The 57,223-nt window shown below is 62.6% G+C and carries 52 protein-coding genes and 1 other RNA gene (2 of these 53 cut by a window edge); 14 read left to right on the top strand and 39 right to left on the bottom strand.

Annotated elements, in window-relative coordinates:
* The 3 genes from ligD to PQQ86_RS08480 form a co-directional block, all read right to left on the bottom strand.
* Positions 1–297, bottom strand: partial view of a DNA ligase D gene (ligD, locus tag PQQ86_RS08490; protein ID WP_408265749.1) — the 5' portion only. It extends 2,691 nt beyond the left edge of the window; 297 of the gene's 2,988 nt are visible here — the first part of the coding sequence; the start codon lies at positions 295–297; the stop codon falls past the left edge of the window.
* A gap of 55 nt (positions 298–352) precedes the next feature.
* Complete coding sequence (gene ku, locus PQQ86_RS08485) at positions 353–1,345, bottom strand: non-homologous end joining protein Ku (protein ID WP_408265748.1); 993 nt, start codon at positions 1,343–1,345, stop codon at positions 353–355.
* A gap of 224 nt (positions 1,346–1,569) precedes the next feature.
* Complete coding sequence (locus PQQ86_RS08480) at positions 1,570–2,826, bottom strand: cytochrome P450 (RefSeq protein WP_408265747.1); 1,257 nt, start codon at positions 2,824–2,826, stop codon at positions 1,570–1,572.
* Between the two features lie 390 nt (positions 2,827–3,216).
* On the opposite strand from PQQ86_RS08480, the gene serB reads away from it, so the two are divergent.
* On the top strand, positions 3,217–4,056 hold the full coding sequence (gene serB, locus PQQ86_RS08475) for a phosphoserine phosphatase SerB (RefSeq protein ID WP_408265746.1): 840 nt from the start codon (positions 3,217–3,219) through the stop codon (positions 4,054–4,056).
* A 50-nt stretch (positions 4,057–4,106) separates the two neighbouring features.
* Here the strand turns inward: serB and PQQ86_RS08470 are convergent, their stop codons facing one another.
* From PQQ86_RS08470 to PQQ86_RS08405, 14 genes are all read right to left on the bottom strand, one after another.
* Positions 4,107–4,238 (bottom strand): hypothetical protein, encoded by a 132-nt coding sequence (locus PQQ86_RS08470; RefSeq protein ID WP_408265745.1) that lies wholly within the window; start codon positions 4,236–4,238, stop codon positions 4,107–4,109.
* Between the two features lie 49 nt (positions 4,239–4,287).
* Positions 4,288–4,737, bottom strand: a complete 450-nt coding sequence (locus tag PQQ86_RS08465; protein ID WP_408265744.1) for a hypothetical protein — start codon at positions 4,735–4,737, stop codon at positions 4,288–4,290.
* Between the two features lie 192 nt (positions 4,738–4,929).
* On the bottom strand, positions 4,930–6,114 hold the full coding sequence (locus PQQ86_RS08460) for a cystathionine beta-lyase (protein ID WP_408265743.1): 1,185 nt from the start codon (positions 6,112–6,114) through the stop codon (positions 4,930–4,932).
* A 14-nt stretch (positions 6,115–6,128) separates the two neighbouring features.
* Complete coding sequence (locus PQQ86_RS08455) at positions 6,129–6,803, bottom strand: hypothetical protein (protein ID WP_408265742.1); 675 nt, start codon at positions 6,801–6,803, stop codon at positions 6,129–6,131.
* Positions 6,804–6,922: 119 nt separating this feature from the next.
* The gene (bktB, locus tag PQQ86_RS08450) at positions 6,923–8,107 is read right to left on the bottom strand and encodes a beta-ketothiolase BktB (RefSeq protein WP_408265741.1); all 1,185 of its coding nucleotides are present in this window, start codon (positions 8,105–8,107) and stop codon (positions 6,923–6,925) included.
* Positions 8,108–8,182: 75 nt separating this feature from the next.
* Complete coding sequence (locus PQQ86_RS08445) at positions 8,183–9,148, bottom strand: sugar kinase (protein ID WP_408265740.1); 966 nt, start codon at positions 9,146–9,148, stop codon at positions 8,183–8,185.
* 3 nt (positions 9,149–9,151) lie between these two features.
* Positions 9,152–10,543 (bottom strand): 30S ribosomal protein S12 methylthiotransferase RimO, encoded by a 1,392-nt coding sequence (gene rimO, locus PQQ86_RS08440; protein WP_408265739.1) that lies wholly within the window; start codon positions 10,541–10,543, stop codon positions 9,152–9,154.
* 117 nt (positions 10,544–10,660) lie between these two features.
* Positions 10,661–11,719: a tRNA dihydrouridine synthase gene (locus PQQ86_RS08435; protein ID WP_408265738.1), complete on the bottom strand. Its 1,059-nt coding sequence runs from the start codon at positions 11,717–11,719 to the stop codon at positions 10,661–10,663.
* Positions 11,720–12,106: 387 nt separating this feature from the next.
* Positions 12,107–12,724, bottom strand: coding sequence for a polyhydroxyalkanoate synthesis repressor PhaR (gene phaR / locus PQQ86_RS08430; RefSeq protein WP_054039487.1), 618 nt, complete (start codon positions 12,722–12,724; stop codon positions 12,107–12,109).
* Positions 12,725–12,857: 133 nt separating this feature from the next.
* Positions 12,858–13,598: a 3-ketoacyl-ACP reductase gene (locus PQQ86_RS08425; RefSeq protein ID WP_097392365.1), complete on the bottom strand. Its 741-nt coding sequence runs from the start codon at positions 13,596–13,598 to the stop codon at positions 12,858–12,860.
* A 215-nt stretch (positions 13,599–13,813) separates the two neighbouring features.
* Positions 13,814–14,995, bottom strand: a complete 1,182-nt coding sequence (locus PQQ86_RS08420; protein WP_408265737.1) for an acetyl-CoA C-acetyltransferase — start codon at positions 14,993–14,995, stop codon at positions 13,814–13,816.
* A 135-nt stretch (positions 14,996–15,130) separates the two neighbouring features.
* Positions 15,131–16,945, bottom strand: coding sequence for a class I poly(R)-hydroxyalkanoic acid synthase (gene phaC / locus PQQ86_RS08415; RefSeq protein WP_408265736.1), 1,815 nt, complete (start codon positions 16,943–16,945; stop codon positions 15,131–15,133).
* Between the two features lie 627 nt (positions 16,946–17,572).
* Positions 17,573–18,421 (bottom strand): peptidoglycan editing factor PgeF, encoded by an 849-nt coding sequence (gene pgeF, locus PQQ86_RS08410; protein ID WP_408265735.1) that lies wholly within the window; start codon positions 18,419–18,421, stop codon positions 17,573–17,575.
* Positions 18,418–19,704 carry an RluA family pseudouridine synthase gene (locus PQQ86_RS08405; protein ID WP_408265734.1) on the bottom strand — a complete coding sequence of 429 codons (1,287 nt, stop codon included), beginning with the start codon at positions 19,702–19,704 and terminating at the stop codon, positions 18,418–18,420. Before PQQ86_RS08405 ends, pgeF begins: the two co-directional genes overlap by 4 nt.
* Before the next feature lie 95 nt (positions 19,705–19,799).
* Here PQQ86_RS08405 and PQQ86_RS08400 point away from each other — a divergent pair, with 95 nt between their 5' ends.
* On the top strand, positions 19,800–20,603 hold the full coding sequence (locus PQQ86_RS08400) for an outer membrane protein assembly factor BamD (RefSeq protein ID WP_408270172.1): 804 nt from the start codon (positions 19,800–19,802) through the stop codon (positions 20,601–20,603).
* A 107-nt stretch (positions 20,604–20,710) separates the two neighbouring features.
* On the opposite strand, the gene rlmD is transcribed toward PQQ86_RS08400, so the two are convergent.
* The 6 genes from rlmD to surE form a co-directional block, all read right to left on the bottom strand.
* Positions 20,711–22,129 (bottom strand): 23S rRNA (uracil(1939)-C(5))-methyltransferase RlmD, encoded by a 1,419-nt coding sequence (gene rlmD, locus PQQ86_RS08395; protein WP_408265733.1) that lies wholly within the window; start codon positions 22,127–22,129, stop codon positions 20,711–20,713.
* Between the two features lie 199 nt (positions 22,130–22,328).
* Entirely contained in the window at positions 22,329–23,105 is a 777-nt protein-coding gene (locus PQQ86_RS08390; RefSeq protein WP_408265732.1) for a 3'-5' exonuclease, read from the bottom strand.
* Between the two features lie 4 nt (positions 23,106–23,109).
* On the bottom strand, positions 23,110–24,180 hold the full coding sequence (gene rpoS / locus PQQ86_RS08385) for an RNA polymerase sigma factor RpoS (protein WP_408265731.1): 1,071 nt from the start codon (positions 24,178–24,180) through the stop codon (positions 23,110–23,112).
* 11 nt (positions 24,181–24,191) lie between these two features.
* Entirely contained in the window at positions 24,192–25,118 is a 927-nt protein-coding gene (locus PQQ86_RS08380; protein ID WP_408265730.1) for a peptidoglycan DD-metalloendopeptidase family protein, read from the bottom strand.
* A 5-nt stretch (positions 25,119–25,123) separates the two neighbouring features.
* A complete protein-coding gene (locus tag PQQ86_RS08375) occupies positions 25,124–26,227 on the bottom strand; it encodes a protein-L-isoaspartate(D-aspartate) O-methyltransferase (protein ID WP_408265729.1) in 1,104 nt (367 codons plus the stop codon).
* Positions 26,224–26,982, bottom strand: a complete 759-nt coding sequence (surE, locus tag PQQ86_RS08370; RefSeq protein ID WP_408265728.1) for a 5'/3'-nucleotidase SurE — start codon at positions 26,980–26,982, stop codon at positions 26,224–26,226. Before surE ends, PQQ86_RS08375 begins: the two co-directional genes overlap by 4 nt.
* 201 nt (positions 26,983–27,183) lie before the next feature.
* On the opposite strand from surE, the gene PQQ86_RS08365 reads away from it, so the two are divergent.
* Complete coding sequence (locus tag PQQ86_RS08365; protein ID WP_408265727.1) at positions 27,184–28,158, top strand: NADPH:quinone oxidoreductase family protein; 975 nt, start codon at positions 27,184–27,186, stop codon at positions 28,156–28,158.
* A gap of 105 nt (positions 28,159–28,263) precedes the next feature.
* Here the strand turns inward: PQQ86_RS08365 and PQQ86_RS08360 are convergent, their stop codons facing one another.
* The 8 genes from PQQ86_RS08360 to ffs form a co-directional block, all read right to left on the bottom strand.
* Positions 28,264–29,088, bottom strand: a complete 825-nt coding sequence (locus PQQ86_RS08360) for an ABC transporter permease (RefSeq protein WP_093632649.1) — start codon at positions 29,086–29,088, stop codon at positions 28,264–28,266.
* A 147-nt stretch (positions 29,089–29,235) separates the two neighbouring features.
* Complete coding sequence (locus tag PQQ86_RS08355; protein WP_408265726.1) at positions 29,236–30,048, bottom strand: ABC transporter ATP-binding protein; 813 nt, start codon at positions 30,046–30,048, stop codon at positions 29,236–29,238.
* Positions 30,049–30,153: 105 nt separating this feature from the next.
* Positions 30,154–31,191, bottom strand: coding sequence for an ABC transporter substrate-binding protein (locus PQQ86_RS08350; protein WP_408265725.1), 1,038 nt, complete (start codon positions 31,189–31,191; stop codon positions 30,154–30,156).
* Positions 31,192–31,237: 46 nt separating this feature from the next.
* Positions 31,238–32,470, bottom strand: a complete 1,233-nt coding sequence (locus PQQ86_RS08345; protein WP_074284278.1) for a CaiB/BaiF CoA transferase family protein — start codon at positions 32,468–32,470, stop codon at positions 31,238–31,240.
* Positions 32,471–32,592: 122 nt separating this feature from the next.
* A complete protein-coding gene (gene recR, locus PQQ86_RS08340; RefSeq protein WP_408265724.1) occupies positions 32,593–33,189 on the bottom strand; it encodes a recombination mediator RecR in 597 nt (198 codons plus the stop codon).
* Between the two features lie 238 nt (positions 33,190–33,427).
* Complete coding sequence (locus PQQ86_RS08335; RefSeq protein ID WP_007182071.1) at positions 33,428–33,754, bottom strand: YbaB/EbfC family nucleoid-associated protein; 327 nt, start codon at positions 33,752–33,754, stop codon at positions 33,428–33,430.
* Positions 33,755–33,817: 63 nt separating this feature from the next.
* Positions 33,818–36,613: a DNA polymerase III subunit gamma/tau gene (dnaX, locus tag PQQ86_RS08330; RefSeq protein WP_408265723.1), complete on the bottom strand. Its 2,796-nt coding sequence runs from the start codon at positions 36,611–36,613 to the stop codon at positions 33,818–33,820.
* Between the two features lie 205 nt (positions 36,614–36,818).
* An RNA gene (gene ffs / locus PQQ86_RS08325) (signal recognition particle sRNA small type) lies at positions 36,819–36,917 on the bottom strand.
* 444 nt (positions 36,918–37,361) lie between these two features.
* Here ffs and trxA point away from each other — a divergent pair.
* From trxA to PQQ86_RS08285, 8 genes are all read left to right on the top strand, one after another.
* Positions 37,362–37,688: a thioredoxin TrxA gene (trxA, locus tag PQQ86_RS08320; RefSeq protein WP_054039468.1), complete on the top strand. Its 327-nt coding sequence runs from the start codon at positions 37,362–37,364 to the stop codon at positions 37,686–37,688.
* Positions 37,689–37,924: 236 nt separating this feature from the next.
* Complete coding sequence (gene rho / locus PQQ86_RS08315; RefSeq protein WP_074284282.1) at positions 37,925–39,193, top strand: transcription termination factor Rho; 1,269 nt, start codon at positions 37,925–37,927, stop codon at positions 39,191–39,193.
* Positions 39,194–39,407: 214 nt separating this feature from the next.
* A complete protein-coding gene (locus tag PQQ86_RS08310) occupies positions 39,408–39,956 on the top strand; it encodes a MerR family transcriptional regulator (RefSeq protein ID WP_408265722.1) in 549 nt (182 codons plus the stop codon).
* Positions 39,953–41,509 carry an MFS transporter gene (locus PQQ86_RS08305; RefSeq protein ID WP_408265721.1) on the top strand — a complete coding sequence of 519 codons (1,557 nt, stop codon included), beginning with the start codon at positions 39,953–39,955 and terminating at the stop codon, positions 41,507–41,509. Before PQQ86_RS08310 ends, PQQ86_RS08305 begins: the two co-directional genes overlap by 4 nt.
* Positions 41,510–41,524: 15 nt before the next feature.
* A complete protein-coding gene (locus PQQ86_RS08300; protein ID WP_408265720.1) occupies positions 41,525–42,358 on the top strand; it encodes a M90 family metallopeptidase in 834 nt (277 codons plus the stop codon).
* A 261-nt stretch (positions 42,359–42,619) separates the two neighbouring features.
* Entirely contained in the window at positions 42,620–42,886 is a 267-nt protein-coding gene (locus tag PQQ86_RS08295) for a type B 50S ribosomal protein L31 (RefSeq protein ID WP_408193613.1), read from the top strand.
* Between the two features lie 304 nt (positions 42,887–43,190).
* Complete coding sequence (locus PQQ86_RS08290) at positions 43,191–44,948, top strand: ArnT family glycosyltransferase (protein WP_408265719.1); 1,758 nt, start codon at positions 43,191–43,193, stop codon at positions 44,946–44,948.
* 2 nt (positions 44,949–44,950) lie between these two features.
* On the top strand, positions 44,951–46,330 hold the full coding sequence (locus PQQ86_RS08285) for an MATE family efflux transporter (protein WP_408265718.1): 1,380 nt from the start codon (positions 44,951–44,953) through the stop codon (positions 46,328–46,330).
* Between the two features lie 236 nt (positions 46,331–46,566).
* On the opposite strand, the gene PQQ86_RS08280 is transcribed toward PQQ86_RS08285, so the two are convergent.
* Positions 46,567–46,995, bottom strand: coding sequence for a carboxymuconolactone decarboxylase family protein (locus PQQ86_RS08280; RefSeq protein ID WP_408265717.1), 429 nt, complete (start codon positions 46,993–46,995; stop codon positions 46,567–46,569).
* Positions 46,947–47,441 (bottom strand): MerR family transcriptional regulator, encoded by a 495-nt coding sequence (locus PQQ86_RS08275; protein ID WP_408265716.1) that lies wholly within the window; start codon positions 47,439–47,441, stop codon positions 46,947–46,949. Before PQQ86_RS08275 ends, PQQ86_RS08280 begins: the two co-directional genes overlap by 49 nt.
* A gap of 303 nt (positions 47,442–47,744) precedes the next feature.
* On the opposite strand from PQQ86_RS08275, the gene PQQ86_RS08270 reads away from it, so the two are divergent.
* Both PQQ86_RS08270 and PQQ86_RS08265 read left to right on the top strand, forming a co-directional pair.
* Positions 47,745–48,332 carry a ComEA family DNA-binding protein gene (locus PQQ86_RS08270; RefSeq protein WP_408265715.1) on the top strand — a complete coding sequence of 196 codons (588 nt, stop codon included), beginning with the start codon at positions 47,745–47,747 and terminating at the stop codon, positions 48,330–48,332.
* 176 nt (positions 48,333–48,508) lie between these two features.
* Positions 48,509–48,937, top strand: coding sequence for a YidB family protein (locus tag PQQ86_RS08265; RefSeq protein ID WP_494478227.1), 429 nt, complete (start codon positions 48,509–48,511; stop codon positions 48,935–48,937).
* A 141-nt stretch (positions 48,938–49,078) separates the two neighbouring features.
* On the opposite strand, the gene clpB is transcribed toward PQQ86_RS08265, so the two are convergent.
* A complete protein-coding gene (clpB, locus tag PQQ86_RS08260; RefSeq protein ID WP_097392339.1) occupies positions 49,079–51,676 on the bottom strand; it encodes an ATP-dependent chaperone ClpB in 2,598 nt (865 codons plus the stop codon).
* Positions 51,677–51,795: 119 nt separating this feature from the next.
* The gene (locus PQQ86_RS08255) at positions 51,796–52,293 is read right to left on the bottom strand and encodes an Rrf2 family transcriptional regulator (RefSeq protein WP_408265713.1); all 498 of its coding nucleotides are present in this window, start codon (positions 52,291–52,293) and stop codon (positions 51,796–51,798) included.
* Positions 52,294–52,597: 304 nt separating this feature from the next.
* Here PQQ86_RS08255 and PQQ86_RS08250 point away from each other — a divergent pair, with 304 nt between their 5' ends.
* Complete coding sequence (locus PQQ86_RS08250; RefSeq protein ID WP_408265712.1) at positions 52,598–53,155, top strand: group III truncated hemoglobin; 558 nt, start codon at positions 52,598–52,600, stop codon at positions 53,153–53,155.
* 153 nt (positions 53,156–53,308) lie between these two features.
* Here the strand turns inward: PQQ86_RS08250 and moaE are convergent, their stop codons facing one another.
* The 4 genes from moaE to thrC form a co-directional block, all read right to left on the bottom strand.
* On the bottom strand, positions 53,309–53,785 hold the full coding sequence (gene moaE, locus PQQ86_RS08245) for a molybdopterin synthase catalytic subunit MoaE (RefSeq protein WP_408265711.1): 477 nt from the start codon (positions 53,783–53,785) through the stop codon (positions 53,309–53,311).
* A 71-nt stretch (positions 53,786–53,856) separates the two neighbouring features.
* Positions 53,857–54,114 carry a molybdopterin converting factor subunit 1 gene (moaD, locus tag PQQ86_RS08240; RefSeq protein ID WP_408265710.1) on the bottom strand — a complete coding sequence of 86 codons (258 nt, stop codon included), beginning with the start codon at positions 54,112–54,114 and terminating at the stop codon, positions 53,857–53,859.
* 26 nt (positions 54,115–54,140) lie between these two features.
* Positions 54,141–55,373 carry a molybdopterin molybdotransferase MoeA gene (locus tag PQQ86_RS08235; protein ID WP_408270169.1) on the bottom strand — a complete coding sequence of 411 codons (1,233 nt, stop codon included), beginning with the start codon at positions 55,371–55,373 and terminating at the stop codon, positions 54,141–54,143.
* A gap of 476 nt (positions 55,374–55,849) precedes the next feature.
* Positions 55,850–57,223, bottom strand: the 3' portion of a protein-coding gene (thrC, locus tag PQQ86_RS08230; protein ID WP_408265709.1) for a threonine synthase. 78 nt of this gene lie beyond the right edge of the window; 1,374 of the gene's 1,452 nt are visible here — the last part of the coding sequence; its start codon lies beyond the right edge, outside the window; it ends in the stop codon at positions 55,850–55,852.

The raw sequence follows: 57,223 nt of genomic DNA, 5'->3' as shown, positions 1-57,223 counted from the left end.
TTCGAAAGAACCATATTCGACAGGGTGATCTTCGACATGCACTGCGAGCCGTTTCACCGACGGGTCGAGGCTCGGCCCCTTGGGCACCGCCCACGACAATAACGTGCCGTTCAGTTCGAGGCGGAAGTCGTAATGCAAGCGCCGCGCGTCGTGCTCCTGAATCACGTACGACAGCGCCTCATTCGATACGCGCGCCGCGCTCTTGCGGCCGGGTTTCTTCCGCGCAGCTGTGCCCGACGGCTCCGGCGTTTCGTCGAAGCGGCGCTTGCGGCTGTAGAGATCGAGCCTGTCGTTCATGGAGATGAACTCGTCGTGGACCGAGCTGGCGCGGTGTTATCGATCAAGCGGGCGCTCAGGCGGCAGCACGCCGCTTGCGTGCTGCCGGGGCTGACTTGGCGCTGACGCCTTCGCTCTTGCCACCGCTGCGGCTCGTGCCCGCCGAGCGCCCCGCACGCGGCTTCTTGCGGGCTGGCGTGGCTGCTTCGGCATCTTCGCCCTCCTCATCATCGTCCGTGGCATGCTTGCGCGCACCCGTCGCCGGCTTGCCTTTGCCACGACCGAGGCTGCGCTTGAGCAGGTCGGACAAATCGAGTATGTCGGCGGATTGACGCGATTCACGCGGTGCTTCGATCTCGGTGATTTCCTCGGTCTTGCCCGCGCGAATCTTTCGATCGACCAGTGCCATGATGTCGTCGTGGAACGTGTCGTGATACTGCGATGCATCCCACTTGTCGCTCATGTCGTTGATCAGCTTTTTCGCCATGTCGAGTTCGCGCGCGGTCACGCCGGCGGCCTTCATCCCTTCCGGCGGCAGTTTGAATTCGTCGAAATCGCGCACCTCGGCGGCCCAGCGCAGGGTATTCAACGCCAGCATCGGCCCGACTGGAATCAATGCCGCGAGATGCTGCTTGTTGTGCAATACGACACTCGCCACGCCGATCTTGCCCGACGCCTTCATCGCTTCGCGCAGCAGCGCGTACACCTTTTCGCCTTTGCGGTCAGGCGTCAGAAAGTACGGCGTGTCGAGATAGAGAAACGAGATGTCAGGTGCGTCGATGAAGGCAAGGATATCGACCGTCTGCGTCGACTCGGGATTGGCCGCGCGAATCTCATCGTCGGAGAGGACGACGTACTTGTCCTTCTCGTACTCGAAGCCGCGCACGATGTTCTCGCGCGCGACCTCCTTGCCGGTACGCTTATTGATCTGCTTGTAGCCGATCGGATCAATCGTGCGCTTGTCCAGCAGATTGAAGCCGACTTTCTCTGACTGCGTCGCCGGATACAACTGCACCGGAACGTGGACGAGGCCGAAGCTGATTGCGCCCTTCCAGATCATGTGTGCCATCGTGCGCTCCCCAAGGCCTGAGACTTTCGGTGAAGCAGCAAGCGTGCCACGGTTTCGCCCGCTATCCCTCGCTCGGCACGGCGGTGGCTGCCACGGTTCTGAATGCTATTGCCGCCGCGGCGCCGTGCCGCCTGCCACGGGCATCGGCTGTAAGTCTTGCGCCACGTCGGCAAAAGATACGGCGCTTGTGCGCTCGTCCAAGGGTGCTCGGCGAGCGCCGATCTTCAACCGCCGCTCGCCGGTTCGAGTTCGATCGGCACCGCGGCGAAGCCGCGAAACCGCACGCGTCCGCCGCGCGTTGGCTCGCCGTTGAGCCGATACGCCGGAAAACGCTGTACGAAACGTCCGATGGCGATACGCGCCTCGAGTCGCGCGAGCGACAACCCCGCGCACTGGTGAATGCCGAAGCCGAACGCCAGATGCCGGTTCGGATCGCGGCGGATGTCGAAGCGGTCCGGTTCCGCGAACTGCTCTGGGTCGCGATTGGCCGCGCCGATGCACAGCGTGACGGGCGTACCGCGTGCCACCGCGACGCCGCCGATCTCCGTGTCGACAGTGGCCATCCGGTTGCCCAGCTGATTCGAACTCTCGAACCGCAAACACTCTTCAACCGCCGACTCGACCAGCGACGGTTCGCGCAGCAACGCCGCGCGCTGTTCCGGCCAGTTGGTGAGCGTAACGAGACCGTTGCCAATCAGATTCGTGGTGGTCTCATGACCGGCGTTCAGGATGAAGATGCAGTTTTGCAGCAGCTCCGCTTCCGACAACTGCTCACCGCCCGGTGCTCCTTGTTCGCCCTGGATCAAACGCGTCAGCACGTCATGCTGCGGATCGCCGGGTTCGCGCCGGCGCCGTGCCACCAGATCGCGCAAATAGTCGACAAACTCGCTGACCGCCCGGTTGCCCCGTTCGAGCTGCACCTCGTTCAGCGACGGCTCCAGCGCGCCAAGTATCGCCAGCGACCAGTCGCGCAACGGCTCGCGCTCAGCGTGCGGCACATCCAGCAGATTGCCGATGATCTCAACCGGAATCGCCGACGCGAACTCGCCAATCAGATCCATCCGGCCACGCGCAGCGGCAGCGTCGAGCAAACCATCGACGAGGCGGATCAGCCCCGGCTCCATGGCCGCGATCGCGCGCGCCGTCAGCGCGCCGGCGATCAGTTTGCGCACCCGCGTGTGACGCGGCGGATCGTTGAAGACGAGACTGGTGGTGTGGTGCCTGTAGAGCGGCGAGTCGCCGTACTTCGGTTTGAATTCGACGGTTTTGTCGGAACTGAAAGTTTTCGGGTCGCGGTAAACCGCCTGCACGTCGCGAAAACGCGTCAGAAACAGCGAGCCGTCGGGCATGCGCTTGACCGGTTCATGGGCGCGCAGCGCGTGGTAGACCGGATACGGGTCGGCGTAGAACGCTGGGCTCAGTTGGCGCAGATCGAAATCGCGTGCAAGGGTGGACGCGTCGCTGGCTGTCGCGGGGGTCATTGTTTGTCTCCGTAGTGGTGCGCCTCGTCATGGGTGCCGATACCTTGCCGATGCGTGTCACGTGCGATGTGCTGCCCGCCTTCCAGGCGCGACGGGCTTGGCGGGTTCGATAGGCTGCGGGGCGTCGTTCGAAGCGCCAGTATGATGCGGGCGCCTGATGATTGCACGATGTCCCGCCCAGACGATTCGCGATCGGCTACGTAACGGATTTCCTGGCGGATCGTTTATTTGCCTACTGTCCGACTGCCGCCCACCCGCTTGACTGCCATCCGGTTACCTGTTGCCCGTTGTCCACTGCCCCTGCGGGGCCGCATGCCGCCGAACCGTTACAATGACCGAATTTTCCACGCGCCTCGCGCGCCCGCCCTTTTCCGCGTCAAAACGTCGTCCATGAACCTCGTCATCCAAAGCACCGCGCCTCTTTCCGTCGACCACCACAAAACGCTCGTCGCGCTCGCGCGCGGCTCACGCGCCGATGTTATCGACGCGAACGCGATTCGTATCGCCGACGCGAACGTTGCGCAGCGCGCCGACCTCGAGGTCTATTGCAGCACGCATCAACTGGACTACGCGTTTGTCGAACCCGGCCGCCAGTTGCGTGACTTCGGCCTCGTCGCGATGGACATGGATTCGACGCTGATCACGATCGAATGCATCGACGAAATCGCCGACTTCTGCGGATTGAAAGCAGAAGTCGCCGCGATTACCGAAGCGTCGATGCGCGGCGAAATCAAGGACTTCAACGAGAGCCTGACGCGCCGCGTGGCACTGCTCAAAGGGCTCGACGCCGGCGCGCTCGAACGCGTTTATGAAGAGCGGCTGCAACTCTCGCCGGGCGCCGAACGAATGCTGGCCGGCGCGAAAGCGGCGGGATTGAAAACGCTGCTGGTATCCGGCGGATTCACGTTCTTCACCGAAAAACTGAAAGCCCGGCTCGGCCTCGATTTCACGCTCGCGAACACGCTCGAAATCGTGGATGGAAAGTTGACCGGCAACGTAATCGGCGAGATCGTCAACGCCGACGTGAAGGCACGCACATTGCGCGAGACATGCGCCCAACTGGGCATCGAGCCGACGCGCGCGATTGCGATGGGCGATGGTTCGAACGATCTGAAAATGATGGCGGCTGCGGGACTTTCTGTAGCGTTCCGTGCGAAGCCGGTGGTGCGCGAAGCAGCCAGTGTGGCGTTCAACCACGTTGGGCTGGATGGCTTATTGCGCTTGCTCTGAAGCCTGGTTTGCGCTGGCCGGTGCAATGGTGGCCAGCGCTAATACGAGCATTATCTGTTGAGATAGCTGATCAGAAACACGCCCAACACGCTGACCGCAACGGTGCCGTTCACAAAGTTAGCCCACCTCACAACACGGGCGAAATTTTCGTCGGATTCCAGAAACGTGAATAGTTTGTGCATGAGTGCCTCCTTAAGCTGATTAGTATAATTGCTGCGTTATCTAAAAAAACTAAATCAGGCGAACGTGTAGGATTACAAACAGAACTGCGGCGACGGTCGTTGCAAAATTGGAGGCGCCAATTGCTACGGGCGATAACAAACCGGCAACGTCCGGTGCTCGCCGATTGTGAGCGTGTGTGCCTGCCCGGTCATGATGTGCGTTGACCAGCGCCGACATGACGATAGTGGAACAGGAAAACGCCACGATGCAGAGCCCGGCAATAGCGAACGCCAGGATCGGCACCACGCCACTTCCCCGCTCCAGCGCGGTCACCGCCTCATAAACCGCGGCCGCGCACAGCCCAATCGCACACCAGAACAGTTGGCCGTCTTTCACTGATGCGGCGATCAACGCCTTCGCGACGCGCCAACCGTGCGTGGGTGCGACGAGCGCTAGCGTAAAGATCGGGCCGACAATCGGCACGCCAAGATTCAGCAACATCCAGAAAAATAGATTCATCGGAACTCACCATGGTGCGGCAACCGTTAGTAAAGTGCGCACCATCGTAGCGTCGAGATCCGGCGTCGACCATTCGGCCGAATGGTTAGGCTTACTGGCCATCTTGACAAAACAAAAAGCCCATCGTGAACGCGTCACAATGGGCTTTCTCAACCTTCAGCAATCGGCAATCAGCAATCAGCGCTCAGGCGCTTAACCCAGCGCCACCAGACACTGTTCGATATCAGCGCGCAAATCGGCCTCTTCCTCCAGCCCGATATAGAACCGTACCAGCGTACCGCGATACGGCCATTGACCTTCCGTGCGCATCGAGGCGACGTCGTACGGCATTGCGAGACTGTGCGCGCCACCCCAGCTCCAGCCAAGCGAAAACAGCTCGAGCGACTCGCAGAAAGTGTCGATTTGCGCCGCACTGTAGCGTGCGTCGAACACCACCGAGAACAATCCACCCGCCCCCGTAAAGTCGCGCTTGAAAAACTCATGCCCCGGACAATCGGACAACGCCGGGTGCAGGACCGCGGCAATTTCCGGACGCGTCTTCAGCCAGTTGGCGAGGCCGAGCGCTGCACGGTCATGCTGTTCGAAACGCAAGCGCATGCTCGGCAGACTGCGCAGAATCAGCGAGCAATCATCCACCGACACACCGATACCCGTGCGCATGCGCGCGGCCTTCAGCTTCAGATGCAACTCGCGATCAACAGTAATCGTCGCGCCCATCAGCACGTCGCCGCCGCCCGACTGGTACTTGGTCAACGCCTGCACTGAGATATCGACGCCGTGGTCGAACGGCCGGAAACCAAGCCCCGCGGACCAGGTATTGTCGATCGCCGTGACGACGTTGCGCGCACGCGCCACCGCGGTGATGGCGGGCACGTCGGGCACTTCCATCGTGACCGAACCGGGGGCCTCCAACCAGATCAAACGCGTATTCGGCTGGATCAAATCCGCAATGCCCGCGCCGATCATCGGATCGTAGTAGCGCGCGGTGATGCCGAAATCGCGCGCCAGCCAGTCGCCGTGATCGCGGTTCGGCGAGTAGACGTTATCGGGAATCAGCACGTCGTCGCCGGTCTTCATGAGGCCGAAGTACACGTTCGAAATCGACGACAAGCCCGACGGCTGCAGCAACGCGTGATTACCGCCTTCAATGGTGGCAAGCCGCTGCGCCAGCGCGAGCGAAGTTGGCGTGGCGTGCAGGCCATAGCGCCATTGCGCGTCGTTTTTCCAGTCGAGCGCGCGCATCGTCGCGAGATCGGGGAACACGACAGTCGAGGCGCGCGTCACCGGCATCGAAAAGGATTCAAAGCCCGGCGTGAGCTGGTCCTCGGCACGCACGACACGGGTTTGCAGGCCGCGTTTGAGTTTGGATTGGGTCATGGTGTAGGTAGACTTTATTCGCCGGTTTGCAGGTTGCTCACCCCGCCAACGGCGCGACCACCGCCTGTCGCTGAGGCGGGCGCTGCTGCGCTGCCGGCGGACGACTGCGGCGCGACAGCAGCCTTGTTAGCGGCCGCACCGGCACTAGCCGATGCAGCCGGCACAGCCTGCCCCGCTGCCAGCGGTTTCAGATCGAAGGGCTGCGGGTCGGAATCGTCGACGTTCATCCGGTCGCCCGCCACCGAACCGTCGGCGGCAAACTTGCCCACCCAGTTGCCCGTGATATGCGTGCCGTCGTTCGATTCTTCGACTTCGAGCGTATCGCCGTCGCGATCACCCGCGATCAGGATCACCTCGCCGGTGTCGGTGTACTGATACTCGCCGTGCACGCCGGCCGAATCATCGGTTTTCGCGCCGAGACGCAGCACGATCTGACGCGAGCCAAGCATGCCGGCGTAGCGCGGAAACTTTGCGAATTCGGGACTCGGCTTGAGCGGCAACTGAATCGGCGGGGGCGCCGCCAGTTCCTTCACCGCGTCGCTTTCCGCCCATGCCTGCGCGGGCAGCACAGCCCCGGCGCCGACACACAGCAATGCGGCCGTGCTCACTACGCCCCGAAGGAGGTTCCCCTGGAGGACTGCCCAACCGCGCCGGCGCATCGCACCCTTCATCGCTTTCGATTCCTGCATCCTTTCTTTCCTTGTTGCCTGATACCGCTCGGTGCTGATTTGCTACGCGCTTGCTACCGGGCTTCGTTCGGCGGAGACAATCGACGCCTCGCGTGGCGTCACATTGTCCCGCCTCAGCTTCAGATCCGTTCGAAGATCGCCGCGATGCCCTGCCCGCCGCCGATACACATCGTCACCAGCGCGTAGCGGCCTCCAATCCGCTGCAACTCATACAACGCCTTGACCGTGATCAGAGCGCCGGTTGCGCCGATCGGGTGGCCGAGCGAAATGCCCGAGCCGTTCGGATTGACCTTGGCCGGGTCAAGACCGAGTTCCTTGCTGACCGCGCAGGCCTGAGCGGCAAACGCTTCGTTCGCTTCGATCACGTCGAGATCGGCGACCGTCAGACCGGCGCGTTCGAGCGCCTTGCGGGTTGCCGGCACCGGGCCGATACCCATGTAGGCCGGATCGACGCCCGCATGCGCGTACGAAACCAGCCGTGCCAGCGGCTTGATCCCGCGCTTTTCGGCGACGCTGCGCTCCATCAGCACGACCGCCGCGGCGGCGTCGTTGATACCCGAAGCGTTGCCAGCCGTTACGGTGCCGTTTTCCTTCGCGAACACCGGCTTCAACTTGGAGAAGTCTTCGGCCGTCGCGTTCATACGCGTGTGTTCATCCGTATCGAACACGACGTCGCCCTTCTTCGACGGGATCGTGATCGGCAGGATCTGGTCCTTGAAGTAGCCGCTCGTAATCGCGTTAGCCGCGCGGCGATGCGATTCGAGCGCGAGCGCATCCTGCGTTTCGCGCGAGATGTCGTACTTGCGGGCGACGTTCTCAGCGGTCACGCCCATATGGATGGACTGGAACGGGTCGTTCAGCGCGCCGACCATCATGTCGACGAGGTGCGCATCGCCCATGCGCTGACCGAAGCGTGCAGCCGGCATGGAATATGGCGCGCGGCTCATGTTTTCCGCGCCGCCGCCGATCGCGATGTCGGCGTCGCCGAGCAGCACGCTTTGCGCGGCCGAGACGATGGCCTGCAAGCCCGAGCCGCACAGGCGATTGACGGTCAACGCGGGCGCATGTTGCGCGACGCCGCCGTTGATCGCGGCCACGCGGGCCAGATACATGTCTTTCGGTTCGGTATGCACGACGTTGCCGAACACCACGTGGCCGACTTCGTCGCCCGACACGTTCGCGCGCGCCAGCGCTTCACGCACGACGCGTGCGCCCAGATCGGTCGGCGGAAAATCCTTCAGACTGCCGCCAAAACCGCCGATCGCCGTACGCACACCGCTTACCACCACTACGTCCCGTTGCATCGCTCGCTCCTGTTTAGTGTCTCAAGATGATCATGTCCCGGCAGGCTGTGGGGCGCGCCTCGCAGCGCGTTACTGTCAGCCAGCCAGGATGTGTTTGACCGTCGCCCGCGAAGGGATCGGCGCGACCGCGCCGTAACCTTGCGTGGACAGTGCCGCGGCGACGTTCGCATAACGCGCCGCTTGAAAAGGATCGTCACCCGCGACGATACGCGCAATGAACGCACCGCCGAAGCAGTCCCCGGCGCCGGTTGCATCGACCGCGTTGACGACGTGGCCCGGCACGACGCGCCGCTCGTCGGGCGTGGCGATATACGAACCTTCCTTACCGAGCTTGAGCGCCACAACACGCGGACCGCGCGACAGCAGAAAGTCGACGATCTCGTCCCGGCCGGTCAAGCCGGTCAGTTCGGTGACGTCGTCCCAGCTCGGCAGGCAAATGTCGGTGTGACGAATGGCTTCGAGCATCACCGCGCGCGCTCTTGCGAGCGGCCACAGCTTCAGACGCAGATTGGTGTCGAAGCTCACGCGCACACCGTTCGCGCGCGCATGCTCGATCGCCGCCAACGCGGCGTCGCAGGCGTTCAGGCTGATCGCGAGACTGATGCCGGACAGGTGGATGACTTTGGCCGCGGCGATCGCATCGAGCGGCAAATCGTGCGGCGCATAGCGGCTCGCGGCCGACCCCGCACGCAGATAGTCGAACGCGTGGCCTGCGGGACCGTGCGAGACGAAATAGACGCCGGTGGGCGCGTGCGGATCGACGCGCACGAGCGACGTTTCAACCTGTTCGCGTTCCCACAGATCGATCAGCAGACGCCCGAAATGGTCGCTGCCCACAGCCGACACGAAACCCGTCTTCGCGCCCTGCCGTGCTGCCGCGATGCAGAAGTTCGACGTATCGCCGCCAAAACCCTGCAGATAGTTCGGCTGATCTTTAGCCGACTGGTTGAACTCGATCATCGCCTCGCCGAGCGCGAGGATCTCCGGAGGCCGGGTCTCCGGGCGCCGAATTGCCGGCGTGCCGGCCGTGCTCACTGTCATCGCTTAGACCTCGCCCCACAGATCGTGACCGTCGGCGCCGGTGATCTTCACCGAGACAAAATCGCCGACCTTATAACGCCTGGACGCCTTGGTGGCCGGTGCGATATACACGACGCCGTCAATCTCGGGCGCATCCGCCGCTGTGCGACCGATGCCGCCGTCCGCATTGATCTCGTCGACCAGGACCTTCAGCGTTTTGCCGACCTTCTTCGCAATCCGTTTGGCCGACACTTCTTCGGCCACTTCCATGAAACGCGCGCGGCGTTCTTCACGCACTTCGTCGGGTAACGCACCGTCGAGTTCGTTGGCGCTTGCGCCTTCAACCGGCGAATAAGCGAAGCAGCCGACCCGATCCAGTTCCGCTTCACGAATGAAATCGAGCAGCGTCTGGAATTGCTCTTCAGTCTCGCCCGGGAAACCGGCGATGAACGTGCTGCGGATCGTCAGATCGGGGCACATTTCACGCCATGCCTTCACGCGCTCCATCACTTTCTCGGCGTTGGCCGGACGCTTCATGCGCTTCAACACTTCCGGATGCGCGTGCTGGAACGGCACATCCAGATACGGCAGCACGTGGCCCTTGAACGGACCTTCCGCCATCATCGGAATGACTTCGTCGACGCTCGGATACGGATACACGTAATGCAAACGTACCCAGGCGCCGTATTGCGCCGCGAGTTCGCCGAGCGCGCCAACCAGATCGGTCATGCGCGTCTTGATCGGCTTGCCGTTCCAGAAACCGGTGCGGTATTTGACGTCAACGCCGTATGCGCTCGTGTCCTGCGAAATCACGAGCAGTTCCTTCACGCCGGACTTGAAGAGGTTCTCCGCCTCGAGCATCACGTCGGCGACGGGGCGCGACACGAGGTCGCCGCGCATCGACGGGATGATGCAGAACGTGCAACGGTGGTTGCAGCCTTCGGAAATCTTGAGGTAAGCGTAGTGACGCGGCGTGAGCTTCACGCCGGCGGCCGGCACCAGATCGATGAACGGATCGTGCGGCTTCGGCAGATGATTGTGCACCGCCTGCATCACTTCGCCCAACGCGTGCGGACCGGTCACGGCCAGCACCTTCGGATGCACTTCTTCGATCAGATTTGAACCGCTCGCACTCTGCTTGGCACCGAGGCAGCCCGTGACGATCACCTTGCCGTTTTCGCTGAGCGCTTCGCCGATCGCGTCGAGGCTTTCCTGCACCGCTTCGTCGATGAAGCCGCACGTGTTGACGACAACGAGGTCCGCGCCGTCGTACGTGCCGGAGATCTCGTAGCCCTCCGCGCGCAGTTGCGTGATGATCTGCTCGGAATCGACAAGCGCTTTGGGGCAGCCGAGGCTGACGAAACCGACCTTCGGAGTAGAAGGGGTCGGCACGGCGGGGGAAATGGTCTGCGACATAGGATGGGTCCGGCGTATAGCGGTGACGATGGCGACAAATGGGGACGGTGCGGCAAGGCCGAGGGTTCGATGGTCAGACAGACCACAGCCCGGACAACGTTCCGCGCACGCAACCCTTTATTGTACCGCGCCGGCGACTGCGCAGTCGGCCAGGTAGCGGGGCGTTGCCGGATCGGCCAGGCCGAGCGGCGCGTATTGATGCGCCGGCATCGGTATCACGCCATCGAGTGCCTGAGCGCGCTCAATCACGTCAAGAATGTCGCGCGAATCATGCAGGCGCCGGATGGTTACATGCAGCTCGGCCGCCTGCGGCCACGTCCGCTTCAGATAGCTGAGCCACATTTTGACGCGCCCGTGCTCATGGCGAGCCGCGACGCGGGCTTGCAATTTTCTCAGGTAGTCGGCAAGCAAACCCAGTACGGCCGGCCATTCCTCGCCGGAAGGCGTCCGTTCCATCAGGCCGCGTATGCGCAAGGCCAGGAAAGGATCCGATACGGCGCCCCGCCCGATCATCACGTCCGCGCAACCGCTGACCGCCCGGCAACGTTCCCAGTCGGCCACCGTCCAGACTTCTCCGTTGGCTGTGACCGGCACGTCTACGGCGTTGTCGATACGCGCGATCCACTCCCAGTGGGCCGGCGGCCGGTAGCCATGGTCGCGCGTTCTGGCATGCACGACGAGCGAGGCCGCACCGCCCGCCGCCAGTGCCGCGGCGCAGTCGATCGCAAGCGACGTATCGGACACGCCGAGCCGCATTTTTGCCGTCACGGCGATGCCGGCGGGCACCGCGGCCCGGACGGAAGAAACAATCCGGTTCAGCTGTTCAGGGTGCGCGAGCAGCATCGCGCCGCCACCGTGCCGGTTGACGACTTTGGCGGGACAGCCGAAGTTCAGATCGAGTCCATGCGGCGACAAACTGGCCGCCTGGGCCGCATTCAGCGCCATCCATTCAGGATCGCTGCCAAGAAGTTGGATCACCATCGGCGTGCCGCCGGGTGTACGGCCTCCGTGAAGGACTTCGGGTGTGTCCCTCTCGTAGACACGTTCGGGAAGCAGCGAGCCCGTCACCCGGACGAATTCGGACACGCACCCGTCGAATCCGCCCGTGCTGGTCAGCACGTCGCGCAACACATAGTCCGCAAGCCCTTCCATGGGCGCAAGAAACAACTGGCTCATGTCGGAATGGCGCCCAAGCTGCTTCTGCAAATCTTACGGTCAGCCAAAGCTGACAAATCCGGCCTTCGGAATCGAAAGCGTGGGGGCGGTAGGGAGACGGGTCTGCAACATAGGTGGGGCTGGGATACAGCGGTGGCGACGGCGACAAATGGAACGCTGCGACGCGGCCTGAGGGGTAACGGGACCAAAAATCAAAGGATCACGAGGACCACGCCCCGCAGCAGCGCCAGCAACCCGTGATTGTACCCCGCCCGCCCGCTTGCGCCCGGCGCGCAGGCGGCCGTGGTCCACCCGCCGCCTCATCGCGCGACGCGCACACCACTTCTGCGCCGTTTAGCCACGGGGCCCGACGCGTAAAAACGCGCTCGCCCCGTCAGCGCCGCACGGTTACTTCTTCTCCGGCTCCGGATTGGTTTGCGGAGTAGCCGGCGTGGCCGGTCCTCCTGCTGCATTCACCGGACCACCTGGCGTGAACGGGAAGGTGGCGAACATCGATTTCGCCTGGTTCTGCATCTGCTCCTGCATCTGCACGAACATGTTCTTCGACTGTTCGATGTAGCTGGTCATCATGCCTTGCATCATGGGCGCCTGCATGTTCATGAATTGCGACCAGACTTCGGGGTTCATCGCCTTGCCTTCGTACAGGTTCTTCGACTGGTCGGCGAGCTTCGCCTGAATGTCGATGAAGGCCTGGATGTTCTTCTCCAGATACGTGCCCATCATGCCTTGCATCGCATGGCCGTAGAAACGGATGATCTGCGACAGCATCGAGGACGAGAACATCGGCAGGCCGCCGCTCTCTTCTTCGAGAATGATCTGCAACAGGATGGCGCGCGTCAGATCCTCGTTGCTCTTCGCATCGATGACCTTGAAATCCTCCTGATCCAGCACGAGCTGCTTAACGTCCGTCAGCGTGATGTACGTGCTTGTCTCGGTATCGTAGAGCCGGCGATTCGGATACTTCTTGATCAATCGTTCGGCTGTTTTCTTTGTAGTAGTGGTCATGTAACGCCTTTGAGCGCGAGTTGAGCGCGGAAACGGCGTCATGCCAGCGCACAATCGGGAAATTGTGCAGCCGGGACGCCGCCGGAACCATCTGAGCCGAAGCGCGCTGCCTTGTGAGCGGCGCACCGGTGACTCAGCCCATATGCAAACCACCGTTCAGCGAAAAATCCGCGCCCGTGGAGAAACCCGATTCGTCCGAGGCGAGCCATGCCACGATCGAGCCGATTTCCTGCGGCTGACCGAGACGGCGCACCGGGATCGTTGCAACGATCTTTTCCAGCACGTCCGGGCGGATCGATTTGACCATATCGGTGCCGATGTAGCCAGGCGACACGGTGTTGACCGTCACGCCCTTGGTGGCCACTTCCTGCGCCAGCGACATCGTGAAGCCGTGAATACCGGCCTTCGCGGTCGAGTAGTTGGTCTGGCCGAACTGCCCCTTCTGGCCGTTCACCGACGAAATGTTGATGACCCGCCCGAAGCCGCGCTCGACCATCCCGTCGATCACCTGCTTGGTGACGTTGAAGAGGCTGGTCAGGTTGGTGTCGATCACCGCCGTCCAGTCTTCGTGCGTCATCTTGCGGAACACGACGTCGCGCGTGATACCGGCGTTGTTCACCAGCACATCGATCTCACCGACTTCGGCCTTGACCTTGTCGAACGCCACCTTGGTCGATTCCCAATCGCCGACATTGCCTTCGGACGCAATGAAATCGTAGCCGAGTGCCTTCTGCTCTTCGAGCCACTTCACGCGGCGCGGCGAGTTCGGGCCACAGCCGGCGACTACCTTGAAGCCCTCTTTGTGCAGACGCTGGCAAATGCTTGTGCCGATGCCACCCATCCCGCCCGTTACGTACGCAATTCGCTGTGTCATAAACTACACTCCGTTTTTCGTTTTCGAGGCGCCGACCGGCTGCCTCTTCCCTCGCCTGTGCTTCATCTCCACTGCCGCCGGGCGACCGGCCGACGAGGCCATTGCTCACCGCGCGCTACCTGCAGCAATGTGGCGCGCGGCAATCCTGCTTACCGCCTGCTAAAACCTATCTGAGCCTGCCTGAGCCAACCTGAGGCTCCAGGACTTGAGGGCCATCAAGCGCGCTCGAGCGCCAGCGCCACGCCCATGCCGCCGCCGATACACAGCGACGCCAGACCCTTCTTCGCATCACGCTTCTGCATTTCATGCAGCAGCGTGACGAGAATCCGGGCGCCCGACGCACCGATCGGATGGCCGATCGCGATCGCGCCACCGTTCACGTTGATCTTCGACGTGTCCCAGCCCATTTGCTGATTCACGGCGCACGCCTGTGCGGCAAACGCTTCGTTGATTTCCATCAGGTCCAGATCGGCCGGCGTCCAGCCCGCGCGTTCGAGACAACGGCGCGAGGCCGGCACCGGGCCCATGCCCATCACCTTCGGATCCAGACCCGAGGTGGCGTATGCCTTGATGCGCGCGAGCGGCGTGAGGCCGAGCGCTTCGGCCTTCTTCGCCGACATCACCAGCACCGCCGCCGCGCCGTCGTTCAGACCCGACGCATTGGCTGCTGTCACCGAGCCTTCCTTCGAAAATGCCGGCTTCAGACCCGCCAGCGATTCAGCCGTCACACTGTGACGCACGAACTCGTCCGTTGCGAAACGCAGCGGCTCACCCTTGCGTTGCGGAATTTCGACCGGCACGATTTCGTCATTGAAACGGCCCGACTTCTGTGCGGCTTCCGCCTTGTTCTGCGACAGTGCCGCGAACGCATCCTGCTGCTCGCGCGTGATGCCGTATTCCCTGGCGACGTTTTCCGCCGTCACGCCCATGTGGTACTGGTTGTAGACGTCCCACAGGCCGTCGACGATCATCGAGTCGATCAGCTTTGCGTCGCCCATGCGGAAACCGTCGCGCGAGCCCGGCAGCACGTGCGGCGCGGCGCTCATGTTTTCCTGACCACCGGCGATCACGATGTCCGCATCACCCGCGATGATCGCGTTGGCCGCCAGCATCACGGACTTCAGGCCCGAGCCGCACACCACGTTGATCGTCATGCCGGGCACCGCCGTGGGCAGCCCAGCCTTGATCAACGACTGACGCGCCGGGTTCTGCCCCGAGCCTGCCGCCAGCACCTGCCCCAGAATGACTTCGCTGACCTGCTCAGGCTTCAGACCAGACCGTTCGAGCACGGCGCGAATCACTGTAGCGCCGAGTTCGGGCGCAGCGATCTTCGCCAGCGACCCACCGAATTTGCCTACTGCCGTACGGGCGGCCGATACGATCACAACATCAGTCATTTCCATATCCTCCGGGACATCGGCTAGACACGCCGCAGCCCGTCAAGTTAAAAATCTTGTTGCCAATGCGCCCTTGCATCTTTCAGGACGCGCACTCATACCGCCACACCACCGCGCCCTCAGGCGCGCTGAAGCCTACTCCCGTTGCCGCACATAACGCCCCGGCGCCGGTTCGATCGCCGGGAATTCGGCGGAGCCGGCCGTGGCGCGCGGCTTCACTTTCTTGCCGCCATACTGATCGAGCCACGTGGTCCATTCGGGCCACCAGCTGCCGGGCACTTCGGTCGCCTGGTCGAGCCATTCGTCCGGGCCTTCCGGCAACGTCTTGACGTCACCTTCCAGCGTCCAGTAGTTGCGCTTTTTCTTCGCCGGCGGATTGATCACGCCAGCGATATGACCCGACGCGCCGAGCACGAACTTCAGCGGTCCGGCGAGCAGCGGCACCGACGCATAGGCGGTTTGCCACGGCACGATATGGTCTTCGCGTGAACCGTAGATGAAGGTGGGCACGTCGATCTTCGAGAGGTCGACCGGCTCGCCGCAGGTAGTCACCGCGCCCGGCTCGCGCAGACGATTCTCGAGATACGTGTTACGCAGATACCAGACATACATCGGGCCCGGCAGACTCGTCGAATCGCTGTTCCAGTACAGCAGATCGAACGGCACCGGCGTGCGCCCCTTGAGGTAATTGTCGACGACGTAGTTCCACACCAGATCGTTCGGCCGCAGGAACGAGAAGGTGTTGGCGAATTCGATGCCGCGCATCAGTCCGGGCTTGCCGCCGTTCTTGCCGCCAATGGTCTGCTCGCGCATCTGCACATGCGCCTCGTCGACGAATACGTCGAGCACGCCCGTGTCCGAGAAATCGAGCATTGCGGTGAGCAAGGTCATCGACGCGGCCGGATGCTCGCCGCGCGCGGCCGCCACTGCCAGCGCCGTGGCGAGCATGGTGCCGCCCACGCAGAAACCCAGCGTGTTGATCTGCTCGCGGCCGCTGATCTTGCTGACCGTTTCGATCGCCTTGAGGACGCCTTCGCTGACGTAGTCATCCCACGTCTTGCCTGCGATCGATGCGTCCGCGTTGCGCCACGAAATCAGAAATACTTGATGACCCGAATCGAGTCCGTGCGCGACCAGCGAATTCTCCGGCTGCAGATCGAGAATGTAGAACTTGTTGATGCAAGGCGGCACGATCAGCAGAGGCCGCTCACGCACGGTGGCCGTGCGCGGCTTGTACTGGATCAACTGAATGAGGTCGTTCTCGAACACCACCGAGCCTTCGGTGTTCGCGAGATTTTCGCCGACCACGAAACGCGATTCGTCCGTCTGCGAAATCTTGCCGCGCTGCATGTCGCCCAGCAGATTCATCACACCCTGACGCAAGCTCTCACCCTTGCTATCGAGCAAGGTCTTTTGCGCTTCCGGATTCAACGCGAAGAAGTTGCTCGGCGATGCGGCTGCGGTCCATTGCTGAACCGCGAACCGAACGCGCTCGCGCATCTTCGGTTCCGTTTCGAGTGCGTCGACCATTTCCTGCAGATAGCGTGCGTTCAACAGATACCACGCAGCAGTAAATGCATAGGCCGGCGTCGCGCTCCACGCGTCGGAACTGAAGCGGCGGTCCTTGAGTTCGGGGGCTTTCGCCGTGGAGGTGGCCGCCTGCTGGATCAGGTCCATCGCCTCGCGCGAATAATCGGCTTGCAGTTTTTGCAGACGCTCCGATGGAATCGCGGCGCTCGGCACATTGAGTCCGGCGAAGGAAGGCATTGACGGCAGGGCTCCCGCAGCCAGTTTGCTGAAGTCAGGCATGCCGGGGAACGACGGCATCTCCGACAAGCCCATTTGCGGCATCTGGGGCACTTGCGGCATCTGGAAAGGTATGCCACTGCCGCCTGGCGGCGTGCCAAGCGAACGCCACGCGTTCATCCAGGCGTCCAATAACTGCTGCATGCCTGCGGCTGGTGATGCGCCGCTCGTACCGGCCTGCTGCGTGTGCTCCGTCGAGGAGTCCGTGCTGGGAGAAGCTGAGGAATGTGATGCTGCCATACCTGCTTTTGACCGGTAAGTCCTTGCGGACGGGTTGAGAGGCAGGTTCATGCGCACGTGGGCGATCGCTCGCGACCTCGTCACGCCCTGTCCCATGTACGAGGAGCTGTGAGGAACATTCTTGCTCCCCATCGCAAGGCATGTCAATGCTTGTTCCCGATTTTGCCGCAGTGCGATAGTTTTTTAATTATCGTTTTCCCTGTATAGCAGATCGCGCTTTTGGAAGATGGGTTGATAAGTGCCGGCATAAGCAAAAAAAGCTCCGGTATTGCATGGCCTTGTGCGTATTTATGCGCATTTATTCGTTCACCTGCCCGCACTTTTAGCGGGAGATTAACGCACCCATGACAAATTCCGGCAGCGCAGCAAAAGCACGCAACGCGTCTCCGAATAAACCCTCATACGGATGCTCGCAGGAAAACGGCGCGCCGGTCGAGGCAACGGCGAGAAGCGCCACGGCCGCATGATGGCGCTGATAAAGCGAAGCGCCATTCGATGCGGCCGAGCATGATGGATGATTGAGCGCCGGACTTAACGCGTAGCCTGATCGTCCAGCCAGATCAGCGCGGCCATGCGCCCTGTCTCGCGATCACGTCGATAGGAATAGAAACGTTCAGGTTGCGTGACCGTACACAGATCGCCGCCAGCAATGCGCGTCACGCCGATCCATTGCAAGCGCAAACGCGCCAGCGCCGCGAGATCGGCGAGATATTTGCCGGCGTTTTGCGGATGCGTAATGAATGCATTCGCGGTGGCTTCGCGTTGTGCGTCGTCCACGCCGTTCATGAAGGCGTCACGCACGTCTGCACCCACCTCGAATGCGTCCGGTCCGATAGCCGGACCCAGGTAGGCATGCAACGATGCGGCCTCCACCCCGGCGAGACCGGCGACGCGCTGCGCAGTCTGCTCGACGATACCCGCTGCCAGACCACGCCAGCCGGCATGGGCCGCGCCGACCGCGCGTCCCGCTTCGTCGCACAACAGCACCGGCATGCAATCGGCGACCATCACGACACACACCGTGCCGGGCCGATCGGTGACGCTGGCGTCCGCTCGCGTCGGCATACCGCTTGCCTGAGTCTGCGCGAGCACATCTTCCGCGCGCACGATGCCTGCGCCGTGAATCTGTTCTAGCCACGCGGCCTCGCCTACGCCCGCCAGACCCAGCAACCGTGCGCGATTGGTTGCAACCGCGGCAGGATCGTCACCGCTTTTCATCCCCAGATTCAGGCCGCCGGGCTGGCCAGCGCCATTCTGCCAACGGCCGAACGGCGGCTCGCTCACGCCGCCATTGCGCGTGGTGACGAGCGCACGCACACGCGGCGACACATTCCATGCAGGTTGCACAACATCGGCAAAGCTCAGCTCGGGCAAGCTCATGCGTGACCGTCCTCGTCGTGTTCATCGTCGTGATCCTGGCCTTCGTCGTGATCGCCGTCGCCGTGTGCATCGCCTTCATCGATATCGTCGTCCAGCGAAGCGTCGTAGTCGTCTTCCTCGTAGTACGTCTCGTCGAACTCGCCCGCATCGTCACGCCCCAAGCCAAGCGCCGCCGACAGCACCTGCATGTCTTCCGGTGCATCGGCGCGCCATTGCATGGTCCGGCCGGTTTTCGGGTGAATCAGGCCGAGGCGCCATGCATGCAGCGCCTGACGCGCGAATCCGTCCGGCAACGGCGTCACCGAGCGCTTGCCGCGTGCTCGCCCATAAATCGGATCGCCGAGCAGCGGATGGCCGATATGCGCGCAATGCACGCGAATCTGATGGGTGCGGCCGGTTTCCAGATCGCAATGAATCGCGGTGACCGGCTGACGCTGCCAGATCGCCGTGTCCACGCGCCGGAAATGCGTGCGCGCCGCTTTGCCCGACGCGCTCGTCACCACCGCCATGCGCGTGCGTTCGCGCGGATCGCGGCCGATCGGCGCGTCGATCGTGCCCTCTTCGGGCATGTTGCCCCACACCAGCGCGAGATAACGGCGCTTCACCGTGCGTGCCTGGAGTTGGCGCACCAGATCCGTCTGTGCCTCGAGCGTACGCGCCACCACCATCAGGCCGGACGTTTCCTTGTCGAGCCGATGCACGATACCGGCGCGCGGCAAGCCGGCCGCGGCGTCGCCATAGCGGTACAGCAGGCCGTTGAGAAGGGTGCCGCTCCAGTTGCCGGCCGCCGGATGCACGACCATGCCGGCCGGCTTGTTGATGACCACCAGCGTGTCGTCCTCGTAGACGATCTCGAGCGGCACCGGTTCGGGCGTGAACGCGAGTTGCTCCGGCAGCAGATCGGGCACGAGCTCGATGGTCGCGCCAAGCGGCACCGGCTGACGGATTTTGGCCGGCTTGCCGTCGATGCGCACCCGCTCCGACTCGATCCAGCTTTGCAGCCGGTTACGTGAAAACTCCGGAAAGATCCGGGCGAGCACCTTGTCGAGGCGTTCGCCGGCCAGTTCGTCGGGCACGACGACGCTGCGCGGCGACTCGTCCGCCACGGGGCTCGCCACCGTCGGCACCCTGCTTTGCGGGCCGGCGGAGGCGAGCGCGTCGCTGCCGAGATCGTCGTCGAGCGAGTCGACGCCCAATGCGTCGGAGGGGTCAGCGCTTACGCTATAATCTTTGTTGCTATTCCCGGCACCGGTTGCGGCGCCTGGAGTATTTGAGCGGGTCATTGAGTCTGGGTCACCTGGACGTAAAGCTAGACTGGAAAATGCGAGCCTTGAACACCATCACTAAAGCGGCGATCAATTTGGCGGTCATCAAGAAGATGGCCCGGAAAGTGGCCGGATACATTGCGTGCGCCGCAGCCGTCGCCGTTGTTGCGGCTTGCCACGGCCTGCCGGAAAAGACCGACGAGACGGCTACTTGGAACAACAACAAATTATATACGGAGGCGAACGACGCTCTGAGCGGTGGTGATTTCGGCAAGTGCGCCAAGTATTTCGAGATGCTCGAAGGCCGCGATCCGTTCGGCCACTTTGCCCAGCAAGCGCAGATCAACGTCGCGTATTGCAACTGGAAAGATAACGAAAACGCCGCCGCCGACCAGGCGATCGACCGCTTCATCCAGCTGCACCCGGATCACCCGGACATCGCCTACGCGTACTACCTGAAGGGCATGATCCACTTCAACGACGACCTCGGTCTGTTCGGCCGCTTCTCCGGCCAGGACATGAGCGAGCGCGATCCGAAGTCGCTGCGCGAGTCGTATGACGCGTTCAAGGTCGTGGTCGACAAGTACCCGAACAGCAAGTATGCGCCGGACGCCGCGCAACGCATGCGCTATATCGTGAACGCGCTGGCGTCGCACGAAGTCCACGCGGCGGACTATTACTACCGCCGTGGCGCGTATGTCGCCGCGATCAACCGCGCGCAGCTGGCGTTGAAGGAATACAAGAACGCACCGGCTATTGAAGACGCACTGCACATCATGATGCTGTCGTACGAGAAGCTGAACCAGCCGCAACTGGCGGATGACACGAAGCGCATTCTGGCTGGCACCTTCCCTGACAGCCCGTATATCACGGGCCATGCAAGGCCCGGTAAGGAAAAGTCGTGGTGGCAGTTCTAAGCCTCGACTAGCTGCCTTAAACAGAAACGCCACGACTTCGGTCGTGGCGTTTCTGTTTGTGCCGCGTGGCCGCCAGCCTATTCAGCACCAGCCGGCAACCGGCGCGCTCAGTCCCGCTCGAACAAAGCAATCGACTCCACGTGCGAGGTGTGCGGGAACATGTTCACGACACCCGCCCCCGCCAGCCGATAACCGGCATCGTGAACGAGCATGCTCGCATCGCGTGCGAGCGTTGCCGGGTTGCACGACACGTAGACGATACGCTTGGGCAGCGGCCCATTGCCGCTCTGCGCGATCTCCGCGAGTGCCTTGGCGACAGCCAGCGCGCCTTCGCGCGGCGGGTCGACCAGGAATTTGTCGAAATGTCCGAGCGCGCGCATGTCGTCGGCGGTGACTTCGAACAGGTTGCGGCAGGCGAACGAGGTATGCCGCGCCACACCGTTCAGCTCGGCATTGGCAAGTGCGCGCGAAGTCAGCACGTCACTGCCTTCGATACCCATCACTTCCTTCGAAATCCGCGCGAGCGGCAGCGTGAAATTGCCGATTCCGCAGAACAGATCGAGCACGCGGTCCGTGCTGGCCGGGGCCAGCAAACGCAGTGCGCGGCTCACCAGCACGCGATTGATGGCGTGATTCACCTGGGTGAAATCGGTCGGCTTGAACGGCATCCGGATGTTGAATTCCGGCAGCGTGTAGTCGAGCTGCACGTCGAGCGGATAAAACGGCGTAACCGTGTCAGAACCGCCCGGCTGCAACCACCACTGGACCTTGTGTTCGTCGGCAAAATCGCGCAGCACCTGCTCGTCGGCAGCGGTAATCGGCGCGAGATTGCGCAGCACCAGCGCGGTGACCGACGAGCCGACCGCGAGCTCGATCTGCGGCATCCGATCGTAAATCGACAGCTTGCGGACCATGAAACGCAGCGGCATCAGCATCGCCGACACATGCGGCGGCAACACCTCGCAGGTCTTCATGTCGGCGATATTGCCGCTCTTCTTCTCGTAGAAGCCGATGCGCATCCCGCCCTTTTCCGGCAGATAGCGCACAGCCAGACGCGCGCGGTAGCGGTATCCCCACGCCGGCCCGTGAATCGGGCGGAACACCGTCTCCGGGCGCAGCTTCGCCAGATGCTGGAGATCGTCTTCGAGCACGCGCTGCTTGACGGCAATCTGGGCGCGGATGTCGAGATGCTGCATCGAACAACCGCCGCAGGTATCGAAGTAGATACATTTCGGCTTGGTGCGAAGCACGCTTTCGCGGAACACCTGGACGACCTCAGCCTGCTCGAATTTCGGCTTGCTGCGATGCGTCGAGTAGCTGACACGCTCGCCGGGCAACGCGCCTTCGACAAAAATCACCTTGCCGGGCGTGCCGTCTTCGCTCTCGATGCGGCCCACGCCGCGCGCTTCCATGTCGAGCGAAACGATTTCGATGATCGGCTCAGTGCCGGTAATGACGTGCGCTTTCGCCGGAGCGGGCGCCTTCTGGCGCTTGGGAGAGCGACGTTGTGGGGCAGTTCGGGACACCTGCGACTTCCTGACAAACTTGGGGGAAAGGCGAGATTGTAGACGAAGCGCCGCGCGCGCCGATCGCTTCGATCACGATTAGCATACGGCGAACCTTGGCGCTCGCGCCCGACTTCGCACCACGGCGGCTGCCGTCAGACGCTCAACCGCGTGAGTGTGCGGCGAACCGTCGTTACAACAAGACTGATAAGCAAGCCGCTTACTGATCGAATGCGGCCAGATACTCGGCCCATTGCGGCGCCGCCTCGAGCGCCAGCGCATTCTTGACCAGGTTGATCTCGTCAGCATACTCTTCGGCCGAAAACGCGCCGCGGATCAGCTGGAAGCGGCAATACAGCAGGTACGTATTGACGACGTCGGTCTCGCAATAGTTGCGGATTTCCTCGATGCGGCCGTCCTGATAGGCGTTCCACACCTGGCTGCCGTCCATTCCCATCTTGCCGGGAAAGCCGCACATCTTCGCGAGCGCGTCGAGCGGCGCATTGGCGCGCGCCTGATACATCGCCAGCACGTCCATCAGATCGGTGTGACGCGCGTGATAGCGGCTGATGTAGTTGTTCCACTTGAACTCGCGGTCGTCCTCGCCGAGGTCCCAGAAACGGGAGGCGGGAATGCCGTTGACCAGCGCGCGGTAGTTCAGCACCGGCAGGTCGAACCCACCACCGTTCCACGACACGAGCTGCGGCGTGTATTTTTCGATCACGCGATAAAACGACTGCACGAGCGCGGCCTCGCCGTCTTCCAGCGTGCCGAGCGAGCGCACACGGAAACCGTTGTTGTCGCGGAACACGCAGGAAATCGCGGCGATCCGTTGCAGGTGGTGCGGCAGGAAATCGCTGCCGGTCTTTTCGCGGCGCGCCGCAAAAGCGTGCTCTGCGACTTCGGCGTCGCTCAGCGTGGCGGGCAGATCTTCGAGGCGGCGAATGCCGGCAACATCGGGAATCGTCTCGATGTCGAAAACAAGAATCGGTGTCATCAGGTTATAGAACGGCGTCCTTCCGAACACCGTTGGAGGCAAAGAAGCGCTTCAGCCGCACCAGCGCTTCCTGTTGGATCTGGCGCACACGCTCGCGCGTGAGGCCCATTTCGTCGGCCAGCTCTTCGAGCGTGGCGGGCTCGATATGGTTGAGCCCGAAGCGACGCTCGATCACATGACGATGCTTGTCCGACAGCCGCGCGAGCCACGCACGCGTGAGCGTTTCCAGCTCGCGGTGCTGCACTTCGGCATCCGGCGACTGGCTTTGGTCGTCGGACAGCAGGTCGAGGAGGCTGCTCGCCGGGTCGAGATCGAGCGGCGCGTCAAGCGATGCGGTGTGCTCGTTCAGCGCGAGAATGTCGGTGACTTCGTCGGTGGTCTTGCCGGTCAGATAGGCAATGTCGTCGATGCTGGCGTCGCGGCGCTCGGCGGCTTCGCCCGAATTCATCGAATTCTTTTCCAGATGGCGCTTCGCGCGCAGCACCTGATTGAGCTCACGGATCACGTGCACCGGCAAACGCACCGTGCGCGCCTGGTTCATGATCGCACGCTCGATGCTTTGGCGAATCCACCACGTGGCGTACGTCGAGAAACGAAAGCCGCGCGTGGGATCGAATTTCTCGATGGCGTGCATCAAGCCGAGATTGCCCTCCTCGATCAGATCGAGCAGCGGCACGCCGCGGTTCAGATAACCCTTCGCGATGCTGACGACGAGCCGCAAGTTGCGCTCGATCATCACTTGCCGTGCTTCAAACTCGCCCGCCTTGGCCAGACGCGAATACTTCTGCTCTTCCTCGACGGTCAGGAGCGGCTTGACGCTGATGCGGTTCAGGTAGTGCTGAATCGTGTCGGCCGTCAGCTCGGCTTGCAGAAGCGCGCGGAAGTCATCAGCGTCGGCAGGAACTTCGCGGGCCTCGCTGGGTTCTTCCGCGCCGCCCTGACGTTCGTCGAGATCGCGCTCCTCTGCGATCTCTTCTTCGACTTCCGAAGCGCCGCTTTCCTCCACCGAAGCGGGCGTGACGCCGCTAATCGTCTCAGACTCGGCTTGCGGCAGGCGGCGCTTCGATTTCGGCATGGTCGTATCGCTTATTGCGGCGGCAAATACTTCAGTGGGTCGACAGGTTTACCCTGGCGGCGAACTTCGAAATGCAACATCACGCGGTCGGAATCGCTATTGCCCATCTCGGCGATCTTCTGCCCTTTGGTCACCGCATCTCCCTCTTTTACCATCAAAGCGCGGTTGTGTGCATACGCCGTGAGATAAGTTGCGTCATGCTTGATGATAATGAGATTGCCGTAACCACGCAGCCCATTTCCGGCATAAACCACGCGCCCATCCGCCGAAGCCTTAACCGGATCGCCAGCCGCGCCGCCGATATTAATACCCTTGTTGGTCGAATCGTTGAACGTGCCGAGCATCGGTCCACGCACCGGCCATGCGAACGCCACGTTGCCGGACGCGCCGGCGCTCGAGTCGCTCGCTGCACCCGGGTTGGCCGGCGGTGTTAGCGAGGCGTTGTTCGCACCCGAACCATAGATCGGCGGCGCGGCGACGCCCGCTGCCGGCGGCGTACTGCCAAGCGGCGCGCTCTGCACAGCGCCACCACCGCCAATCGGCGCCGTCGACACGCCCGGCGTCAGTGCGGCGGTGTTCGCACCTGGCGGCACGACGCGCAGTAACTGATCGACCTCGATCTGATTCGGGTTAGTGAGATTGTTCCACGTCGAAATGTCGCGGTAGTTCTGGCCGTTCTCCAACGCGATCCGGTACAGCGTATCGCCCGGCTTCACGCGGTAGTAGCCCGGCGGCGGCGGTCCGAGCGGCACAGCCGGCTGTTGCGTGGCTTGCGTGCCGAGCGCACTGCTGCCGGAACGGTCGACGACCGGCGCCTGATCGAGGCGGGTCGCACAGGCCGACATCAACAGGGACAAGGCGAGCACGCACACGCTACGCTGGGTTACGGTCATGGGGATAGTCAGTCTGGTTCTTTGCATCGCGCGCAACATACTCATCGGTGTCAAATCACTCCGGATTTTAAGGGTACAAAGAAAACGCGATCAAGCCGCGACTCGCGCCACTGCGCGGGTCCGAGGCGTTCGACCAGAGTCAGCACCTGGTTCTGGCCTTCCTGCGAGCCGACCGGCGCGACCAGGCGGCCGCCGACCGCGAGTTGTTCAAGTAATGCTTGCGGTACGTCGAGCCCAGCTGCGGCGATCACGATCGCGTCGAACGGCGCCGCCGACGGCAGCCCCAGGCGGCCATCGCCGTAGTGCAGCCGGATGTTCGGAATGCGCAGCGGGCGCAAGTTCGTCTTCGCGCGTTCGGACAGCGGCTTGATGCGTTCGATCGAGTAAACATCACGCGCGACCTGGCTCAGCACTGCTGCCTGATAGCCGCAACCGGTGCCGATTTCGAGCACATTGTTCAACGCGCGGCCGGCGGCCGCCAGTTCGATCATCCGCGCGACCACGGAGGGCTTGGAGATCGTCTGGTGATGGCCGATCGGTAACGCGGCATCTTCGTAGGCCTGGGCCGCGAGGCCGGGGTCGACGAACATATGGCGCGGCACCACCGACATCGCGTTCAACACGCGCTGATCGGTTACGCCGTTCGCACGCAGGCGTTCGACCATCCGTTCGCGAACCCGTTCCGAAGTCAGTGCCAAAGCGCCGTTCAACGCGACATTCGGCACAGCGGCGCGCTCGTTGAGTTTGGCGGCGGGCCTATTCACCGGCGCCGGTTTTGGCGCGGCGCGCGCAGCCGAACCTTGCCCGACGGCTGTTCCGTGTGGTTTGGCCTGCAGTTTGGCTTGCGGCTTGGCCTGGGTGCTGACAGCCGGTTTCAGCGTCGAGTTCACCGGCGCCTTGATTGGCGCCTTCGCCTGTGGCTTTGCTTGCGACGTCGTTTGCGGTTGGGTCGGCGCTCTCACCGGCGACTTCGCCTGGGTCTTTCCCGCTGAGCCGAGCGGCGAGTTCTTCGCCGGTTGCGGGCGTGCGTTCAGCGCCGCGCTCGCGGCAAGTGCCGCCGCGCGCACTTCACCCGGACGCCCTTCGGGCCGGCGCGGCTCGCGCACCAGGTCCTCGAGGCCGAGCGGAAAGCGCTTTGCGCGCTCGCTCGTCATGAAGCGCCGCTGCCGGCGCGCGCCCAGTCGCGCGCTGCGGGCAGCATTTGCGTGTGGGTCAGGTCGAGCTGCAACGGTGTGATCGACACCTGGCCGTTGGCGACAGCGTGGAAATCGGTGCCTTCGCTCGCGTCACGAGCGCTGCCCGACGGGCCGATCCAGTAGATCGGCTCGCCGCGCGGATTGGTCTGGCGGATCACCGGCTGCGACGGATGTCGCTTGCCCAGACGCGTGATATGCCAGCCGTCGAGTTGCTCGTACGGCAGGTTCGGAATATTGACGTTCAGGAGCGGATGCCCCGGCAACGGCTGCTCGAGGTAGTGCGCGACGATCTCGGCGGCCACGCGCGCAGCGTCTTCGAGATGCCCCCAGTCTTTGTCGACCAGCGAAAAAGCGATGGCCGGCACGCCGAACATGATGCCTTCGGTGGCGGCGGCGACGGTGCCCGAATAGAGCGTGTCCTCGCCCATGTTCTGGCCGTTGTTGATGCCCGAGACAACCAGGTCCGGCGTGTGGTCCAGCATACCCGTCAGCGCGATATGCACCGAGTCGGTTGGCGTGCCGTTGACGTAGTAGAAACCGTTCGCCGAGCGCAGCACCGAAAGCGGACGCGACAGCGTCAAGGAATTGGACGCGCCGCTGCAGTTCTGCTCGGGGGCCATCACGGTGACGTCCGCGATCGGCTTGAGCGCTTCGTAAAGCGCGGCAAGGCCGGGCGCCAGATAACCGTCGTCATTGCTGAGTAGGATTCGCATGCGGCGATTGTAACCGAGGAAAGAAGGCACGCGAACGACACGGCAGGCCGTGCGCGCATCCCATGCAAAGCGCACGCGCCGGGCCCCGCGCCGATGGGTATCGATTGCGCACGAACCGGCTTCGAACAATAAAAACGCACGGTCGTGCGGATTGTTTTACACTCAGAATGGTTGCGAACCCCTGATCGATATGGAGACACGATGCGCGCGATTCGCTGTAATCAATATGGACCGCCGGAGAGCCTGGTCGTCGAAAATCTGCCGGACCTCGAGCCGCCGCCAGGCCACGTCGTGATCGACGTCAAAGCCGCGGCCGTCAACTTTCCCGATGTGCTGATCATCGAGAACAAATACCAGTTCAAACCACCCCTGCCCTTTACGCCCGGCTCGGAAGTCGCGGGCGTCGTGCGCGCGGTCGGCGCCGGTGTGACGCAGTTCAAACCAGGCTCGCGGGTAGTCGCGTTCACCGGCTCGGGTGGCTTTGCCGAGCAGGCGCCGGCGCCGGTCACGGCGTGCGTGCCGCTAGCGGACGGCGTCGACTTCGAACTGGCCGCCGCGTTCACGCTCGCCTATGGCACTTCGCATCATGCGGTGGTCGATCGCGGGCAATTGAAGGCCGGCGAGACGATGCTGGTGTTGGGCGCGGCGGGCGGCGTCGGACTCGCTGCGGTCGAAATCGGCAAGGCGCTCGGCGCGCGCGTGATCGCAGCGGCGTCGAGCGACGAGAAGCTCGCCACTTGCGTCAAGCATGGCGCAGACGCCACCATCAACTACAGCACCGAAGACCTGCGCGAACGCATCAAGGCGCTGACCGACGGCAAGGGCCCGGACGTGATCTACGATCCGGTCGGCGGTATCTATGCGGAACCGGCGTTTCGCAGCATCGGCTGGCGTGGGCGTTATCTGGTGGTCGGCTTTGCAAACGGCGAGATCCCGAAGTTGCCGCTCAACCTGACGCTGCTCAAAGGCGCGAGTCTGGTCGGCGTGTTCTGGGGCGACTTTGCGAAACGCGAGCCGCAGCACAATCACGCCGCGTTCGAGCAGATGACCGGCTGGATCGGCGCGGGCAAGCTCAAGCCCTACGTGTCGGAACGTTATTCGCTCGAAGACACCGGCCGCGCGTTGCGCGATATGGCGGAGCGTCGGGTGATCGGGAAGATAGTGATTACGCCTTAGGCGTAATGCGCTGACGCAGCCGCTCCTTTGAGCGGCAAGAAAACAGAAAACGGCGTGCGGTTTAAAACCACACGCCGTTTTTGTTGAGCCTTTGGGAATGTGGGACTACAGCTTTTCCGTATCACCCGACTTCGGCTGCCACTTCATCAGCCGCCGTTCGCCAATCCCGACGATGGCGTCCAGAATCAGCGCGAACGCAGTCAACACCAGAATCCCGGCGAACACAGTATTGATATCGAAGGTGCCTTCGGCTTGCAGAATCAGATAGCCGACGCCGCGCGCCGAGCCGAGATATTCCCCCACCACCGAGCCGACGAACGCCAGGCCCACCGAGGTGTGCAGGCTCGAAAACACCCAGCTCATCGCGCTTGGCAGATAGACAAAACGCAGCAATTGCTTGCGATTCGCGCCGAGCATGCGCGCGTTGGCAAGCACAACCGGGCTCACTTCCTTCACGCCCTGGTAGACGTTGAAGAACACGATAAAGAACACCAGCGTGACGCCTAGCGCCACCTTCGACCAGATGCCGAGGCCAAACCACACGCCGAAGATCGGCGCGAGAATCACGCGCGGCATCGAGTTGGCAGCCTTGATGTACGGATCGAACAGCGCGCTCGCGAGCGGCGACAGTGCAAGCCACAGACCGACGCCGAGCCCAAGCGCGGTGCCGAGCACAAACGCGAGCACCGTTTCGACCAGCGTGATCCACAGGTGCAGATAGATTTCGCCGCCCGTGAACCACTCCCAGATGCGTTGCAGCACCTTCTGCGGCTCGCCGAAGAAGAATGCGGCCTTGTTCGGGTCGTCGAAATAAAACGCCGGCAGCAGTGTCGGACTGGTCAGCACATACCAGAGTACGAAGCACAGCACGAGCAGCAGCCACTGCCAGATCACCAGGTTCGCCCGGTTCGGGCGCAACGTCTTCCACATGACTCGGTTTGCCTTAGACGATTGATCGACGCCAATACAGGATGCAGCAAACAGGACTTAACTTCGAGACGCATCACAGGATTCAACTACGGATATTCGTACGTGCTGTCACGCCACTCCGCAATGCGACGCAACTACGCGCGCCGCTTAAACAGCCGTGAGTTGCTGCTGATAACCCTTCAGCACCTCATCGCGCAGCACGCTCCAGATCTGTGCATGCAACTCGACGAAACGCGGATGCGCACGAATTTCGGCGACGTCGCGCGGACGCGGCAGATCGATCGTGAATTCGCCGATCGGATGCGTGCCAGGCCCCGCCGACAGCACCACCACGCGGTCGGACATCGAGATCGCTTCGTCGAGATCGTGCGTGATGAACAGCACCGCTTTGCGTTTGGCGGCCCACAGGTCGAGCAGCTCGTTTTCCATCAGCTGACGCGTCTGGATATCGAGCGCGGAAAACGGTTCGTCCATCAGGATGATGTCCGGATCGAGGATCAGCGTCTGCGCCATCGCGACGCGCTTGCGCATGCCGCCCGACAGTTGATGCGGATAGCGATCGCCGAAACCGCCGAGACCCACGCGCTTCAACCACTCGTCGGCTTTGCTGCGTGCTTCAGCCGGCGGCACGCCGTGAAATGAGAGCCCGGCCATCACGTTGTCGATAGCCGAGCGCCACGGCATCAGCGCGTCGGCCTGGAACATATAGCCGGCGCGCCGGTTGATGCCCTTGAGCGGTTCGCCGAAGACACTGACCGTTCCCGTCGACGGCTCCAGCAATCCCGCACCGACGTTCAGCAAAGTGGATTTGCCGCAACCGGTCGGGCCGACCACCGAGACGAATTCGCCCGGCGCGATGCGCAAGGTCGTGTCCTTGACCGCTGTATAGCGCTGCGCGCGATTGTCCCGCGCAGCAAAGGTGCAGGTGATGTTGTCGAGCGCCAGGGCGGCAACGGTCATCGTTCGACTCGCTTCGAAGATCGATTTCGGTTTGTCATGTCGTCATGACGACGGTGGTCGAGGCGAATGCGGCACGTGCCGTCCTTCGCCCCATACCGACGGCACTCAGGCCTTGACCGTCGTCAGCGCTTTCTTGACGAAGTCGTTGGTCCACGTCTTCGACAAATCGATCGGCTTGCCCTGCACGTTCGGGTCGAACGCCTGCAGGGTTTTCAGCGACGTGGCCGGGCCGTCGGCGGGCATCAGGCCATCCGGCGACATGGCCTCCTTCACGTGCTGCCACGCGTCCAGATACACCGCGCGGTCGCCGAGCAGATAGCCTTCCGGCACGGTATTGATCAGCTCGCTGCCGGTCGCCGTTTGCAGCCACTTGAGTGCGCGCACCATCGCATTGGTCAGCGCCTGAGTGGTGTTCGGATTCTTCGTGATGAAGCTCTGCGACGCGTACAGACACCCCGCCGGCATGTCGCCGCCGAACACGCTGCGCGTATCAGCCAACGTACGCGTGTCCGACACGACGCGGATCTCACCGGTGCGTTCGAGCTTGGTCATCACCGGGTCGAGATTGGCGATCGCATCGATCTGGCCCGACTGCAGCGCGGCAATCGCGCCAGCCCCTGCACCCACACCGATGAACGCGACGTCTTTCGCGGTCAACCCGGCTTTCGCCAGCACGAAACTCGCCATGATCGAGGTCGACGAACCCGGCGCGGTCACGCCGATTTTCTTGCCCTTCAGATCGGCGATCGACTTGTAATTCGGCATCGCCTTCTTCGACACCGCGAGCACGATCTGCGGGGCGCGTCCCTGCAGCACGAATTCGCGGAACGACTGCTTTTGCGCCTGCAACAGCAAGGTGTGCTCGAACGCGCCGGAGACCACATCCGCGCTGCCGCCGACTGCCGCCTTCAGCGCTTGCGAGCCGCCGGCGAAATCCGAGATTTCGACGTCGAGTCCTTCGTCCTTGAAGTAATTGCGGCGCTCGGCAATCGTGAGCGGCAGGTAATAGAACAGATTCTTGCCGCCGACAGCGATCGCCACCTTGGTGGTTTCAGGTTTGCCCTGTGCGAAAGCGAACGGCGTGGCGGCGAACGTGGCGCCCGCGAGCGCCGCGCTACCGGCGAGGAAGGTTCTGCGTTGCATGGTCTCTAGTCTCCGAACTTTTGTTGTCTTTTTGCCGCGCGCTCACTCACACAATCTGTTGCGCGTGCAACCTTGCAATGTGGTCAGAATCATAACCTAGCGATTGCAGGACTTCATCGGTATGTTCACCCAGTTCCGGGCCTAACCAACGCGTTTCGCCGGGCGTTTCCGAGAGTTTCGGCGTCACCGACGGGAGCGTGATTTCCTGACCGTCCTGCCATTTGAAGCGCTGGATCATCTGGCGCGCCATGAATTGCGGATCGGTGAACATGTCCGCGACGCTGTAAATCCGGCCGACCGGCACGTCGGCGGCGTTCAGCACGGCGAGCGCTTCGTCGATGGTGCGCGTGGCGAGCCACGCGGCGATCGCGCCGTCGATTTCCTGGGTACGCGGCACGCGGCCGTCGTTGTGCGCGAGAGCTGGATCGTTCGCCAGATCTTCGCGTTCGATAGCGATCATCAGGCGCTTGAAGATCGGATCGCTATTGCCGCCGATGACAATGCTGCCGTCGCGGCACGGATAGGTGTTCGACGGCACGATGCCCGGCAGCGACGCGCCGGTGCGCTCACGCACCATCCCGTACACGCCGTACTCCGGCACCACGCTCTCCATCATGTTGAAGACCGCTTCGTACAGCGCGACGTCGACGACCTGCCCTTTGCCGCCATTCACCTGCTTGTGATGCAGCGCCATCAACGCGCCGATCACACCGTGCAGTGCGGCAATCGAATCGCCGATCGAAATACCGATGCGCGGCGGCGGCAAATCCGGATAGCCGGTGATGTGGCGCAACCCGCCCATCGATTCGGCGATCGCGCCGAATCCAGGCCGGTCGCGATAGGGCCCGGTCTGGCCGTAGCCGGACAGACGCACCATCACGAGCCCGGGGTTCTCCGCCGACAGAACGTCATAACCGAGGCCGAGTTTCTCCAGCAAACCCGGCCGGAAATTCTCGACGACGATATCAGCTTCTTTCGCCAGACGCCGCACGATCTCCTTGCCCTCTTCGGCTTTCAGATTGATCGTGACGGATTTCTTATTGCGCGCCTGAACGGCCCACCATAGCGACGTGCCACCGACTTCCGGATAAAGCTTGCGCCATTTGCGCAACGGGTCGCCGCCTTTGGGATCTTCGATCTTGATGACGTCGGCGCCGAACTCACCGAGAAAGCGTGCGGCGAACGGGCCGGCGATCAGCGTGCCGAGCTCGAGCACCTTGACGCCGGCGAGCGGGCCTTTCGGAGTGGCGGTGGCACTGGGGTCGGGATTGACGCTCATGTGTCTCCTCTGTGTTCTGTGCTTGCCCGGGCGCGGCGCGGCTGGGAGCGTTGCGGAGCAGTCCCGCCCGGCTCGCTCAGGTATTGCAGGCGCCGCGACATGGCGCTGCCGGTTACGTCGCGCTACATCGAGCGCCGGTCGAGCATCGCGCGGGCGATCGTGCCGGCGTCGACATACTCGAGTTCGCCGCCCACCGGTACGCCGCGCGCGAGGCGCGTCACGGCAAGACCGCGCGCCTTGAGCGTCTGCCCGAGGTAATGCGCGGTGGCCTCGCCTTCGTTCGTGAAATTGGTTGCGAGCACGACTTCCTTGACGATGCCATCCAACGCGCGCTTGACCAGGCGGTCGAAATGAATCTCCTTCGGGCCGATGCCGTCGAGCGGACTGAGCCGCCCCATCAGCACGAAATAGAGGCCGCGATAGGTCATCGTCTGTTCGAGCATGATCTGGTCGGCGGGCGTCTCGACGACGCACAACAACGCCGGATCGCGCTCCTCATCGAGGCAGACCTCGCAGATCTGCGCTTCGGTAAAGGTGTTGCACTTCTCGCAGTGCTGCAGATGTTCAGTCGCGAACAGTAACGAACGGCCGAGCTTCTCGGCGCCGTCGCGATCGTGCTGCATCAGATGGTACGCCATGCGTTGCGCGGATTTAGGCCCGACACCGGGGAGCACGCGCAGCGCTTCGACGAGCGCCGACAAGGCGGAAGGTTGTTTCATACGGATCGGCGGTGTCGAAGTGGGTGTTGCCCGGTATGGCCCGGTATGCGGGTGGCGATGCGGTTGTTTCTGGTTGCTGCTATCAACTCGACGACCGAACTGACTGAAATGCACCGATGCGAACTTGCAAGCACCGGGAACTGCGAACTGGGCAGGCCTTGGAACGAGCCCGGCTCGCGTATTCAACTCACGCCGCGGTCAAAGCCGTGGCATGAGCCCCTTCCTGCAGCGACGTCGCTCAGAACGGCAGCTTGAAGCCCGGCGGCAGCGGCAGACCCGAAGTCATACCGCCCATCTTTTCCTGAGCGGTGGCTTCGGCCTTGCGCACGGCGTCGTTGAACGCAGCGGCGACCAGGTCTTCCAGCATGTCCTTGTCGTCGGCGAGCAGGCTCGGATCGATCGATACGCGGCGCACGTCGTTCTTGCAGGTCATCGTCACCTTGACGAGACCCGCACCCGACTGTCCTTCGACTTCGATCAATGCAAGCTGCTCCTGCATCTTCTTCATGTTTTCCTGCATCTGCTGGGCCTGCTTCATCAGCCCGGCGAGTTGGCCTTTCATCATGGACATGCTCCTTCTTGAAAGCGTGAAATCCGAAAAATCGGGTGCGCCGCACGGCGCGGCGAATCAGTGAGCGGACGGCGCGCCGTTCGGGCCGGCGTCCTGCGTAATCGGGCGAATCGAGCCGGGCACGATGCTCGCGCCGAACTCGCGAATCAGCGACTGCACGAACGGATCGGCGCCGATTTCGCGCTCCGCTTCCTGCTGGCGCTGGGCGCGCATGGCGGCGTCGTGTGCGGCCGCGGTGCGGCGTGCCGGACCGACTTCGACCAATACGTCGACGTTCTGGCCGAGCTTTTCCGCGAGCGCGACTTTCAGTTTAGCGACCTGCGAGGCTTCCGCGTACTGCGGCACCGGCACGTTCAGTTTCAGCGTGCTGCCTTCGAGTGCCATCAGTTCGCTGTTGAACGCGAGCTGATACGAAATGCCCTTGAGCGGCAGATCGACTGCGAGCGCGGGCCAGTCGCCCTGGAAACCCAGCGGATCGAGTGGCACCGCGGGCGGCAACGGCCGCTTGTCGACTACGGGTGCGGGGGTCGACGCAGGCGTGGCGTTCACGCGGACGTCGTCCGGTCCACTGTCGAACACCGGCATGTAGTTGTCGTCCGGCAGGCCGTAATAGCCCTCGTCCGCTGCCGTGAGCGGCATGTATTCATCGGGCGGCATGTCGTCCCACGGTGCATTCGACGAGCCGTTCTGCTCCTGGGCTTGTGGCGAAGGCGCACGTGCGGCAGGAGCGGCGTCCTGTTGCGGCGCGCGGCGCGGGGCGCCCGGCGTCGGCACATTGACGACCACGCGGGGTGCGGCAGGCTTCGGCGCGGCCGGGGCTGCAGCGGGCTTGGCGGCGGAAGCTGCCGCCGTAGCGCGGCCACGATCCGACGACACTTTCAGGCCGGCGCTGCGCAATACATTGAGCGCGTCGCTCGCGCCGCCTGCGCGGCGCGGCGGGATGTCGGCTGCGGGCGGCGATTCTTGCGATGCTCTCGCGAGCGCGGCCCCTTCTGCCCGTGCGGACACGGCTGCGGCTGGAGCAGAGAGCGAAGACGCGGGCGCCGATTCCTGAGGCGCGGCCGCAGCGGGTGCTTCGTTCCAGGCTGCCTCGATGGGCGCGTCGTCCCACGGTGCCAAGGCCGGCGCAGCCGCAATTCTTGTTGCTGTGATCGATTCAGCCTGTTCGGCCGTCGATACCAGGGCCGGCGCAACCGCTATCTTTGTGGCCTCGATCGATTGGTTCGCTTCAGTCGCCGGCGCCGAGGCCGGCACAGTCGTTACTTTTGTTGCTTCAGCCGCTTCGACTGCCGGCGCCGAGGACATCGCTTCGGGCACCGGTGCCACTTGGGGCGCGCTCGTGTCCGTAGGTGCAGGCGCCGGATCGCTCAAAACCGGTTCGGCGGACGCTTCTTCCTGCCACGGCGCTGAAGCCGGTGCGGCAATGACGTCAGGCGCCGTGTGCGCCTGCGCCGGGCTCGCTTCCCCAGAGGCCGATGCGGATGCAGCTGCGGACGTGGAAACGATTGCTGCTTCACCATTAGCGGGCTTCGGCGTGTCAGCATTTTCAGCAGGCTCCGCCGACGCCGCGTGCCGCGCATCCGGCATCGCAGGCTTCGCTTCTGCCACCGGATTCCCGGAGCGCACCGGCACGGCAGCGGCTGCTTCAACCGCACGCGACGACGCCACCGCCTGTTGTGCAGCGACCGCCGGCGAGCCGGTGCGTTTAGCTCCACCCGCCCCCGCCGGCCCTGCCGCTCGCGCCGCAGCCGCGCCACCACCACCGGCGGGCGCGGGCTCGAACGCCAGCATGCGCAATAGCGTCATCGTGAAACCAGCGTATTCGTCAGGCGCAAGACCCAGTTCGCTTCGGCCGATGGTCGCAATCTGATAGAACAGCTGCACCTGCTCGGCGCTCAACGCCTCGGCAAAACGACGCAGATCAGCCGCTTCCGGCCACTCGTCCAACACCGACGACGGCGCGAACTGCGCCCACGCGATTCGGTGCAACAAGCTCGCCAGATCCTGCAACGCCGTCGAAAACGACAAGCTGCGCAACGCCATCTCGTCCGCGACCGACAGCACGGCGGCGCCGTCGCCATCGGCAAGCGCGTCGAGCAGGCGAATCAGATAGCTTTGATCGAGCGCGCCGAGCATGCCGCGCACCGCTTCTTCATTCACCTGATTGGCCGAATAGGCGATCGCCTGATCGGTCAGCGAGAGCGCGTCGCGCATCGAGCCGTCGGCCGCGCGCGCGAGCAGGCGCAATGCCTGGGCGTCGAACGGCACCTTCTCTTCGCCGAGAATGTGCTCGAGATGCGACACGATGTGCCCGGCCGGCATCTGCTTCAGATTGAACTGCAGACAGCGCGACAGCACCGTGACCGGAATCTTCTGCGGATCGGTGGTAGCAAGAATGAATTTGACGTGCGAAGGCGGCTCTTCCAGCGTCTTCAACATCGCGTTGAAGGCATGGTTGGTCAGCATGTGCACTTCGTCGATCATGTAGACCTTGAAGCGCGCATCGACCGGCGCGTAAACCGCACGCTCCAGCAACGCCGCCATTTCGTCGACACCGCGGTTACTCGCCGCGTCCATCTCGACATAATCGACAAAGCGGCCTTCATCGATCTCGCGGCACGCGCGGCACACGCCACACGGCGTGGAGGTCACGCCGGTTTCGCAATTCAGCGCCTTGGCGAAGATGCGCGACAGCGTGGTTTTACCGACGCCGCGAGTGCCCGTAAACAGATAGGCATGATGCAGACGGCCACCGTCGAGCGCGTGCGTGAGCGCGCGCACCACGTGCTCCTGTCCGACGAGCGAAGCGAAATCCTTCGGCCGCCATTTGCGTGCGAGAACTTGATAGGTCATCCGGAAATTGTATCAGTAACGATGGCGCGCAAAACCGAATCGAGACGGCGCGCGAACGCGTGTTGCCGCTTCATTGAAACAGGCTAACGGACCGATAGAAAAAAATAGATGAAGCGCGCGAAAAATGCCACTGCTGCGTCTGCGTGACAGCGCTTGGGGTAAACAGAAGATGAGAGGTGCGGCAGAGGAAAAGCAGAAAAAGGAGGGTGACGAGCCTGACCCTCGGCACTGGTGGAAAACGGCTGTGGCTGCTTCGTTCCCGACCTGACCAGGTTGACCATCCCTCCATGCGAGGAGGCCCGTCACGAAACATTCTATCACCGCTTGGCCCGTCGCGCGACTGTTAATACGACCAAACCGGCATCGACGCGCCGAATCAGGCGCTTCGTACCATATAGACAGTCCCCTCGAATGACGCGTCCAGGTCACTTGAGTTTGCGCTGCCAGTCACCAGATAAGCTGCGTCGCGGTTATCAGAACGTAGTGGCACTTCACCGGCAGCCGTTGGCCCCACTGCCCTTGATGAGTACTATCACCACCGGCAACGCATAGCGAATTAAGCTAAACTGCCGTACGGATGACCCGCAACCGCGAGCTTTCCGCGCATTCTGGAATGGGTCTTTCGGCTCTTTCGAGCGTGCGCAGGTAAGGCTCCGATTGCGGCAAAGCGAACGGAAGTTTCCCTAGATTTTGACGTATCGTGGCGAGCAATTCAGGCGGGCCTCGAACCGATAGAGGTATTCATACAATGAGCGAATCAATCAAGCATATTAGCGACGCATCGTTCGAACAGGACGTCGTGAAATCCGATAAACCCGTGCTGCTCGATTTCTGGGCTGAATGGTGCGGTCCGTGCAAGATGATCGCGCCGATCCTCGACGAAGTCGCGAAGGATTACGCCGATCGCCTGCAAATCGCCAAGATCAATGTCGACGAGCATCAATCGACGCCGGTCAAGTTCGGCGTGCGTGGCATCCCCACGCTGATCCTCTTCAAGAACGGCGCTGTCGCCGCGCAGAAGGTCGGCGCGTTGTCGAAGTCGCAACTCACCGCGTTCCTCGACGGCAACCTGTAAAACGGTCGCATCGGCGCGCCCCAGGCCTTCGCGACCTTCAGGCGCGCTGTTATAGGCGTGTTGTCCAGCGACAACACGCTTAATAAGAAAGATGCCATGCCGTCGTACTGACGGAAATTGGCGTGTGCTATGCTAGAATCCGCAAAACGTCGAAAAGACGTGTAAGTCCTTGAGCGGTTCCGCTCACTCTCCTCCCAGATTTCATTTCGTCGCACCTTCTCCTGCGGGTTCTCCGTATGCATTTATCCGAGCTTAAGACTCAGCACGTGTCCGAATTGATCGAGATGGCCAACGGCCTCGAGATCGAAAGTGCAAACCGCCTGCGCAAGCAGGAATTGATGTTTGCCATTCTAAAAAAACGAGCCAAAGCGGGCGACACGATCTTCGGCGACGGCACGCTCGAAGTGCTGCCGGACGGCTTTGGCTTCCTGCGCTCGCCGGAAACCTCGTATCTGGCCAGCACGGATGATATTTACATCAGCCCGTCGCAAATTCGCCGCTTCAACCTGCACACGGGCGACACGATCGAAGGCGAAGTGCGCACGCCGAAAGACGGCGAACGCTATTTCGCGCTGGTCAAGGTGGACAAGGTCAACGGCCAGCCGCCGGAAGCCTCGAAGCACAAGATCATGTTCGAAAACCTGACGCCGCTGCACCCGAACAAGGTGCTGCTGCTCGAACGTGAAATGCGTGGCGAAGAAAACGTCACGGGCCGCATCATCGACATGATCGCGCCCATTGGTAAGGGTCAGCGCGGCCTGCTGGTTGCGTCGCCGAAGTCCGGCAAGACTGTGATGTTGCAGCACATCGCGCACGCCATTAAGCAAAACCATCCGGATGTCGTGCTGTTCGTGCTGCTGATCGACGAACGCCCGGAAGAAGTGACCGAAATGCAGCGTTCGGTGGCCGGCGAAGTGATCGCCTCCACGTTCGACGAACCGGCAGCGCGTCACGTGCAAGTCGCCGAAATGGTGATCGAGAAAGCCAAGCGCCTCGTCGAAATGAAGAACGACGTGGTGATTCTGCTCGACTCGATCACGCGTCTCGCGCGGGCGTACAACACTGTCGTGCCGGCCTCGGGCAAGGTGCTGACGGGTGGTGTCGACGCGAACGCGCTGCAACGTCCGAAGCGCTTCTTCGGCGCGGCGCGCAATATCGAGGAAGGCGGCTCACTGACCATCATCGGCACGGCGCTGATCGAAACCGGCAGCCGCATGGACGACGTGATCTACGAAGAGTTCAAGGGCACCGGCAACATGGAAGTGCACCTGGAGCGTCGTCTTGCTGAAAAGCGCGTCTATCCGTCGATCAACCTGAACAAGTCCGGCACGCGCCGTGAAGAACTGCTGATCAAGCCCGAAGTCCTGCAAAAGATCTGGGTGCTGCGCAAGTTCATTCACGATATGGACGAAGTCGAGTCGATGGAATTCCTGCTCGACAAGATCCGCCAGACGAAGAGCAACTCCGAGTTCTTCGACATGATGCGTCGTGGCGGCGGCAGCTAAGGCTTAGGCTTAGGCCCCAAGGCTGCACCAGAAGTAATCAACCGCAACGCACAAGAAAACCGCTCACTGCAAACGAGCGGTTTTTTTTCGCCCGCGGCATCTGCAACGATACACAACCACCGCGCTCACTCAAACACCGGCAACTCTGCCAACCTGAACGTGAACGTACACGTTGTACTATAATGCCGTTAATCAATCCAACCCGCCAACGCCCATGTCAAAGGACTCGCCCACTCTATTGACCGTGCGAGACGCCGCCGAGCGCCTCGGCGTCACACCGCGCACGCTGAAATACTACGAGGAGCGCGGCCTCGTCTCGCCTGGCCGGAGCGAAGGCCGCTACCGGCTGTACGACGAAGAAGACCTCAAGCGCTTCGGCCGCATTCTGCGTTTGCGCTCACTCGGTTTCTCGCTCCATGGCATCACCGAGATGCTCAAGCGCCCGCTCGAAGCCGTCGACGGCGGCCACCGTTACTCGCACGAATCGCTGCAGCAGATTCGTGATGCCCTCGCGCAACAGGTCGACGCCCTCGACACGCGCATCGAAGCGATGCGCCGAGAACTCAAGGAAGCACAGAAGCTGCGGACCGAGTTGGCGCCTGATCTCGACTATCTCGAGCGCCGCCTCGCGGGAGAAAATGCCGACGTTCTGCTTGAGCAACGGCGCAACGCGCACGCCACGGCCGCGGGTCCGTCCGCGAAACGCCGGAAGACGCAGGATGAAGCAGCACCCGGTGCCTCAGAGCCAGACAAATCTGCATGAGCGCCGCGTCCCCTCGTGTACCGTTGTTTAGCGCCGCAAAACTGCGCGGCGATTTTTTCCCATGGGTGCTGGCCGTCGTCACCGGCCTCGACTATTTCGACAACGCGATCTTTTCGTTTTTCACCAGCTACATCGCGGGCGGCATCAATGCGTCACCGGATGAACTGGTATGGGCGTCGAGCGCCTATGCGGTGGCGGCCGTGCTCGGCATCCTGCAGCAGCAATGGTGGGTCGAGCGTTTCGGTTACCGGCGCTATGTGGCCGGCTGCATGCTGCTCTATTCAGTAGGCGCGATCGCCGCAACATTGTGCGAATCATCGATCGAACTCGCCTTCGCCCGTGGATTCCAAGGCTACTTCATCGGGCCGATGATGGGCACCTGCCGCATCCTGATCCAGATGAGCTTTACGCCGCAGCAGCGACCCGCGGCGACGCGCGCTTTTCTTGTGCTGATCGTGCTGAGCAGTGCGCTCGCGCCGCTGATCGGCGGTCAACTGGTCGCGCATTTCGACTGGCGTGCGCTGTTCGCCTGTACCGCGCCGGTGGGTGTGCTGTTTGCCATCCTTGCCCTGCTCGCACTGCCCGACACTGGCAACCGCTTGCCGGAAGAGCGCGGCGCGGCGCACTTCTGGCCTTACCTGATCTTCGCGTTCGCGCAAGGCGCGCTGCAAATCGTCATGCAACAAGTGAGGTTCCAGCTGTTCAGCGCCTCGCCGGGGCTGATTCTGTTGACGGTGATGGGCATCGTCGCGCTCGGCTGGTTCGCGTACCAGCAATGGCACCATCCCGCACCGCTGATGCGTCTGCACGCGCTGCGCGAAAAGGTGTTTCAGGTCGGGCTCGTGCTGTACATGTTCTACTACTACATCTCGACGGTGTTCAGCTATCTGACGTCGCGCTTTCTCGAGAGCGGCCTCGGCTATCCGGTCGAGAATGCCGGGCGACTGGTCGGCGTGACGTCGCTGATTTCTGCGAGCGCGCTGTTCATCTACCTGCGCTACGCGAAGCTCCTGCCGCGTAAGAAGTGGATCATCGTGCCGGGCTTCGCGGTGGCAGCATTCGCCGCGGCATGGATGACGCGCATGTCGCCAGGCGTGGGCGAAGCCGCGCTGATCGTGCCGATGCTGCTGCGCGGCTTGCTGTTACTGTTCATCGTGCTGCCGGTCGCCAATCTGACGTTTAGAATCTTCGCCATTGAAGAATTCACGCACGGCTACCGGCTGAAAAACATCGTGCGGCAACTGACGATCTCGTTCGCGACGGCCTCCGTGATCATCGTCGAACAACATCGGCAGGCGCTGCATCAAGCTCGCCTCGCGGAGTTCGTGAATCCGTACAATCCGGTGTTCCAGAATTCGCTCGCGGCGCTGACCAGCGGCTTTAGCGCCGCCGGCCGCTCGGCGTCCGAGGCGCATTCGCTTGCGATAGTGGAAATCAGCCGGACGGTTGCGCAGCAGGCCAGTTTTCTGGCGTCGCTGGACGGCTTCTACTTCCTGATTGGCATCGCGATATGCGGCGGTTTTTTCGCCGCGTGGCAAAAACAGATCGACTAAGGGTTTCATCAGGCCATGCTCTCGAAACTCACGCAATGGTTCGGCACGCACCGCCGCGACCGCGCGCTGCGCGACTACGCGATCGAAGACGCGCTTTGGCAAGCCACACTCGACGGCCTGCCGTTCCTCGCCCACCTCGAGGCGCCGGATCGCGTGCGTCTGCGCGAGCTGACCAGCCTGTTCATCGCGCAAAAAGAATTTTCAACCGCGCACGAACTCGAACTGACCGACGCCATGACCGTGGCGATCGCCGCGCAAGCGTGTTTGCCGGTGCTGAACCTGAGCCTTGATCTGTATCGTGGATGGGTCGGCGTGATCGTCTATCCGGGCGAGTTCGTGATCCGCAAGACGGTCGAGGATGAAGACGGCGTGGTGCATGAGGTCGAACACGACGCGAGCGGCGAAGCGTGGGAAGGCGGCCCCGTCATTCTTTCGTGGGAAGACGCACAGATGACGGACGGCTCGGACGCCTACAACGTCGTGATTCACGAATTCGCGCACAAGATCGACATGCTGACCGGCGAGGCGGACGGCCATCCTCCGCTCATGCGTCGCTGGCATGCACCGCTCGACACGCAAGCGTGGGCGGACGTTTTCGATCATGCCTACGACCACTTCTGCGCCAAAGTCGACGCTGTGCCGGAGCGCCGCTGGGCACGTTTCGAACGCGATTCCCTGATCGATCCGTACGCGGCGGACCATCCATCGGAATTTTTTGCCGTTTGCAGCGAGGCACTGTTCGTCCAGCCGCAGGCTTTCGAGGCGGAGTATCCCGAGCTATACCGCTTGCTGGCGCGGTACTACCGGCAGGATCCGGCGCGGGTCGGGCTGACATTCGCTCCGACTTGACTGCCGCCGCCGCGCAAGCGCCCGCCGGATAAGGGCTGCCACCCCGCCTATCCACCCGATAAGAACCGGCGCGGCGGCGACAAAAACGTGGCCAAAACGAGGCAAACAGCTACCAAAAAGCTAGTAGAAAGGTCGTCAAGCGACTGATTTTCTGGCATAATCGCCGTTTTTCGACCATAGGCAAGTGGCTCGCGCCTAGATGCTGTCCGCATTCGTAGCGGCTGCACGCGGGTTGGCTACCGCCAGATTAAAGGAAAGACCATGAAAGAAGGCATTCACCCGGATTACCGCGAAGTCCTGTTCGTCGACATGTCGATCGACTTCAAGTTCATCACGCGCTCGACCATCCAGACGCGTGAAACCGCCGAATTCAACGGCAAGACCTACCCGCTCGCCAAGATCGAAGTGTCGTCGGAATCGCATCCGTTCTACACCGGCCAACAAAAGATCATGGACACGGCAGGCCGCGTCGAGAAGTTCAACAAGAAGTTCGGCTCGCGCGCTACCGGCAAGGCAGCAGCGAAGTAATACCCGCCTCGTCGCCGGCCTTGGCCCGCAACGAAGCAGCAGCAAAAAAGGGCAGCGCGAGCTGCCCTTTTTTGTCTCCGCTTCTCTGTCTCGCCTCTTTGTCTCCTTACCCCGGACGCCAGGTTACACCCCGCCGCTCACCGCGACGCCGTGTTACAGGCACCCCAATGACGTTGCGAGCCATTACCGGCCGTGACGCGCATCGCACGGCACGACTACAATGCCGGATGCTCCAAATTGGCCATTCCCGCCGGACGATCCGTCCGGTCCCGGCTGCACCGCCTATCCGATATCCACACACCGCATGAGACCTGCCGTTCGCCTCACTGCCTCCGCGACCAGTGCGTTGCCGCGCTGGCTGCTGCTGACCATCTGTATCGTCTACGCATTTTTCGGCCTGTTCGGCCGGGATCCGTGGAAGAACGAGGACGCAGCCGGCTTCGGCGTCATGTGGACGATGGCCAACGGCAGCGCGCACGACTGGCTGCTGCCGAATCTGGTCGGCAAATACATGACAGAAGACGGCCCGCTCGGCTACTGGCTAGGCGCCAGCGCGATCCGCGCGCTCGCGCCGTGGGTCGACGCGAGCAACGCGTCACGCGTCTTCACCGGCCTGCTGTTTTGCGCGGGCTGCGCGTTTGTCTGGTATGCGGCCTACCTGCTCGGCCGGCGCGCCGAAGTGCAGCCGTTCAAATACGCATTCGGCGGCGAACCGGAGCCGCGCGACTACGGCCGCACCCTCGCCGACGGCGCACTGCTGATCCTGCTCGCCTGCTTCGGCCTTGCTGAACGCGGCCACGAAACCACGCCGCAGCTCGCGCAATTCTTCGGCATCGCCATGCTCGTGTACGGGCTCGTGCGAATGATCGACAAGCCCATTCAGGGTGCGCTGATCTGGGGCCTGGCGCTCGGCCTCGTCACGCTGTCAAGCAGCCCGGTGCTGGTCGGCGCGCTGTTGCTGGGTACCCTTGCAATGGCGCTGATCGTGCGCGAAGCGCGTACGCGCTGGCTACTGCTGGCCGGTTTGCCGGTGGCGCTCGTGCTGTCGGTCGCGTGGCCGATCGCCGCGCTCGCCGCCTTTCCCGACGACGCCGTCTGGTACCTGAACCAATGGGTGCACGTCAGCCTGTCGTCGTTCGCCGGGCCGCCTGGCTCAGTGGCCGCCTACGCGCTCAAGAACCTGCCGCTCTTCACGTGGCCGGCCTGGCCGCTGGCGCTCTGGGCGTGGTTCAGCTGGTCGGGTCTGCGGCGCGCGCCGCACGTGGCGATGCCGCTGTCGGTGATCGGGCCGCTGCTCGTGCTAGTCGTGTTGCAGAGCCATCAGTCGAATCGGCTTTACATGCTGTTGCTGCCGCCGCTCGCGGTGCTGGCCGCCTTCGCGCTGCCCACGCTCAAACGCGGCGCGATCAATGCGATCGACTGGTTCGCGCTGCTGAGCTTCACGATTCTCGGCAGCTTCGTCTGGCTGGTGTATGCGGCCGGGCTAACCGGTTTCCCGCATCCGCTCGCGCGCAACCTCGCGCGTCTCGCTCCGGGTTTTGCGCCGCAGTTCAAGGTCCTGTCGTTCGTGTGCGCGGTCGCCGTGACGATCTGCTGGTTCGTGCTGGTGCAATGGCGTCTGGCCCGTCATCCGAAAGTCCTGTGGCGCAGCGTCGTGCTCTCGAGCGCCGGCACGACGCTGATGTGGGTGCTGCTGATGACGCTGTGGCTACCGGTTGTCAATTACAGCCGGACCTATAAGGACGTCGCCGAGCAGATCGCGAGCCATCTGCCGGAGGACTACACCTGCATCTCGCCGGTGCGCCTCGGTAACGCCCAGATCGCGACCTTCGCGTATTTCGGCGATATGCATTTCTCATTCAACCAGGATTGCGATGTGATCCTGCGTCAGGACACCCAGGACTTCGGCGACCCGAGCGCGATGTCGGATTTCGTGTGGAAGCTGGTGTGGGAAGGCCGCCGCGTGGCCGACCGCGACGAACGCTTCCGCCTGTACGTGCGGATCGACCGCCCGAAGCCGCCGGTCGTCAAACGCCGCAGCTGGCATAAGAAGCTGGACTGAGCATGTTCGCCGACGTACGGAAAATCGCCGGGCTCGCATGGCCCGTGCTGATTGGCCAACTGGCGATCATCGCGTTCGGCGTGATCGACACGGCGATGGTCGGCCGCTATTCGGCCGTCGATCTCGCCGCGCTCGGCCTCGGCTCGTCGATCTACATTTCTGTCTACATCGGTCTGACCGGCATCCTCACCGCGCTGCAACCGATCACCGCGCAACTCTATGGCGCGCGCCGCTATACCGAGATCGGAGAGGAAGTGCGCCAGGCCTTATGGCTCGCGCTTGCGTTGACCGTGATCGGCTTTCTGATTCTCTATTTTCCGGGGCGCGTGCTGCAGCTCGCGCGCGTGCCCGAAGCGCTGCATGAGCGCACGGTCGCCTACCTGCAGATTCTGGCGTTTGGCTTGCCGGCCGGCCTGGCCTTTCGCGTCTATAGCTCGATCACCAATGCCGTCGGCAAACCGCGGCTCGTGATGATCCTGCAGATCGGCGCACTGCTGCTCAAGGTGCCGCTCAACACGTGGTTCATCTTTGGCGGACTCGGTGTGCCAGCGCTCGGCGGACCGGGTTGCGCGCTTGCCAGCACCACGATCAACTGGGGGCTCGCAGTCGTGGGGATGCTGCTGTTGACGCGCGTCGACGTGTTCAAGCCGTTCGCGATCTTTGCGCACTTCTGCTGGCCGGTCTGGCGCCGGCAGGCGGCGCAGTTGCGCCTCGGCATTCCGATGGGTCTGTCGTACCTGATCGAAGTCACCTCCTACACGTTCATGGCGCTTTTCATTGCGCGCTTCGGCACGACGACGCTCGCCGGCCACCAGATCGCCGGCAACATCGGTGCGGTGCTCTATATGACACCACTGGCGATCGGGATTGCCTCGTCGACGCTGGTCGCCCAGGCGCTCGGCGCGCATCGCCCGGAAGCAGCGCGCACGCTGTCGCGGCACGGAATCATGATGGCCGTGGCGATCGCCTGCTGTTACGGCGCGATCGTGCTGGTGCTGCGGCCCTACGTGATCGAGGGCTATACACCGAACGCGCAGGTCGCGGCGGCGGCAATGCCGCTGGTGCTGATCGTCGTGTGCTATCACGTGTTCGATGCGTTGCAGATCACCACCGCGTTCGTGCTGCGCGCGTACAAGGTGGCGGTCGTGCCGACCGTTATCTATGCAGTTGCGCTGTGGGGCGTGGGGCTCGGCGGCGGCTATCTGCTCGGCTTCAATGTCACGGGTACCACGCCGGAATGGCTGACCGGCGCGCGCGGCTTCTGGGTCGCCAATACGGTGAGCCTGGCGATTGCCGGCATCGGCTTGCTGTTGTACTGGCGCGGCGTGAGCAAGCGGTATTTGCGCGCCGAGGCGGCGGTTAGGGTGGATTCGGCGGCTTGAGGGACTTGTGGGCCCAATCGGCTTGCTGGGCTTGCCAGATTGTCGGGATCGTTCGACCGGATTGTGGGAGCCGCCGCACAATACCGAAGGGAAAGGCCCCACCCATGCTAGCCAGGTTTTCAGGCCATGCCCTCAGCACTACATCGGAGTGTCACACAACAGCTGACCGTTAGTTGCATCTTGGACCCCATAAAAAAGCGGCCGCACCCTGCTGCCGCCCGCCCTTCTCTCTTGCCTCAAGCCGCCTGCGCCTCGTTCGGCGCCTGCCGCTCCTCCAACACCAGATCGCGTCGCTCGAAAATCTCCCGCGCCGCGAACAGCGCGTTCAGCGCCGCCGGGAAGCCCGCATAGAGCGCCATCTGCATGAACACCTCGACGATCTCCTCGCGTGTGCAGCCGACGTTCAACGCCGCTTCGATATGCACCTTCAACTGCGGTTGCGCGCAGCCGAGCGTCGCCAGCGAGGCAATCGTCGCGATTTCTCGCGCGCGCAGGTCGAGTTGCGGCCGACTGTAAATATCGCCAAAACCGAATTCGATCAACAGACGTCCGAAATCCGGCGCGATCGGCGCAAGCGCGGCGATCACCTGCTCGCCGGCCGAGCCGTCGATTTCCTTCAGTTTGTCCCAGCCTCGGGTGTAACGATCGTTTTGTGCGTGTTCCATGGTGAGTCCTCATCCGAATGCGAAAGTGATTGGGTTTCGTCGATCTGTCGTGTCGGCGTGCTCGCGGCGGCCTGTCGCTCAGCGGTCTCGTAGTAGGCGATTTTGTCGATGATCGCGCCGAGATTGCTCTGCAACTCGGCGATCCGCGCCAAAACCGCATCCCGATGCGCCACCAGCATCTCGCGGCGCTCGCCCACCGTAGGCTGACCTTCTGCCCGCAGTGCCGCGAACGCCTGCATCCCGGCGATCGGCATGCCGGTCGCCTTCAGACGCATCACGAACTGCAGCCAGTCGAGATCGGCCGGCGAATACAGGCGATGCCCCGCCTGCGTACGCCCGACCGCCCGAATCAGGCCGGCCTGCTCGTAATAACGCAGCGTGTGAGCGGAGACGCCGATCGTTGCGGCGACCTCGCCGATGGTGAGTGCTTTTGACATTTTCGACATGACGGAACTCAGGTTAGGACTTCGAGTGCACTCTAAGTCAAGTAGAAGGCGCTGTCATTTATCTGCCTTGTCGTTATTTAGGGTGGACCGATAAACTCATAACTGCTTAATCGCCAGGCAAAAGCTTCAAATATTGTCCAGCCTGATTTACTTGTCATGAATCGATCGGTATAAATCGTCGGCGTTTGCAAATAAGGGCGCGCAATTTGTTCTATGCTTAAGCGCAGCGCCTGCTGACAGGGTGCGTCGTCCCGAGTTTTCCCTTTGCGGCTAACTTTTTTTGCCCTCAATGGAGTGCTTGCCATGCTGAAGAAGCTTTTGATGCTTTGCGTTGCTTTGGCTTTGTCGCTGTCGGCCGGATTTGCGGCGGCCGTCGAAGTGAATTCCGCCGATCAAGCGGCGCTCGAATCGGTCAAGGGTATCGGCCCGGTGCATGCGAAAGCGATCATCGACGAACGCACCAAGAATGGCCCGTTCAAGGATGCCGATGATCTCGCCACCCGCGTCAAAGGCATCGGCACCAAATCGGTAACCAATCTCGAGGCGGCCGGCCTGACGATCAACGGCGCGTCCACGCCGCCTACGGGCGCCAAGGCTGCCTCGAAGTCCAGTAGCACCACCAGCACCAAGGCGGCGCCGACGGCCGCTCCTGCGGCGACCACCGCGGCCACGACAATAGCACCAGCGGCGCCTGCCGAGGCATCCGGCACCAAAGCGTCGAAGTCGAAGAAGAAGAGCAAGACCGCGGCATCCGACGCAGCGGCAGCTTCCGCACCGGCCACAGCGGCCGCTGCCAGCGCGCCGACCGACGCATCCGGCACCAAGGCTTCGAAGAAGAAGGCGAAGAAGAGCAAGGCTGCATCGGCTGCGGCAGCCTCTGGCGGGGCGTAAATCGGGTTGAGTACCGGCCGCATGGCGGCCGCGCTGGTCACGTGCGATACGCGCGTGATGCACACATAAGCGCGGCCCCGCTTCCGTCTACCTTCCTTCCACCGGCGCCGTGCGACCGCGCGGCGTTTTCACCCGCTGACTCGTCAAACACGGGTCGGCATTCAAGAGAGACCGTCATGAGCCTACTCGACACTATCGGTTCCCTGGTTGGCAAATCGCCTGAAGGCGGTGGTCAGCAAGCCCTCGTTTCAGCCGCGCTGGAATTCGTCAATAACCAGCCGGGCGGCCTGAATGGCCTGATCAGCAGCTTCAAGGAAAAGGGCCTCGGCGACATCGTGTCGTCGTGGGTCAGCAACGGCGAGAACCAGGCAATCTCGCCCGACGCTCTGCACAGCGTGCTTGGGTCGGACGTCGTCACCAACCTCGCGGCGAAGGCCGGCGTACAACCAGATCAGGTCACCGGTCTGCTGTCGCAGATTCTGCCGCACGTCGTCAACGCAGCGACGCCCGAAGGCGAAGTCCCCGCTGAAGGCAAACTGAATTCGACGACCGTGCTGGGCGCACTCGGCGGCCTGTCGGCGCTGTTCGGCAAGGGCAACGCGTAAGCTGCGTCACCCGTCACCGCCCTGTAGCAGACGAAAGCAGGCGAAAAAAAGCGGCAACGAAGTCACCTTCGTTGCCGCTTTTTAACGTTGGCTGGAACGGCCCAACCACTGCCGCTCCATACGCAGCCCAATGCGTTTCGCTTAATGCACGACGCGGTCGAACACCAGCTTGCCGTCTTCCACTTCGACCGGAATCACATCCTTCGGACCGAACTTGCCGGCGAGTATCAGCTTGGCGACTGGGTTCTCGATCTCCTGCTGGATGGCGCGCTTCAGCGGCCGCGCCCCGAACAGCGGATCGTAGCCGACCTTGCCAACGTGTTCGAGCGCCGCGTCCGACACCACCAGTTGCATGTCGAGTTTGGCAAGCCGTTCATGCAGACGTTGCAGTTGAATCCGCGCGATCGACTGGATGTTCGAACGGTCGAGCGCATGGAACACCACGACGTCGTCGATCCGGTTCAGGAACTCGGGCCGGAAGTGCAGCTTCACTTCTTCCCAGACCGCGTCCTTCACCGCTTCCTGCGGCTCGCCGACCATCGCCTGGATCACCTGCGAACCGAGGTTGGACGTCATCACGATCACCGTGTTCTTGAAGTCCACGGTACGGCCCTGGCCGTCGGTCATGCGGCCGTCGTCGAGCACTTGCAGCAGGACGTTGAACACATCCGGATGCGCCTTCTCGATTTCGTCGAGCAGGATCACGCTATACGGCTTGCGGCGCACGGCTTCGGTCAGGTAGCCCCCTTCCTCGTAGCCGACGTAGCCCGGCGGCGCGCCGATCAAACGCGCGACGCTATGCTTCTCCATGAATTCGCTCATGTCGATACGGATCAGATGATCTTCCGAATCGAACAGGAACGACGCCAGCGCCTTGCACAGCTCGGTCTTACCCACGCCGGTCGGCCCAAGGAACAGGAACGAGCCATACGGCCGGTTCGGATCCGCGAGACCCGCGCGTGAACGGCGAATCGCATCGGCCACCGCGGTGATCGCTTCGTCCTGACCGACCACGCGGTCGTGCAGCTTCTCTTCGATCTGCAGCAGTTTTTCGCGCTCGCCCTGCATCATGCGCGACACCGGAATGCCGGTGGAACGCGAGACAACTTCAGCGATTTCCTCCGCGCCGACTTGCGTGCGCAACAGACGCGGACGCGTCGGGTTGTTCTGCTCTTTCGCTTCGGCCTGGGTCACTTCCTTCAACTGCGCTTCAAGACCTGGCAGCTTGCCGTACTGCAACTCGGCGACCTTCTCCAGCTTGCCCTCACGCTGCAAGCGAATGATTTCCGCACGCGTTTTTTCGATATCTTCCTTCAACTGCGCGCTGCCCTGCACCGCCGCTTTTTCCGCGGTCCAGATTTCTTCGAGGTCCGAATATTCGCGATCCAGCCGCTCGATTTCCTCTTCGATCAGCTGCAGACGCTTTTGCGACGCTTCGTCCTTTTCCTTCTTGACGGCTTCGCGTTCGATCTTCAACTGGATCAAACGACGGTCGAGCCGATCCATCTCTTCCGGCTTCGAGTCGATTTCCATCTTGATCTTCGAAGCGGCTTCGTCGATCAGGTCGATGGCCTTGTCCGGCAGAAAACGATCGGTGATGTAGCGATGCGACAGCTCGGCTGCCGCGACGATCGCCGGATCGGTGATATCGACGCCATGATGCAGTTCATACTTTTCCTGCAGACCACGCAGGATCGCGATGGTCGCCTCGACCGACGGTTCGTCGACCAGCACCTTCTGGAAGCGACGCTCGAGTGCGGCGTCCTTCTCGATGTACTTGCGATATTCATCGAGTGTGGTGGCGCCGACGCAATGTAGTTCGCCGCGCGAGAGCGCCGGCTTGAGCATGTTGCCGGCGTCCATTGCGCCTTCGGCCTTGCCCGCACCGACCATCGTATGAATCTCGTCGATGAACACGATGGTCTGGCCTTCGTCCTTGGCGATGTCGCTCAGCACGGCCTTCAGGCGTTCTTCGAACTCGCCGCGGTATTTCGCGCCGGCCAGCAAAGCCGCCATGTCCAACGACAGCACGCGCTTGCCCTTGAGCGTTTCCGGCACTTCGCCGTTGACGATACGCTGCGCAAGGCCTTCGACGATCGCGGTCTTGCCCACGCCCGGCTCGCCGATCAGTACCGGGTTGTTCTTGGTGCGGCGTTGCAGGATCTGGATCGAACGGCGAATTTCGTCGTCGCGGCCGATCACAGGGTCGAGCTTGCCTGCCCGCGCACGCTCGGTCAGGTCGACGGTGTACTTTTTCAGCGCTTCACGCTGACTTTCGGCGTCCTGGCTATGCACTTGCGAACCGCCGCGCACCGCCGCGATCGCACTTTCCAACGACTTGCGCGACAGGCCGTGCTGGCGCGCGAGACGGCCGGCCTCGCCTTTATCGTCCGCAACCGCGAGCAGGAACATCTCGCTCGCGATGAACGTGTCGTTGAGTTTTTGTGCTTCCTTGTCCGCCTGGTTCAGCAAGCCGGTCAGTTCGCGGCCGATCTGCACGTTGCCGTCGGTGCCCTGCACTTGCGGCAGGCGCGTGATGGCATCGTTCAGCGCGGTTTGCAGCGCCTGGACATGCACGCCGGCACGCGAGAGCAGCGAACGCGCCGACCCATCCTGCTGGGCAACGAGCGCCGACAGGACATGAACCGGTTCGATGTATTGATTGTCGTGACCGACGGCGAGACTCTGCGCGTCGGCCAGTGCTTCCTGGAATTTAGTGGTAAGTTTGTCGATTCTCATCAAGAGACCTCCAATTTCAATTACCACCAAATTGAGGCGTTTTACGCAGGTTTCAAGCGCTTTTTTGCAATCAGCAACAACTATTTAACATTTGACGCGCGAGAACTTGCCCGCAGGTTTCAGGAGGCCGGCGTGCCGCCCCCAGCAGAAGCGACCGGCACGATCGGGATGACATTGCTTAAACCGAGTAGCGCCGCCAGCGGACCGTGCGGCTCCGCAACCTCGCCGATGGTATGACGGTCGAGTTCGGCCAGGAACGCGTTGCGCGCCGCCTCGAGCGCGCCGCGCAGACGGCAGTGCGGTGTAATGACACAGGCCCGGCGCTCACTGTGCTGGTCCGGGAAGCAGCCGACCAGCGCAAAGTCACTTTCAGTGGCCCGCACGATCTCACCCACGGTCAACGCGCCGGTTTGCTCAGCGAGCCGCAGGCCGCCGTTACGCCCGCGCACCGTCTCGACCCAGCCGAGTTCGCCGAGTTGCTGCACCACCTTCATCAAATGGTTCTTGGATATCCCGTACGCGTCCGAGATGTCCTGAATGGTCGATAAGCCTTCGCCGCGGACGGCGAGGTACAACAGGACGCGTAATGAGTAATCCGTATAGTCGGTCAGTCTCATAAGTGCAGGTGCCACGATGAGCGCAAGCCGCGATCCGGGGGATAACCGCGTCGATGCAAGGGTTGCCGGGGGCCGTCGCTTCGCCATAAGATGCTGGCGATACGCATGTTTTCTTATTTTGCGCTGACAGTCGGTGTTTGTCTTTCGGCAGTAATGGTAACGTTTCCCGGACAGGCCATTCATACGAAAAGCGGGGCATTCGTGGCCTACTTCCTTTCGTTTAGGCACAGTTTGAGGCCATTCCTGACGGTCTGTGGCGCCATGTGGCGATTCATAATGAATAAAGACATTATCTGGAATTTGCATGAATCCGTCTTTTCCCACTGCAGCGGTTGTCGAGCGCAACGCCGAACCTACTGAGGCGAATATTCGCGAGCTTGTCTACGGCTTTTACGACCGTGTGCGTGCCGATCCGCTTCTGGGCCCCGTGTTCGACGCGACGCTGGCGGGCCGTTGGGACGACCACTTGCCCAAGATGTGCACTTTCTGGGGCAGTCTTGTGCTGGGCGCGAAGCAATACCGCGGCAATGTGCAGCAGGCGCACCAGCCGCTCGAGGGCGTCGAGCCGCAGCATTTCAGCCGCTGGCTATATCTGTTTCTGGATACGGTGGAGTCGCGCTATCAGCCGGCTGCCGCGGTCCGCTTCATGGAGCCGGCGCTGCGTATCGCGCAGAGTTTGCAGTTGAGTCGCTTCGGCTGGGATTACAAGATTCCGGCGGAGCAGCAGGCGCTGTTGGAGCGCGTCGTGCCGAAGCGTCCGCGCGACGATGACCCGCACGAACCGCATGCTCCGGGCGCCTCGACGCGGCGACATGGTGAGCCGTTCCCGACGAGGATCATCAGCAAGGCGAAGACTGATTGATGGAAGTGCCGGGAGGCGCCTCAGGGCTGCATGAAGTCCATGATGCGCTCTGGGGGCCTGATGATGGCACCCGGGCACGCGACAAAGATGCGCTGAAGCGTCCTGAGCACGCCGCCCCGGCCGGCTTCAGTGCCTGTGAAACCCAGCGCCTTCCTAATCCGCGTCCTGGTTACCCGGTTCGATGCCCCAACGGGCCAGCGCCGCGTCGTCGGCGACGCGGGCATCCACCCAGCGCTCGCCCTCTTCGGTTTTCTCTTTCTTCCAGAACGGCGCTTGGGTCTTCAGGTAGTCCATCACGAACTCGCACGACGCGAAGGCGTCGCCCCGATGCGCGGCGGTGGTCGCTACGAGCACGATCTGGTCGAGCGGATAAAGCTTGCCGACCCGATGCACGATCAGCACCTCGATCCCCGGCCAACGCTCGCGTGCGCTCACGACGATCGCTTCCAGCGACTTCTCCGTCATACCCGGATAATGTTCGAGCTCCATGGTTTCGACTGTGCTGCCGTCGTTCAGGTCGCGTACGGTGCCGACAAAACAGGCCACCGCGCCGATCTTCGGATTGCGCGCGCGCAACGCAGCGACCTCGGTGGTGAGGTCGAAATCTTCCGTCTGGACACGAACGGGCATCTCTGGCTCCTGGGCGGCTTGGCGAAGTTTAGCGTGATTTGGTAGGTTTTTTAGCGACGATCCGGCGCGTTTCAACCGCCAGTGACGGGCGGAAAGAACGCGACCTCGCAACCTTCGGTGATGCGCGTGCCGGCATCGGTCATCACGTGATTGCAGGCCATGCGCAACGTGCGGCCTTCGGCGAGGGTGTCGGCCCAGATGCCGCCGCGCACGCGCAACCAGGCGCGCACGTCACCGACGGTCGCAATGCCGTCCGGCAGATCGACCGTTTCATCGGAGGTTTCGAGCGCTTCGCGCACGCTTGCAAAATATCGGAGTTGAATCTTCATCGGAAAGCCACCGGCCGTTGCCGGCCTCAGTTCAGCAATTCGGAAAAGGGGATGAAACGTACGGTCTCACCGGCGCTGATCGCGTGGTTCGGCGGATTGTCGATCAGACCGTCACCCCACACGGTCGAGGTCAGCACGGCCGAGCTCTGATTTGGAAACAGATCGAGGCCGCCGGCCGGATTGATCCGCGCGCGCAGGAATTCGTTGCGCCGGTCAGCCTTCTTCTGCGTGAAATCCGCGCGCAGCAACAGCGCGCGCGGCGCCACCGTCTGCATGCCGGCCAGAAGCAGGACGAACGGGCGAACGAACAGCAAAAAGGTGGCGAAGCTGGAGACCGGATTGCCCGGCAGGCCAATGAAGAAGGTCTCGGCTGATGCAGCCGCATCTGCGTGCTGCGCGGCACGGCGCACTGCGCCGAAGGCGAGCGGCTTGCCGGGTTTCATCGCGATCTGCCACATCGACAGGCGCCCCTCGGCCTCGACTGCCGGTTTGACGTGATCTTCCTCACCGACCGACACGCCGCCGCAGGTGAGGATCAGATCGTGCGCTTGCGCGGCTTCGCGCAACGTCGCGCGGGTCGCGTCGAGTTTATCGGGGACGATGCCGTAGTCGGTCACCTCACAACCTAGTTTTTCCAGCAGCCCGCGCAGCGTGAAACGGTTCGAGTTGTAGATCGCGCCGGGTTTCAGCGGTTCGCCAGGCATGGTCAGTTCGTCGCCGGTGAAGAACACGGCGACTTTTACGCGGCGGCGCACCTGGAGCTCGGCGCAGCCGACTGACGCGGCGAGTCCTAATGCTTGCGGCGTCAGGCGCGTACCCGCTGGAAGGATGATCGAGCCGCTGCGGATATCCGCGCCTTGGGTCGTGATCCATTCACCAGGTGCCGGGCTGTGGAGGATCGTGACTTCGTTGCCGGCGGCCTCAGTTTGCTCCTGCATCACGATGGCGTCGGCGCCCGGCGGCACCGTGGCGCCGGTGAAGATGCGGGCTGCCGTGCCGGGTTTTAAGGGCTCGGGTGCGTGGCCGGCTGGAATGCGTTGCGAGACCGGCAGGCGGCGGTTGCCATCGGTTGCCAGATCTTCTGTACGGATCGCGTAGCCGTCCATGGAACTGGTGTTCATGGGGGGGACGTCGAGCGGCGACGTTACGTCTGCCGAGAGCACGCGGTTGAGCGCGTCTAGCGTTGGGATCGATTCCGTGCCGGTGATCGGGCTCGCTGCGCTGAGCAGGGTCGCCAACGCTTCGGCGGTGGAGAGCATCGGGGCGCGGGGCGTTGGGGTGGACATCTTCTGGTCTCGAAACCACTGGTTAAAGGAATATTGTAGCGGTCGATCTTGATGGTCGGTGGCGGGTAGGTGTTATGGTGGTTTTTTTGCCTGCTCGGCGATTGTTTTTTTTGGTTGCCTGCGGCGGTGATCTTGTTAATCTGGCTTTGGTGCCTTTCCTTGAATTGTTAGTGGTCTATTAGCGTTGCCCCTGTGCGGGGCGGCACTTACTTTCTTTGCGGGCGCAAAGAAAGATAAGCGAAGAAAGCGGCTCAAACCGCTCATGCCAAGTGAGGCCCGTGGTCTGCCGCGGGTGGTGGTGCATCTGGAATCTGGGTTCGTGCACCGGCATGCGCCAGTGACAAGGGTGTCATACTTCCGGCGGCGCTGCGCGCGCCGAAGCGTACTTCTTCAAACCAATCTCTCTCGCCGCATCGAGCGCGACGCCGTCGCGCTCGATGCTCACGGTGTTACTCGCTTGTGTTTGCGACGATGAAGTCTTTCACGCGCTGTGCGTCTGCCGGCAGTACTTCGAATCGCTGTGGCAGCGATTCCAGGCCCGAGAACGCGGCCGGGCGCTCCGGTTCGCGTAGCAGCGCTTCGCGGATCGTTTCGCCAAACTTGATCGGTTGCGCCGTCTCCAGAACGATCATCGGAATGCCCGCTTGCAAGTGCTCGCGCGCCACCTTCAGGCCGTCTGCCGTGTGCGTGTCGATCATCGTGTCGTAACGCTCGAAGACGTCGCGGATCGCGTCCACACGGTCCTCGTGGCTGCTGCGGCCCGATACGAAACCGAACTCCTTCACACGCGCAAAATCACCGCTCGCCGCCAGATCGAAACCGCCCTTCTCTTCGACGTCGCGGAACAGTTGCAGCACGCGCGCCGGGTCGCGGCCCAGCAGGTCGAACACAAAACGCTCGAAGTTCGAGGCCTTCGAAATGTCCATGCTCGGGCTGCTCGTGTGGTATGTCTCTGCCGCCTTGCGCACGCGGTAAATGCCGGTGCGGAAGAACTCGTCGAGCACGTCGTTTTCGTTCGTCGCGACCACCAGCTTCTCGATCGGCAGACCCATCATGCGCGCGATGTGACCGGCGCACACATTGCCGAAATTGCCCGACGGCACCGTGAACGACACGCGCTCGTCGTTCGACTTCGTCGCGGCAAAGTAGCCCTTGAAGTAATACACGACCTGCGCCACGACGCGCGCCCAGTTGATCGAGTTGACCGTGCCGATCTTGTACTTCGCCTTGAATGCGTGGTCGTTCGAGACCGCCTTCACGATGTCCTGGGCGTCGTCGAACACGCCCTCGACCGCGATGTTGAAAATATTCGGGTCCTGCAGGCTGTACATCTGCGCGGTCTGGAACGCACTCATCTTCTTGTGCGGCGAAAGCATGAAAACGCTAATACCCTTCTTGCCACGCATCGCGTATTCCGCTGCGCTGCCGGTGTCGCCCGAGGTTGCGCCCAGAATGTTCAGCGTCTCGCCGTGTCTGGCCAGCGCGTACTCGAACAGGTTGCCGATCAGCTGCATCGCCATGTCCTTGAACGCGAGCGTCGGACCGTTCGACAGTTCCAGCAGCGACAGCGGCGCGCCGTTCTCGACGCCCAGCGTCTTCAACGGCGTGATCTGCGCGGCGCTTTCGTCGTCGCGCACGTGGCAATACGTCTCGGCCGTGTAGGTCTTGCGCGTCAGTGCGCGCAGGTCTTCGGAAGGAATGTCGTCACTGAATTTCGACAGGATTTCGAACGCGAGATCCGCGTATGGCAGCGTGCGCCAGCGCGCCAGTTCGTCAGCCGTGACGCGCGGATATTCCGCCGGCAGGTATAAGCCGCCGTCTTT

The organism is Paraburkholderia sediminicola (assembly GCF_046026675.1).
GTDB lineage: Bacteria > Pseudomonadota > Gammaproteobacteria > Burkholderiales > Burkholderiaceae > Paraburkholderia > Paraburkholderia sediminicola_F.
Note: the sequence above shows the minus strand (reverse complement) of the source record. Positions and strands in the feature narration are given on the sequence as shown.

Excerpts from the sequence above, each read along its gene's own strand:
- serB (WP_408265746.1), top strand. The coding sequence starts at position 3,217 with ATGAACCTCGTCATCCAAAGCACCGCGCCTCTTTCCGTCGACCACCAC.
- PQQ86_RS08360 (WP_093632649.1), bottom strand. The coding sequence starts at position 29,088 with ATGTGGAAGACGTTGCGCCCGAACCGGGCGAACCTGGTGATCTGGCAG.
- PQQ86_RS08460 (WP_408265743.1), bottom strand. The coding sequence starts at position 6,114 with ATGACCCAATCCAAACTCAAACGCGGCCTGCAAACCCGTGTCGTGCGT.
- recR (WP_408265724.1), bottom strand. The coding sequence starts at position 33,189 with ATGAAACAACCTTCCGCCTTGTCGGCGCTCGTCGAAGCGCTGCGCGTG.
- PQQ86_RS08400 (WP_408270172.1), top strand. The coding sequence starts at position 19,800 with ATGGCCCGGAAAGTGGCCGGATACATTGCGTGCGCCGCAGCCGTCGCC.
- trxA (WP_054039468.1), top strand. The coding sequence starts at position 37,362 with ATGAGCGAATCAATCAAGCATATTAGCGACGCATCGTTCGAACAGGAC.
- surE (WP_408265728.1), bottom strand. The coding sequence starts at position 26,982 with ATGCGAATCCTACTCAGCAATGACGACGGTTATCTGGCGCCCGGCCTT.
- PQQ86_RS08420 (WP_408265737.1), bottom strand. The coding sequence starts at position 14,995 with ATGACTGATGTTGTGATCGTATCGGCCGCCCGTACGGCAGTAGGCAAA.
- PQQ86_RS08250 (WP_408265712.1), top strand. The coding sequence starts at position 52,598 with ATGAATCCGTCTTTTCCCACTGCAGCGGTTGTCGAGCGCAACGCCGAA.
- PQQ86_RS08465 (WP_408265744.1), bottom strand. The coding sequence starts at position 4,737 with ATGAATCTATTTTTCTGGATGTTGCTGAATCTTGGCGTGCCGATTGTC.
- PQQ86_RS08300 (WP_408265720.1), top strand. The coding sequence starts at position 41,525 with ATGCTCTCGAAACTCACGCAATGGTTCGGCACGCACCGCCGCGACCGC.
- pgeF (WP_408265735.1), bottom strand. The coding sequence starts at position 18,421 with ATGAGCTTGCCCGAGCTGAGCTTTGCCGATGTTGTGCAACCTGCATGG.
- PQQ86_RS08295 (WP_408193613.1), top strand. The coding sequence starts at position 42,620 with ATGAAAGAAGGCATTCACCCGGATTACCGCGAAGTCCTGTTCGTCGAC.
- PQQ86_RS08305 (WP_408265721.1), top strand. The coding sequence starts at position 39,953 with ATGAGCGCCGCGTCCCCTCGTGTACCGTTGTTTAGCGCCGCAAAACTG.
- rpoS (WP_408265731.1), bottom strand. The coding sequence starts at position 24,180 with ATGCCGAAATCGAAGCGCCGCCTGCCGCAAGCCGAGTCTGAGACGATT.
- PQQ86_RS08480 (WP_408265747.1), bottom strand. The coding sequence starts at position 2,826 with ATGACCCCCGCGACAGCCAGCGACGCGTCCACCCTTGCACGCGATTTC.
- PQQ86_RS08310 (WP_408265722.1), top strand. The coding sequence starts at position 39,408 with ATGTCAAAGGACTCGCCCACTCTATTGACCGTGCGAGACGCCGCCGAG.
- PQQ86_RS08455 (WP_408265742.1), bottom strand. The coding sequence starts at position 6,803 with ATGCAGGAATCGAAAGCGATGAAGGGTGCGATGCGCCGGCGCGGTTGG.
- PQQ86_RS08390 (WP_408265732.1), bottom strand. The coding sequence starts at position 23,105 with ATGACACCGATTCTTGTTTTCGACATCGAGACGATTCCCGATGTTGCC.
- PQQ86_RS08425 (WP_097392365.1), bottom strand. The coding sequence starts at position 13,598 with ATGACACAGCGAATTGCGTACGTAACGGGCGGGATGGGTGGCATCGGC.
- PQQ86_RS08365 (WP_408265727.1), top strand. The coding sequence starts at position 27,184 with ATGCGCGCGATTCGCTGTAATCAATATGGACCGCCGGAGAGCCTGGTC.
- dnaX (WP_408265723.1), bottom strand. The coding sequence starts at position 36,613 with ATGACCTATCAAGTTCTCGCACGCAAATGGCGGCCGAAGGATTTCGCT.
- PQQ86_RS08335 (WP_007182071.1), bottom strand. The coding sequence starts at position 33,754 with ATGATGAAAGGCCAACTCGCCGGGCTGATGAAGCAGGCCCAGCAGATG.
- PQQ86_RS08355 (WP_408265726.1), bottom strand. The coding sequence starts at position 30,048 with ATGACCGTTGCCGCCCTGGCGCTCGACAACATCACCTGCACCTTTGCT.
- PQQ86_RS08345 (WP_074284278.1), bottom strand. The coding sequence starts at position 32,470 with ATGAGCGTCAATCCCGACCCCAGTGCCACCGCCACTCCGAAAGGCCCG.
- PQQ86_RS08285 (WP_408265718.1), top strand. The coding sequence starts at position 44,951 with ATGTTCGCCGACGTACGGAAAATCGCCGGGCTCGCATGGCCCGTGCTG.
- PQQ86_RS08275 (WP_408265716.1), bottom strand. The coding sequence starts at position 47,441 with ATGTCGAAAATGTCAAAAGCACTCACCATCGGCGAGGTCGCCGCAACG.
- rimO (WP_408265739.1), bottom strand. The coding sequence starts at position 10,543 with ATGTCGCAGACCATTTCCCCCGCCGTGCCGACCCCTTCTACTCCGAAG.
- PQQ86_RS08350 (WP_408265725.1), bottom strand. The coding sequence starts at position 31,191 with ATGCAACGCAGAACCTTCCTCGCCGGTAGCGCGGCGCTCGCGGGCGCC.
- PQQ86_RS08270 (WP_408265715.1), top strand. The coding sequence starts at position 47,745 with ATGCTGAAGAAGCTTTTGATGCTTTGCGTTGCTTTGGCTTTGTCGCTG.
- PQQ86_RS08375 (WP_408265729.1), bottom strand. The coding sequence starts at position 26,227 with ATGACGAGCGAGCGCGCAAAGCGCTTTCCGCTCGGCCTCGAGGACCTG.
- PQQ86_RS08235 (WP_408270169.1), bottom strand. The coding sequence starts at position 55,373 with ATGCTCTCCACCGCCGAAGCGTTGGCGACCCTGCTCAGCGCAGCGAGC.
- clpB (WP_097392339.1), bottom strand. The coding sequence starts at position 51,676 with ATGAGAATCGACAAACTTACCACTAAATTCCAGGAAGCACTGGCCGAC.
- ku (WP_408265748.1), bottom strand. The coding sequence starts at position 1,345 with ATGGCACACATGATCTGGAAGGGCGCAATCAGCTTCGGCCTCGTCCAC.
- phaR (WP_054039487.1), bottom strand. The coding sequence starts at position 12,724 with ATGACCACTACTACAAAGAAAACAGCCGAACGATTGATCAAGAAGTAT.
- bktB (WP_408265741.1), bottom strand. The coding sequence starts at position 8,107 with ATGCAACGGGACGTAGTGGTGGTAAGCGGTGTGCGTACGGCGATCGGC.
- PQQ86_RS08255 (WP_408265713.1), bottom strand. The coding sequence starts at position 52,293 with ATGAGACTGACCGACTATACGGATTACTCATTACGCGTCCTGTTGTAC.
- PQQ86_RS08445 (WP_408265740.1), bottom strand. The coding sequence starts at position 9,148 with ATGACAGTGAGCACGGCCGGCACGCCGGCAATTCGGCGCCCGGAGACC.
- PQQ86_RS08290 (WP_408265719.1), top strand. The coding sequence starts at position 43,191 with ATGAGACCTGCCGTTCGCCTCACTGCCTCCGCGACCAGTGCGTTGCCG.
- PQQ86_RS08380 (WP_408265730.1), bottom strand. The coding sequence starts at position 25,118 with ATGAGTATGTTGCGCGCGATGCAAAGAACCAGACTGACTATCCCCATG.
- PQQ86_RS08470 (WP_408265745.1), bottom strand. The coding sequence starts at position 4,238 with ATGCACAAACTATTCACGTTTCTGGAATCCGACGAAAATTTCGCCCGT.
- moaD (WP_408265710.1), bottom strand. The coding sequence starts at position 54,114 with ATGAAGATTCAACTCCGATATTTTGCAAGCGTGCGCGAAGCGCTCGAA.
- PQQ86_RS08265 (WP_494478227.1), top strand. The coding sequence starts at position 48,509 with ATGAGCCTACTCGACACTATCGGTTCCCTGGTTGGCAAATCGCCTGAA.
- phaC (WP_408265736.1), bottom strand. The coding sequence starts at position 16,945 with ATGCAGCAGTTATTGGACGCCTGGATGAACGCGTGGCGTTCGCTTGGC.
- rho (WP_074284282.1), top strand. The coding sequence starts at position 37,925 with ATGCATTTATCCGAGCTTAAGACTCAGCACGTGTCCGAATTGATCGAG.
- PQQ86_RS08435 (WP_408265738.1), bottom strand. The coding sequence starts at position 11,719 with ATGAGCCAGTTGTTTCTTGCGCCCATGGAAGGGCTTGCGGACTATGTG.
- PQQ86_RS08280 (WP_408265717.1), bottom strand. The coding sequence starts at position 46,995 with ATGGAACACGCACAAAACGATCGTTACACCCGAGGCTGGGACAAACTG.
- moaE (WP_408265711.1), bottom strand. The coding sequence starts at position 53,785 with ATGCCCGTTCGTGTCCAGACGGAAGATTTCGACCTCACCACCGAGGTC.
- PQQ86_RS08405 (WP_408265734.1), bottom strand. The coding sequence starts at position 19,704 with ATGACCCGCTCAAATACTCCAGGCGCCGCAACCGGTGCCGGGAATAGC.